Source organism: Cryobacterium fucosi (assembly GCF_004403515.1).
In the GTDB taxonomy this organism is placed as follows: domain Bacteria; phylum Actinomycetota; class Actinomycetes; order Actinomycetales; family Microbacteriaceae; genus Cryobacterium; species Cryobacterium fucosi.
This window is the reverse complement of sequence record NZ_SOHH01000056.1, coordinates 113649-167532: the sequence shown is the minus strand read 5'-3', so window position 1 is coordinate 167532 and position 53884 is coordinate 113649. Positions and strand designations below refer to the sequence as shown.

Here is a 53884-nt window from a genome sequence, read left to right as displayed (position 1 = left end):
CACCGGGGCGGGCTCGACCACCGGGGCGGGCTCGACCACCGGGGCGGGCTCGACCACCGGGGCGGGCTCGACCACCGGGGCGGGCTCGACCACCGGGGCAGGCTCGACCACCGGCGCGGCCGACGACGACGGACAGCAGGGCGAGGATGCTGAGGCGTCGCCGCGTGGCTGAGCCGTTGACCCCGCTGTCCGGCGTCGACGTGGTGCTCGCTGACCTCGACGGTGTCGTCTACACCGGCCCGGGAGCGATCCCGTTCGCGGTGGAGAGCCTCAACCGCGCGGCCGAGACCGTGCGGGTGGGCTACCTCACCAACAACGCCTCCCGAACCGACCAGACCGTCGCCGACCACCTGAGCGAACTCGGCCTCGGGGCGGTGGCGACGGATGTCGTCACCTCGCCCCAGGCCGCCGTGCGCCTGCTGGCCGACGAGGTGCCGGCCGGTGCGCTCGTGCTCGTCATCGGCGGCGAGGGTCTCGTCGTCGAGGTCGAAAAGGGTGGCTTCCTGGTCACCCGGTCGGCCGACGACAAGCCGGCCGCCGTCATCCAGGGCTTCTCGCCCGACCTCGGCTGGAAGGACCTCGCCGAGGCCGCGTTCGCGCTGCACCCGCGCGCCGACGGCGTCGAGATCCCCTGGATCGCCACCAACACCGACTGGACCATCCCCGTTGCCCGTGGCATCGCCCCGGGAAACGGCACCCTCGTCTCCGCCGTGCACACCGCGGTCGGGCGCCTGCCGATCGTGGCCGGCAAGCCGGAGGTCGCCATCTTCACCGAGGCCGTCAACCGGTTCGGAGCCAGCCAGGCCCTGTTCATCGGCGATCGCCTCGACACCGACATCCTCGGCGCGAACCGGGCCGGAATCCCGGCCGTGCTCGTGCTCACCGGGATCGACAAGGCGAAGCAGGCCCTCGCGGCCGACGCCGCCTCCCGGCCCCGGTACATCCTCGACGACCTGCGCCAGTTGCACGAGCCGTACCCGGAGACGGTGTTCTCCAAGGACGGCACGTCGGCCACGGTCGACGGGGCCACGGTGCGCCTGCGCGGCGCGGACGTCGAGGTCGTCGCCGAAGGCGACGGCGCCATCAACCTGCTCCGGGCCGCCTGCGCCGTGATCTGGGCCTCCGGGCGCCCGATCTACGGCCTGAATGTTCCGGAGCGACTGTATCTCTGACGGTAACGTTGAAGGCGTGACAGAGCACTCCACCCCGACTGCGCGACCGACGCCCGCGCCGCGCACCCCGTCGGCAGACGCAACGACCATCGAGCCGGCGGAGTTCGTTTCCGCACTCGACGCGATCGAGAACCAGCCGCTCGAGGAGCGCGCCGCGGCCTACCTGCACTTGCACGACCGTCTGCGCGATCACCTCGAGGGCGGCGACGTTCCGCGATCGACCGACGCATGACCGGTGAACGGATGACCGACGAGAACCAGGCCCAGTCCACCGAGCCTGATCCGATGGACAGCGGCCAGACGGATGCCGACCTGCCCGAACGCGCGCCGGACCAGCGCCTCGACACGGCCCTCGCCGAGCGCGGCCTGGCCCGCTCCCGCACGGTGGCCGCGCAGCTGATCACCGGCGGCCTCGTCACGGTCGACGGCAGGCCGGTCGTGAAGGCATCCGCCAAGGTTCGCGACAACCAGCTGATCGAGGTGGCCGCGACCGACCACTACGTCAGCCGCGGAGCCCACAAGCTCATCGCCGCGCTCGACGCCTTCGCCCTGCCGGTTCAGGGCCGCACCGTGCTCGACGCCGGCGCGTCCACCGGAGGGTTCAGCCAGGTGCTGCTGGAACGCGGTGCCGCCCGCGTGCTCGCCGTCGACGTGGGCCACGGGCAGCTTGCGCCGCTCCTGGCCACCGAGCCCCGGCTCATGCTCGTCGAGGGCTTCAACCTGCGATACTCCACCGCGGAGTCTCTCGCCGCGGCATCCGGGGTCGACACCCCGGCCGACCTGGTGGTCGCCGACCTCTCCTTCATCTCCTTGCCGATGGTGCTCCCGGCCCTGGTTGCCACCGCGGCGGAGGGCGCCGACTTCGTGCTGCTGATCAAACCGCAATTCGAGGTCGGGAAGGGCAGCATCCGGGAAGGCATCGTGCACGACGCCGGCCTGCGCGCCGACGCGATCGCCGGTGTGCTCTGGGCGGGCTGGGATCTGGGCCTCCGCACGAATGGCCTGATCGCGTCCCCGATCGCCGGCGGTGCGGGCAACCGGGAGTATCTCTGCTGGCTGAGCCGCGACGCGGGCACGAATCCGACAGAATGGATCGACCGGACAACGGCACTGGTGGGAGCCTGACGACATGACTGCAGCACGCCACATCCTCGTCGTCGCGCACACCGGGCGGCAGGATTCCCTCGAGGCGGCCGTCACCGTGTGCGAACAGCTGCTCGCGGCCGGCGCCGTGCCCGTGCTGGCCCGCAACGAACGCGCCGATCTGCTCGCCTCGTGCCCCTCGCTCGACGGGCAGCTCGCCATCCTGCACGAAACGGTCGACGTCACCGACCTCGAGCTCGTCGTCGTGCTCGGCGGCGACGGCACCATCCTCCGCGCCGCGGAGATCGTGCGCGGCTGCTCGGCGCCGCTGCTCGGGATCAACCTCGGCCACGTCGGATTCCTCGCCGAGAGCGAACGCGACGATCTCGGCGAGGCCGTGCGCCGCGCCCTGTCCCGCGACTACCTGGTCGAGGAGCGGATGACCCTCGCCGTGCGCGTCAAGGTCGGCGAAGACGTCACCTATGAGACCTGGGCGCTGAACGAGGCCACGGTCGAGAAGGCCAGCCGTGAACGGATGCTCGAGGTCGTCATCGAGGTCGACGGCCGCCCGCTCTCCTCCTTCGGCTGCGACGGCGTGGTCATGTCCACGCCCACCGGGTCGACCGCCTACGCGTTCTCCGCCGGCGGCCCGATCGTCTGGCCGAGCCTCGACGCCCTGCTGCTCGTGCCGCTGAGCGCGCACGCCCTCTTCGCCCGGCCGCTCGTGGTCGGACCGGATTCGTCGCTGGCCGTCGAGGTCGTCGCCCGCACCGGCGCCGCCGCCGTGCTCTGCGCCGACGGCCGCCGCGTGCACGACCTCCCGCCCGGGGCGCGTGTGATCGTGCGCCGCTCGCCCATCCCGGTGCGGCTGGCCCGGCTGCACAGCGGCCCGTTCACCGACCGCCTGGTCAACAAGTTCAACCTGCCGGTGACCGGCTGGAGAGGCCCGGTCGGACGTGAATGAGCCCCGCGTGAGCGAGCCCCGCGTACGGGAATCCCGCGTGAGCAGGCCCCGGCCATGATCGACGAACTCATCATCAGGGACCTCGGCGTGATCGCCGAGGCGACCCTCCCGCTCGGCCCGGGGTTCACCGCGGTCACGGGCGAGACCGGCGCGGGCAAGACCATGGTCGTCACCGCGCTCGGCCTGCTGCTCGGCGAACGCGCCGACCCCGGGCTCGTGCGCCAGGGCCAGGCCCAGACCTGGGTCGAGGGCCGCTGGCTGATCCCCGCCGACGGCGCCGTGGCCACCCGGGTGCGGGATGCGGGAGGAGACCTCGAGGGCACCGAACTCATCCTCAGCCGCTCGGTCTCCGCCGAGGGCCGCAGCCGGGCCGTCGTCGGTGGTCGCGGCGCCCCCGCGAGCGTGCTCAGTGACCTCGGCGGCGACCTCGTCGTCGTGCACGGCCAGTCAGACCAGGTGCGCCTGCGGTCGGCGACCGCCCAGAGCGCGGCGCTCGACCGGTTCGCCGGCCCGGACCTCACGGACACCCTCGATCGGTTCACGGAGGTCTTCCACCGTTGGCAGGACCGCCAAAGCGAATTGTCCCGGCTCGTCGACGAGCGGGACCAGCGCAGCCAGGAGGCCGTCGAACTCCGCGATGCCATCGACGAGATCGAACGGATCGCCCCCCAGCGCGGCGAGGACGACGAGCTGGCCGCGCGCGCCGAACGGCTCGGCAACCTGGAGGAACTCCGGGTCGCGGCCGCGCAGGCCCGCGAATTCCTCTCCGCCGAGGAGAACCCCGACGGGCTCCCGGATGCCGTCGCCCTGCTCGACTCCGCCCGCCGCCAGCTCGACAGGGCCGGCGAACACGACCCGGCCCTGCCCCCGCTGGCCGAGGCCCTCGCCAATGCCGGCTTCGTCGTCGCCGACGTCGCCGCCCAGCTGTCCAGCTACCTCGCCGGCCTCGACGCCGACGGCGCCCGGGAACTCGAGGTCGTGCAGGAACGCCGGGCCGAGCTGACCGCGCTGGCTCGCAAGCACGACGGCGGCCTGGACGAGGCGATCGACTTCCTCGATACCGGCAGTGCCCGGCTGCTCGAGCTGGACAGCGACACCGACCGCATCGACGCCCTTCGCGCCGAGACCGAGGCCGACCGGCTGGTCGTGGAGGACCTCGCCGACCGGCTCACCGGCATCCGCCTGGCCGCCGCCGAGCGCCTCGGAACGGCCGTCACCGCGGAACTGAGCGCTCTGGCCATGCCGGATGCCGCACTCGTCGTCGAGATCGACAGCCGCCCCGAGATCACCGCCACGGGCCGCGACCTCGTGCGCATCCTGCTGCGACCGCACGCCGGCGCCGAAGCGCGCACCCTGGCGCGCGGGGCATCCGGCGGCGAGCTCTCCCGGGTGATGCTCGCGATCGAGGTGGTCATCAACGCGACCGACCCCGTGCCCACGTTCGTCTTCGACGAGGTCGATGCCGGCGTCGGCGGGGCCGCGGCGATCGAGATCGGCCGGCGACTCGCCCGGCTCGCCGAGACCGCCCAGGTGATCGTGGTCACCCACCTCGCCCAGGTGGCGGCGTTCGCCGGCAACCACCTCAGCGTCGTCAAGGACAGCGACGGCGCCGTCACGGCCAGCAGCGTGCGCCAGTTGCACGGCGACGAACGGGCCGCCGAGATGGCCCGGCTGCTCTCCGGACTGCCCGATTCCGCGAGCGGGCTCGAGCACGCCCGTGAGCTCATTTCCCTCGCCCGCACCAACAGAACGGCCAACCCGCAGTGATAGAGTCGAAGCCCGTGGTGGAAAATAAAAGCACGGACAAATCAGACAGCACCGATCTCAATACAACGGTCAAGCACATCTTCGTGACCGGCGGTGTTGTTTCCTCATTGGGCAAGGGTCTGACGGCGGCAAGCCTCGGCAATCTCCTGACGGCCAGCGGTTTGCGCGTCGTCATGCAGAAGCTCGATCCCTATCTCAACGTGGACCCGGGCACGATGAACCCGTTCCAGCACGGCGAGGTCTTCGTGACCGACGACGGCGCAGAGACCGACCTCGACATCGGCCACTACGAGCGGTTCCTCGACATCAACCTCAACCAGGCCGCGAACGTCACGACCGGCCAGGTCTACTCGCAGGTGATCGCCAAGGAACGCCGCGGCGAGTACCTCGGCGACACCGTGCAGGTCATCCCGCACATCACCGACGAGATCAAGCGACGGATGCGCCTCCAGGCCGATGACGACCCGCGCCCCGACGTCATCATCACCGAAATCGGCGGCACCGTCGGCGACATCGAGTCCCAGCCGTTCCTCGAGGCCGCCCGCCAGGTGCGCCACGAGCTCGGCCGCAAGAACGTCTTCTTCGTGCACGTCTCCCTGGTGCCGTTCATGGCGGCCTCCGGCGAGCAGAAGACCAAGCCGACCCAGCACTCCGTCGCGGCCCTCCGTTCGATCGGAATCCAGCCGGACGCGCTCGTGCTGCGCAGCGACAGGCCCGTCTCCGAGCCCAACAAGCGCAAGATCGCGCTCATGTGCGACGTGGACGAAGACGCCGTCGTCAACGCGATCGACGTGCCCAGCATCTACGAAATCCCCACCATGCTGCACGACCAGGGCCTGGACCGGTACATCACCGACCTGCTCGACCTCCCGGTCACCAAGGTCGACTGGACCGCCTGGCAGAAGGTGCTCGACGCCGTGCGCGAGCCCAAGCACGAGGTCACCATCGGCCTGGTCGGCAAGTACATCGACCTTCCCGACGCCTACCTCTCGGTGACCGAGGCCCTCCGCGCCGGCGGATTCGCCAACCAGACCAAGGTCAAGATCGACTGGATCGCCTCCGACGAGTGCGAGACCGACGAGGGCGCGGCCCGCCACCTCAGCGAACTCGACGGCATCTGCGTGCCCGGCGGTTTCGGCGTGCGCGGCATCGAGGGCAAGCTCGGCGCCCTCCGGTTCGCCAGGGAAAACGGCATCCCCGTGCTCGGCCTGTGCCTCGGCCTGCAGTGCATGGTGATCGAATACGCGCGCAACAAGGCGGGCCTGCACGGCGCGTCCTCCTCCGAGTTCGACCCGGAGACCGAGTTCCCCGTGATCGCGACGATGGAGGAGCAGGTCGAGATCATCGCCGGCGGTGACCTGGGCGGCACCATGCGCCTCGGCCTCTACCCGGCCACCCTCGCCGAGGGATCGCTCGTTTCGGAGCTCTACGGGGCCCCTGAGGCCTCCGAGCGCCACCGTCACCGCTACGAGGTGAACAACGCGTTCCGCGCACAGATCGCGGATGCCGGCATGTGGTTCTCCGGAACGTCGCCCGACCGCCACCTCGTCGAGTATGTCGAGCTCAAGCGCGAGGAGCACCCGTTCTACGTCGGCACGCAGGCTCACCCCGAGCTGCGGAGCCGGCCCAGCCACGCGCATCCGTTGTTCCGCGGCCTGATCGGCGCGGCGCTCGACCGCCAGCAGGCCAGTCGCCTGTTCGAGGTCGAGGTCAAGGTCGAGGCCTAGGCCGTGGTCGACACCGCGGTGAGCGCCGAGAACTCCGACGGAACGGCTTCCCCGGCGCTGCTCGCCGACGAGTTCGCGTTCGCCCCCGTCACCGACACCGGGATCGTCTTCGACGGCAAGGTCTGGGACGTGCGCCGCGACACATTCGACTACGCGGGCTCCGGGATCGTGCGCGAGTACCTCGACCACCCTGGTGCCGTGGCGATCCTCGCCCTCGACGACCAGGACCGGGTGCTCCTGATCAAGCAGTACCGGCACCCCGTGCGCGTTCGCGACTGGGAGCTCCCGGCCGGGCTGCTCGACGAAGACGGGGAGCACCCGCTCATCGGGGCGCAGCGCGAGCTCGCCGAGGAAGCCGACGTCACCGCCGCCGACTGGAACGTGCTCAGCGAGTTCTACACCTCGCCGGGCGGCAGCAACGAGGTCATCCGGATCTACCTGGCCCGCGGCCTGGCTGCCGCAACCGACGTGTTCGAACGCACCGAAGAGGAAGCCGACATCGAGATCCGCTGGGTGCCCCTCGACGAGTGCGTCGACGGCGTGCTCTCCCGCCGGATGCAGAACCCGTCGCTCGTGATCGGCGCGCTCGCCGCCCACGCGTCACGGGCCCGCGGCTGGAGCTCGCTGGCGCCCGCGGAGACCCCGTGGCCGCGGCATCCGATCAATTGGGACCACTCGGTGTGATCGTCCGGGCGGCTGTGGATTCGTACCTGCGGCACGTCGCCATCGAACGCGGGCTGAGCGCCAACACGGTCGCCGCGTACCGGCGGGACCTCGTCATCTACGCCGGCTGGCTCGCCGGGCACGAGCTCGCCGACCTGCGCGCGATCACCTCGCTGCACGTGTCCGAGTTCGTGCGGTTCCTGGGCCTGCGCGAGGAGTCGCCGCTGACGGCGGCGTCGATCGCGCGCATCCTCTCGACCGTGCGCGGGTTCCACCGTTTCCTGCTCGAAGAGGGCGTGGTCGAAACGGATGTCGCGCACGAGTCGAAGCCGCCCAAGCTCGGCACCCGGCTGCCCAAGGCCATCTCGACCGAACAGGTCACCGCGCTGCTGGGCGCCACCGACGGCGAGGACGTGCAGTCGCTGCGCGACAAGGCCCTGCTCGAGCTGCTCTACGCCACGGGAGCCCGGGTCTCCGAGGCGGTGAACCTCAACGTGGACGATGTCCTCGAGCAGGATGTCGTGCGGCTCACCGGCAAGGGCGACAAGCAGCGCATCGTGCCGGTCGGCAGTTTCGCCCGGAAGGCCATCGACGCGTACCTCGTGCGGGCGCGGCCGCTGCTCTCCGGTCGCGGCAAGGCCACGCCCGCCCTGTTCCTGGGTCTCCGGGGCCAGCGGGTGAGCCGGCAGAACGCGTGGCTGATCATCCGGGCCGCCGCCGAGCGTGCGGGCCTGGACGGGCACGTGTCGCCGCACACGCTCCGGCACTCCTTCGCCACGCACCTGCTCGCCGGCGGCGCCGACGTGCGGGTCGTGCAGGAACTCCTCGGGCACTCGTCGGTCGCGACGACCCAGATCTACACCCTGGTCACGGTCGACACCCTGCGCGACATGTACACGACGGCGCACCCGCGCGCCCGGTGATTGAGCTCCCGCCGGTGATTGAGCCCGTCGCCGGTGATCGAGCTCCCGCCGGTGATTGAGCCTGTCGAAATCAGCACATCCGGGTCTCGACAGGCTCGACCACCGGCATCCGGGTCTCGACAAGCTCGACCACCGGCAGCCGGGTCTCGACAGGCTCGACCACCGGCATCCGGGCTCGGCCACCGGTGATTGAGCTTGTCAGTGAAATCAGCCGGATTGGGCCGGGAGCAGTGCTATTCGGCGATCCTTGCGAGCCGAAGCCAATCCGATCGCTACACTCGACACAGTGATGGGTGCAGGACGGATCGAGGACATCTCAGTGGCGGGTAAGCAGGGTGACCGGATACTACTCCCCGGTTTCGAGGACGTACCAGTAGGTGCTACCGGGCGCCCGAAACGCGAATTCGACGAGCCGGAAGCCCTCAGGAGCCACGGTCCGGCGCGAATCATCTCGCTGTGCAACCAGAAGGGCGGCGTCGGCAAGACGACGACCACCATCAACCTGGGTGCGGCCCTGGCCGCGTACGGCCGCCGCGTGCTCGCGATCGACTTCGACCCGCAGGGCGCGCTCTCGGCCGGCCTCGGAGTGCCGACCCACGACGTCACCACCATCTACGACCTGCTGCTGAGCGGCTCGGTGCACCCGAGCGACGCGATCCAGAAGACCTCGGTCGAGAACCTCGACATCATCCCGGCCAACATCGACCTGTCCGCCGCGGAGGTGCACCTCGTCAACGAGGTCGCCCGCGAGCAGATCCTCGCCCGGGTGCTGCGCAAGATCTCTGGCGACTACGACGTCATCCTGATCGACTGCCAGCCCTCCCTCGGCATCCTCACCGTGAACGCGCTCACCGCGAGCCACGGCGTGCTCATCCCGCTCGAGTGCGAGTTCTTCGCCCTGCGCGGCGTCGCCCTCCTGATCGAGACAATCGACAAGGTGCGCGACCGGCTCAACCCGGCCATCGAACTGGACGGCATCCTCGCCACCATGTACGACTCCCGCACCCTGCACTCCCGCGAGGTGCTCGAGCGGGTCGTCGACGCGTTCGGCGACAGCGTGCTCGAGACCGTGATCGGCCGCACGGTCAAGTTCCCGGACGCATCCGTCGCCGGCGTTCCGATCACCGAATTCGCGCCAGAGCACGCGGCAGCCAAGGCGTACAAGCAGGCGGCGCGGGAACTGATCAAGCGTGGCGCTGTCGCCTGACGCGGCCGCTCCGAAAGCATTCTCGGTTGCCCTCGGCAACTTCGAGGGCCCGTTCGACCTGCTGCTCAGCCTGATCGGCAAGCACGAACTCGACATCACCGAGATATCGCTCAGCCGGGTCACCGACGAGTTCATCGGCTACCTGCGCGGGCTCGACCAGACCGAGGAGCTCGACCAGGCCACCCAGTTCCTCGTCGTCGCCGCGACCCTGCTCGACCTCAAGGTCGCCGGGCTGCTGCCGCAGGGCGAGCTGGTCGACGCGGAAGGCGTGGCCCTGCTCGAGGCCCGCGACCTGCTGTTCGCCCGCCTGCTGCAGTACCGCGCGTTCAAGACCGCATCGGCCTGGTTCCTCGGCCGGATGGAGACCGAGGCCACCCGGCACGTGCGCTCGGTGCGGCTCGAGGAGAAGTACCGCGCGCAGACGCCCGAACTGGTCTGGACCCTCTCGCTCGGCGATTTCGCCGCCCTCGCGGCGCTCGCGCTCACCCCGCGGGAGCTGCCCACCGTCGGCCTGGACCACCTGCACGCGCCGCTGGTGAGCATCCGGGAGCAGGCCGCCTACGTCGTGTCGATGCTGCGCGCGGGGGAGACCCTCACCTTCCGTGAGCTCATCGTCGGCGCCGAGCTCGCGGGCGTCGTGATCGCCCGCTTCCTGGCCGTGCTGGAGCTCTACCGGCACGGTGCCATCTCCTTCGACCAGCTCGAACCGCTCGGCGACCTCAGCCTGCACTGGAGCGCCGAATCCTGGTCCGAAGCCAACCTCGCCGACCTCGGAGCCGACTATGACGCTTGACGCCGTTCACACCAGCGACCCGACCGCTGACCAGACAACCGACCCGGCCCAGGCCCAGGCCGACCACGTTCAGGATGCCGCGGGCGGGCTCGCCCCGATCGCGCGCAAGCTCGAGGCCCTCCTCATGGTCGCCGACGAGCCGCAGAGCCTGATCCACCTGGCCACGGCCGTCGACCGGCCACTGAAGGAGGTCAAGGCCGCCATCGCCCGCCTGGTCGCGGACTTCGACGGGCTCGGCAGCGGCGCCGGCCCCACCGTCCGCCGCGGTTTCGAACTGCGCGAAGTCGCCGGCGGCTGGCGCATCTACGTGCGCCCCGAACACGACCTGGTCGTCGCTGATTTCGTGCTCACCCAGAACCCGAGCAGGCTGTCCCAGGCCGCCCTCGAGACCCTCGCCGTGATCGCATACAAGCAACCGATCAGCCGCGGCGCGGTAGCCTCGATTCGGGCCGTTAATGTTGACTCGGTCGTGCGCACCCTCCTGGGCCGCGGTTTGATCACCGAGGCCTTCACCGACAGCGAGACCGGCGCGATCAACTACGCCACTACCGACCTGTTGCTCAGCCAGCTTGGAATCAACTCGCTGGACGAGCTGCCATACATATCGCCGTTGCTCGCAGACGGCGCAGACGGATTTGAGGATCTTCCATGACCACCGACCCCCAGGGCACCCCGACCAACCCGGATGCCGCAGCAGACGGTGTGCGCCTGCAGAAGGTCATGGCCTCCGCCGGCGTCGCCTCCCGCCGCGTCTCCGAAGACCTGATCGCCGCCGGACGGGTGCGCGTGAACGGCAAGGTCGTCACCGAACTCGGCCGTCGCATCCACCCCGACAGCGACAAGATCGCCGTGGACAACATCGCCGTGCAGCTCGACACGACCCGTCGCTACGTGATGCTGAACAAGCCCGTCGGCGTGGTGTCCTCCATGCAGGACGAGAGCGGCCGCCCCGACCTGCGCGAGTTCACCGACCAGTTCGAGGAACGCCTCTTCAACGTGGGCCGCCTTGACGCGATGACCAGCGGCCTGCTCATCCTCACCAACGACGGCGACCTCGCGCACGTGCTCGCGCACCCCTCGTTCGGCGTGACCAAGACCTACATCGCCAAGGTGGAGGGTCGCGTGTCCGCGCAGACGATCGGTCTGTTGCAGAGCGGCATCGAACTCGACGACGGCCCCATCGCCGCCGACAAGGCCCGCATCCTGACCAGCCCTCCCGGCGACGGCTTCAGCCTGGTCGAGCTCACCCTGCACTCCGGCCGCAACCGGATCGTGCGCCGGATAATGGAGGCCGTCGGCCACCCCGTCGTCGACCTCGTGCGCCGCCAGTTCGGCCCGCTGCACCTCGGCACCCTCCGGGTCGGCGACGTGCGCGACCTCACCAAGGCGGAACTGGGCCAGCTGCTCACCGTGTCCCGAGCCGAAACCAAGGACTAGTTTCGAACACCAGGAGAACCACCATGGTCGAGAGTCGACTGATCGGACCCGTGCGCGTCGTCGGCGCCGGCCTGCTGGGCACCAGCATCGGGCTGGGCCTGCGCAACCGGGGCATCGACGTGATCCTCGCCGACGCGTCGCCGACCAACCTGAGCATCGCCGTCGACTACGGCGCGGGCCGGGCGGCCGCCCCCGACGACGCACCCCAGCTGATCGTCGTCTGCGTTCCCCCCGACGTGACCGCCGGGGTCGTCGCCCGCGAGTTGGAGGCGTTCCCGCGGGCGATCGTGACGGATGTCGCGAGCGTCAAACTCGCGCCCCTCGCCGAACTCAGGGCCCGCGGCGCCGACGTGTCCCGTTACATCGGCTCGCACCCGCTGGCCGGCCGTGAACGCGGCGGACCGCTGGCCGGCCGCGCCGACCTGTTCGTCGGCCGCCCCTGGGTGGTCGCCGCGCACGACGCGATCAGCTACCAACAGGCCACCGCCATCGACGACCTCATCCTCGACCTCGGCGCGATCCTGGTCGAGATGAGCCCCGAGGAACACGACCGTGGCGTCGCGCTGATCTCCCACGTGCCGCAGGTCGTCTCCACGATCATGGCCCGCCGGTTGACGGATGCCCCCGGCTCGGCCCTCAACCTGGCCGGCCAGGGCCTGCGCGACGTGACCCGGGTCGCGGCCAGCGACCCCGAACTGTGGGTGCAGATCCTCGGCGCGAACGCAGGGCCGGTGCGGGACATCCTGCTCGCCTACCGCGACGACCTCGACCGGTTCATCGACGCCCTCGCCGACCCCGCCGCGCCCGGCGCACGGCGCAAGGTCGCGGAGGAACTCTCCGGCGGCAACGCCGGGGTGGCCCGGCTGCCCGGCAAGCACGGCCAGGACCGCCGGTTCGTGTCGCTGATCGTGATGGTCGACGACACCCCGGGCCAGCTGGCCCGGCTGCTGGCCGAGATCGGCGAGGTCGGCGTGAACCTTGAAGACCTGCGGCTGGAGCATTCGCCGGGCGCCCAGCTCGGCCTGGCCGAAATTTCCGTCCTCCCCGAGACGGTTTCCCGCCTCACCGAAGAGCTGGCCGCCCGCGGCTGGCGGATTGCTGGTTAGAACTATGGGACGTCATTCCCGCCCCCACCTCGTCGCGATCGACGGGCCGGCCGGCAGCGGCAAGTCCAGCGTCAGCCGCGCCGTCGCCCGCCGCCTCGGCTTCGACTACCTCGACACCGGCGCCGCCTACCGGGCCCTCGCCTGGTACGTGCTGTCGAAGACGATCGACCCGGCCGACGCGCCGGCGGTCGTCGCCGCGCTGCCGGACTTCGACTACTCGATCGGCATCGAGCCCGACCGGTACTACGTGCAGGTGGGCGACACGGTCGTCACCGACGAGATCCGGGAGCCGGAGGTGTCGGCCGCGGTGAGCGCCGTCGCCCGAATCCCCGAGGTGCGCAGCCACCTCACCAGGCTCTTCCGCACCATCGCGGCGGGCTCCCCGCGCACCGGCGTTGTGATCGAGGGCCGCGACATCACCACCGTCGTGGCACCCGAGGCGGAGGTTCGCATTCTCCTCACCGCATCCGAAGAGGCTAGAATGGCGAGGCGCTCTGCGGAAATATCGACCCAATCGGCTGAAACCGTGGCAGAACAGCTGCGATCGAGGGATCGCGCTGACTCCCAGGTAGTCGAATTCATGAGCGCCGCAGACGGTGTGATCACCGTCGACTCCACCCATCTCGACTTCGAACAGACCATTGACGCGGTCATCGACGTCATCAATACACGCCGCGAGGAACTCGCATGAACAACAACGACTTCGACGACACGATCCCAGCCATCGACACGGAACTGGTCTCACGACTGGACGAGCTCGATGAAGACTTGGTGACGCAGCGCGCCGCCGCCCTCCGCACAGGACTCAACGAATACGAGCTCGACGACGAGGACTTCGACGTTCTCGACTCGGTGACGGATGACCCCGACGCCATCCAGTACCTGCCGGCCCTGCCGGTGATCGCCATTGTCGGCCGCCCGAACGTGGGCAAGTCCGCACTGGTCAACCGCATCCTCGGCCGTCGCGAGGCCGTCGTGGAGGACACCCCCGGTGTCACCCGCGACCGCGTCACCTACAAGGGCGAATGGCACGAACGCAAGTTCAGCCTCGTCGACACCGGCGGCTGGGAGCCCGACGCCAAGGGAATCGACGCGTCCGTGGCCGCCCAGGCAGAGCTGGCCATCGAGCTGTGCGACGTCGTCATGTTCGTCGTCGACGCGAACGTGGGCCCGACCTCCACCGACGAGGCCGTCGTGCGCCTGCTGCGCAAGGCCGGCCGGCCGGTCTTCCTCGTCGCCAACAAGGTCGACGACATCCGCCAGGAGCCCGAAGCCGCGAGCCTGTGGGCGCTCGGTCTCGGCCAGCCGTGGCCGGTGTCCGCGCTGCACGGTCGCGGCGTCGCCGACCTGCTCGACGCGATCCTCGAAGAGCTTCCCGAAATCTCCGCCGTCGCCAAGCAGGAGGTCGGCGGCCCCCGCCGCGTGGCCATCCTCGGGCGTCCGAACGTGGGAAAGTCCAGCCTGTTGAACAAGGTCGTCGGCGAGGAGCGCGTTGTCGTCAACGAGCTGGCCGGCACCACGCGCGACCCGGTCGACGAGCAGGTCGAGCTGGGCGGCAGGGTGTGGCGCTTCGTCGACACCGCCGGCATCCGTCGCCGCGTGCACCTCTCTCAGGGCGCGGACTTCTACGCCTCGCTGCGCACCAGTGCCGCCCTCGAAAAGGCCGAGGTCGCCGTCGTGCTCATCGACGTCACCGAGGTCATCAGCGAGCAGGACGTGCGCGTGATCGACCTCGTGCTGGAGTCCGGCCGTGCGCTCGTGCTCGCGTTCAACAAGTGGGACCAGATCGACGACGACCGTCGCCGCTACCTGGAGCGTGAGATCGAGCAGGACCTGGCACACGTGTCCTGGGCCCCGCGCGTGAACATCTCGGCCAAGACCGGCCGCCACATGGAGAAGCTCGTTCCGGCGCTGGAGACCGCGCTCGAAGCGTGGGACACCCGCATCGCCACCGGCAAGTTCAACGCGTTCCTCGCCGAGCTTGCCGCCGAGCACCCGCACCCCGTGCGCAGCGGCAAGCAGCCGCGCATCCTGTTCGGCACCCAGGCTTCCAGCCGCCCGCCGACATTCGTCATCTTCACCACCGGGTTCCTCGACCCGGGCTACCGCCGGTTCATCCAGCGCCGCCTGCGCGAGACCTACGGCTTCGTGGGCAGCCCGATCAACATCAGCATGCGCGTGCGCGAGAAGCGCAAGCGCTAGCGCAGTCACCGCCCCGGTGCTCGAGCGCCCGGTGGTCGAGCGCCCGGTGGTCGAGCCTGTCGAGACCGGGTGACGGTGATTTCGACAGGCTCAATCACCGTGCGTTGGTCGAGCGTGTTCTCGGTGGTCGAGCCTGTCGAGACCGGCCTTGCCCCGGTGGTCGAGCCTGTCGAGACCAGGTGACGGTGATTTCGACAGGCTCAATCACCGCGGGTGCGGTCAGCGGTTGGGGGTGGGCAGCGGACGCTCCGGGGCGTGGAGGCGGGTCATGATTTTGGTGATGCCGACCGGGCGTCGGTTGTGGGTCAGCAGCGAGACGCCCACCATCACGGCAAAGGCCGCCGGCACCGTCCAGGTCGCGGGCTGCGCCAGCAGGTCCTGGAACGGCCCGGCCAGCGGCCCCAGCGCCCGGCCGGCCACGATTGCCCCGCCGCAGAGCGCTGCACCCGCAAGCATGCCGGCGATCGCACCGGCGTCGGTCAGACCTCGCCACCAGATGCCGAGCAGCAGCAGCGGGCAGAGCGTCGAAGCAGTGAAGGCGAAGACCAGGCCGACGCTCCCGGCCAACTGCATGGAGTCGGTGAGCAGTGCGGCGAGGAGCGGCACCAGGGTGGAGAACACGGTGGCGATGCGGAAGCCGCGCACCCGCCCGCCGAGCACGTCCTGGCTGATGACCCCCGCAATCGAGACCACGAGACCGGAGGTGGTCGAGAGGAACGCGGCGAAGGCCCCGGCGATGACCAGGGCGGTGAGGACATCCCCGGCCAGGCCGGGAACCAGCCGTCCGGGCAGAAGCAACACCAGCGCATCCGGAGTGCCGCCGGTGGCGATGTCGGGGGTGAACGCGCGGCCGAGCACTCCGTACAGGGTCGGGAACAGGTAGAAGACCGACAGAAGCCCGATCACGATCAGGGTCGTGCGCCGGGCGGAGGGGCCGTCGGGGTTCGTGTAGAACCGCACCAGAACATGCGGCAGGCCCAGCGTGCCGAACAGCAGGGCGACGACCAGTGAGATGTCCCGGTAGGCGCCCGACGTTGGCAAACCGGCCGGGTCGGCTGCGAACGGCTCGGCCAGGGCCGGAACCGAGAGTCCCGAATTGCCCATGAGGATCAGAATGAAGACGATGGGCAGGGCGATCGCCGTGAACTTGAGCCAGAACTGGAACGCCTGCACGAAGGTGATCGACTTCATCCCGCCCGTCACCACGGTGACGCAGACGACGACGGCGACGGCGACGGAGCCGACCCACGACGGCAATCCGGTGGCGATGCTCATGGTCAGCGCGGCGCCGTGCAGCTGCGGGACGATGTAGAACCAGCCCACCATCACCACCAACACGCTGGTCACCCGCCGTGCCGCCACCGACTCCAACCTCGCCTCGGTGAAGTCGGGGATCGTGTATGCACCCGACCGTCGCAGCGGCGCCGCCACGAACAGGAGCAGCATCAGGTAGCCGGCGGTGTAGCCGATCGGGAACCAGAGCGCATCCGACCCCGAAATGAGGATCAGCCCGGCGATGCCGAGGAAGCTGGCCGCCGACAGGTATTCGCCGCCGATGGCCGAAGCGTTCCACCATGGTCGAACCGTGCGGGAGGCCACGTAGAAGTCCTCGGTGGTGCGCGAAATTCGGAGGCCGTAGAAGCCGATCACCGCCGTCACGGTGAAGATCCCGATCAGGGCCGCGTACCCCACCCAGGTGTTCATGCGTCGTCGACCAGATCGCGGTACCTGGCCTCGTTCCGGGCAGCGGCGCGCAGATACAACCAGGCGCTCAGCAGAATGATCGGGTACACCCCGACGCCGAGCGCCAGCCAGGAGAAGGGTACCCCGAACAACTCGGCCTGTTCCAGGCCCGGCACGAAGGCGATGAGCAGGGGAAAGGCCAGCAGAATCAGGAGGAAACCGACGGCCACGACCAGCGCGAGCCGAAGCTGCGTGCGGATAAGGGAACGCACGTAGACCTGGCCTACCTCTGACTGCTCCGCAATCTCCCGGGCCACCGGGTGTCCGGGCGCGCGCCGGGCCTGCGCAATGGGCGCCGTGACCCTGACCCGGTCCGGCGGGGTCGATGCGGCCTGTCCTGACCCGACAGAGTCCTCTGGCGTCATGACGACGGCCTGATCCTGGTGCTCTCAAGCTTTTCCCTGAGGGCAGGAAGGTGCCGCCGGCTCACCGGTAGTTCCGCGCCGTCGATGACGACGGTCGGGTGGGCGGCACCCAGTTTCGCCTGGCTGATGTGTGACATCGACACCAGGTAGGAGCGGTGGATGCGCAGAAATCCGGCCTCCGCCCACTGCTTCTCGAGGTCGGCGAGCGGAACCCGGATGAGGTAGCTCGACTCGTCGGTGTGCAACCGGGCGTAGTCACCCTGGGCCTGCACGTAGCGAACCTCGTCGCGGCGGATCATCTTCTTCAGCCCGCCGAGATCCACGGTGATGAGCGTCGGCGGGGCGGTCTCAGCCATCGCCAGCGTCTCGAGGACCCTGGCCACCGACGTGGCGAGCCGTTCGGCGCGCACGGGCTTCAGCAGATAGTCGACCGCGGCCAGCTCGAAGGCCTTCACGGCATGGTCCTCGTCGGCGGTGACGAAGACCACCACCGGGGAGCCGGCGGAGCGAGACACCGCATGGGCGATGTCGAGACCGGACAGCCCGGGCATGTGGATGTCGAGGAAGAGCGCATCCACCCGCTCGTGATCGAGGATGCGCAGCGCCTCCGAGCCCGACGAGGCGCGGTGAATGGTGCCGACTCTTCCGTCCCGGCCGAGCAGGAAGGCAAGCTCGTCGAGAGCCGGGAGCTCGTCATCGGCGATGAGCACAGTGATCATGACGCCAGTCTCTCAGCCACAGGGCACGCCGGTCACGAACCGAGGTCAGGTCGGGGCTGTGATTTGGGTACCCGCAGGGTGATCAGGGTGCCGGCGTCGGGGGCGGTGTCGATCACGAGGCCGTGGTCGTCGCCGTAGACCTGGCGAAGACGGGAGTCGACATTGCGCAATCCCACATGGTCGCTGTCGCTGCGACCCGCGAGCACCAAGCGCAGATGCTCCGGCTTGATTCCCACGCCATCGTCCTCGATCCTCACCTCCACGAAAGCGCCGGCCACCTGGGCCACGATCGAAATATGGCCCACGCCCTCCTTGTCGTCCAGCCCGTGCCGCACCGCGTTCTCGACCAGTGGCTGCAGGCTGAGAAAGGGGATCACGGTGCTGAGCACCTCCGGGGCGATGGTCAGGGTGACCTGCAACCGGTCGCCGAACCGGGCCCGTTCGAGCTTCAGGTAGTGCTCGATGCAGCCCAGCTCCTCGGCGACGGTGGTGAAGTCGCCGTGCCGACGAAAAGAGTACCGGGTGAAGTCCGCGAACTCCAGCACCAGATCGCGGGCCTTCGCCGGGTCGGTGTTGATGAAGGAGGCGATGGCGTTGAGGGAGTTGTAGATGAAATGGGGGCTGATCTGCGCCCGCAGGGCGCGCACCTCGGCCTCCATCAGCAGCGTTCGCGAGGACTGCAGCTCGGCCAGGTCTACCTGGGCGGCCACCCAGTCCGCCACCTCGCCGGTTGCGCGCACGAGGCCCGGCTTGACCCGGGGCGCGTACGCGACAACCGAGCCCACGATGCGGGAGCCGGACCGGATCGGGGCAACGACGGCCTCCTTCAGCTTGGCGTCGTGAGGCACTGCCCCCCGAAAGACCTGAGTTCGACCTGTCGCCAGCACCTTCGAGGCCAGATCGATGGCCCCACTCCGGTGCTCTTCCCCGGCGCCGTCCCAGGAGAGCAGGCCGGAGACATCCGTGATGGCCAGCGCCTCGCAGCCCAGCAGGCCCCGCAAATGCCGCCCCGCCTTGACGGCGCCGGCAGGATCCAGCCCGTTGCGCAGGTGCTTGCCGGCCAGGGACGCAGAGTGCAGGGTCGTGTACGTGGCCTGCTCGGCATCCGTGCCCAGTTCTCGCCAGGAGCGGAGCAGCTTGAAGCCCACGGCGCCGACAACCGCAATCGTCAGGGTGATGACGACCACGCCGGTGACGACCACGGCGAGCAACGGCGACTCGGGCATGGTGCTAACCCTAACCGGCGCGCTCCAGGTGAATCCGCCGTTCGGCGCAGAGTGACCGCCGCTGGGCGACGAAGCAGGGTCGGCAGGTCGCCGAAGCTCAGCGGGTGGGGAAAAGTGGTCGGCATCGCACCAGAACCACCAGTGCGGCTGAACGCTCTATCAATGATGAGGAGAAAAATCATGGGCAATGTCGCCCTGGAAGAGGAAGTGGACGCGGTAATCCCCGCGGCAACCTTCCACCGAGTGCAGGAATCAGCCGAGTTTCAGGAGCTGCGCAAACGCCATCGCAGCTTCGTCTTCCCGGTGGCCATCGCATTCCTGCTCTGGTATTTCGCCTATGTGCTTCTGGCGGGCTACGCCCACGACTTCATGTCGATCAAGGTCGTCGGCAGTGTCAACGTCGGCCTCCTGCTCGGCCTGGCGCAGATCGTGAGCACGTTCGCGATCACGACCTGGTACGTCAGCTACGCGGGTCGCCGGCTCGACCCGATCGCCGCAGCCATCCGCCACGAGATCGAGGGGCCGCTCACCGCTGCCACGACGACCTCTGCCGCAAAGGAGTCCAAGTGAACATCCACCTCGCAACGGCGGCCGCCACTCCCGGCGACCCGATTCTGAACATCAGCATCTTCGGTGCCTTCGTCGCCATCACGCTGATCATCGTTCTGCGCGCCAGCCGCAACAACAAGACCGCGGCCGACTACTACGCGGCCGGTCGCTCATTCACCGGCGGTCAGAACGGCACCGCCATCGCCGGCGACTACCTCTCCGCTGCCTCGTTCCTGGGTATCGTCGGGGCCATCGCCATCACCGGCTACGACGGCTTCATGTACTCCATCGGCTTCCTCGTTGCCTGGCTCGTCGCGCTCCTGCTGGTGGCTGAGCTGCTGCGCAACACCGGCAAGTACACGATGGCGGATGTGCTCTCCTTCCGTCTGAAGCAGCGTCCGGTTCGGATCGCGGCCGCCATCACCACCCTGGTCGTCTGCTTCTTCTATCTCCTGGCCCAGATGGCCGGCGCAGGTGGGCTCGTCTCGCTGCTGCTGGGAATCAACGACAAGGTCGGCCAGTCCGTTGTCATCACCATCGTCGGTGCCCTGATGATCATCTACGTGCTCATCGGCGGAATGAAGGGCACCACCTGGGTGCAGATCATCAAGGCCTGCCTGCTCATCGCCGGTGCCGCCGTGATGACCGTCTGGACGCTGGCGATCCACGGGCTCAACCTCTCGACCCTGCTCGACCAGGCCGTGGAGACCGCGGGCAATCCTGAGATTCTCAACCCGGGCCTGAAGTACGGTCTGACCGACATTACCCAGCTCGACTTCATCTCCCTCGCCCTGGCCCTCGTTCTCGGCACCGCGGCGCTGCCACACGTGCTGATGCGCTTCTACACCGTTCCGACGGCCAAGGAAGCTCGCCGCTCGGTGGTCTGGGCGATCTGGCTCATCGGCGCCTTCTACGTCTTCACCCTCGTGCTGGGCTACGGAGCGGCGGCACTCATCGGAGCCGACCGGATCCTCGCCTCCCCGGGCGGCGTCAACTCCGCGGCTCCGCTGCTGGCCTTCGAGCTCGGCGGTCCCATCCTGCTCGGCCTGATCGCCGCGGTCGCGTTCGCGACGATCCTGGCCGTTGTGGCCGGCCTCACCATCACCGCCGCGGCATCCTTCGCCCACGACATCTATGCCAGCGTCTTCAAGAAGGGCAAGGCCCGTCCGGAGGACGAGGTCAAGGTGGCCCGCCGCACCGTGGTGATCATCGGTGTCGTCGCGATCATCGGCGGCATCGGCGCCAACGGCCAGAACGTGGCGTTCCTGGTGGCCCTGGCGTTCGCCGTCGCGGCCTCGGCCAACCTGCCGACCATCCTGTACTCGCTGTTCTGGAGGAAGTTCAGCACCCAGGGCGCCGTGTGGAGCATGTATGGCGGACTGGCCTCGGCGATCCTCCTGATCGCGTTCTCGCCGGTCGTCTCCGGCTCGCCGACGTCGATGATCCCCGGCGCGAACTTCGCCATCTTCCCGCTCAGCAATCCGGGCCTGGTGTCCATCCCGCTGGCCTTCGTGCTCGGCTGGCTCGGCACCGTGCTGGACAAGGTTCCGCGCGACGTGGCCAAGCAGGTCGAAATGGAGGTGCGTTCACTCACCGGCGTCGGCGCTGAGAAGGAAGCGGTGGACCACTGATGTCGAGGGAATCCCTGACCCACACCGGTCCGGATGTGACGCGCATCTTCGCGCCGACCGAGCAGTTCCAGGCGCAAGCCAATGCTGACGCGTCTCACTACGAGCACGCCGACCGGGACAGCGAGCACTTCTGGGCTACCCAGGCCGAGCAGCTGGTCTGGACGCAGCCCTGGGACGAGGTGCTGGACTGGTCGAACCCGCCCAACGCACGCTGGTTCCACGGCGGCAAGCTCAACGTGGCCTACAACTGCGTCGACCGGCACGTCGAGTCGGGGCATGGTGGCCAGGTGGCGCTGCACTGGGTGGGCGAACCGGGCGACACTCGGGACATCACCTACTCGCAGCTCAAGGACGAGGTCAGTCGGGCCGCCAACGCGCTGAGCTCACTGGGCCTGGTGGCGGGGGACCGGGTCGTCATCCAGCTGCCGATGATCCCGGAGGCCGTCGTCTCCATGCTGGCCTGCGCGCGGCTTGGCCTCGTGCACAGCGTCGTCTTCGGCGGGTTCTCGCCGGCGGCGCTGCGCGCCAGGGTGGACGACGCCGCGGCGCGAGTCGTGATCACGTCTGACGGTCAGTACCGGCGAGGGGCCGGCGCACCGATGAAGGCGAATGTCGACGAGGCACTCAGGGGCGCCGACACCGTGGAGAAGGTGATCGTGGTGCGCCGAGTGGGGGAGCCCGTCGCGATGCAGGAGGGGCGCGACCTCTGGTGGGATGAGTTCGTCGGTGCGCAGTCTGCTGAGCACGAGCCCGAATCATTCGACTCGGAGCATCCGCTGTTCATTCTGTACACGTCGGGCACGACCGGCAAACCCAAGGGGATTCTGCACACCTCGGGCGGCTACCTCACTCAGGTCGCCTACACGCACCGCGCCGTGTTCGACCTCAAGCCGGACACCGACGTTTACTGGTGCGGGGCCGACGTGGGCTGGATCACCGGGCACAGCTACATCGTCTATGGCCCGCTCGCCAACCGCGCGACCCAGGTGATGTATGAGGGAACGCCGAACACACCGCACGAGGGGCGGCACTTCGAGATCATCGAGAAGTACGGCGTGACCATTTACTACATCGCCCCGACGCTGATCCGCACCTTCATGAAGTGGGGCGAACACATCCCCCAGGGCTACAACCTCGAGTCGGTGCGGCTGCTCGGCAGCGTGGGGGAGCCGATCAACCCGGAGGCGTGGATGTGGTATCACACGCACATCGGGCGGTGCGTGACACCGATCGTCGACACCTGGTGGCAGACCGAGACCGGCGCGATCATGATCACTCCGCTGCCCGGCGTGACCGCCACGAAACCGGGTTCGGCGCAGGTGGCATTGCCGGGGATCTCGGTGCAGATCGTCGACGACCACGGCCAGCAGGTCGAAGCGGGCGAGGGTGGATACCTCGTCATCGACAAGCCCTGGCCGGCCATGTCCCGCGGCATCTGGGGGGAGCCGGATCGCGCGCAGGAGGTGTACTGGGATCGGTTCAAGGCGCAGGGCTTCTACTTCGCCGGCGACGGAGCGAAGTACGACGAGCACGGCGACATCTGGCTGCTGGGCCGGGTCGACGACGTGATGAACATCTCGGGCCACCGCATTTCCACGGTGGAGGTGGAGTCGGCTCTGGTCTCCCACCCGATGGTGGCCGAGGCCGCCGTGGTGGGAGCCGCGGATGCGACGACCGGCCAGGCCATCGTGGCGTTCGTCATCCTCCGCGACCGGAACGACGACGACACTCTCGATATCAACGACGTGGCCAAGGTGCTGATTGCCCACGTCGTCGCCGAGATCGGCCCGATCGCCAGGCCGAAGCGCCTCCTGATCGTTCCGGAGCTGCCGAAGACCCGGTCGGGAAAGATCATGCGCCGACTGCTGCGGGATGTGGCCGAGGGCCGGGATATCGGCGACGTCGCTACCCTGGCCGACACCTCGGCGATGCGCACCATCGCCACGAGCATGGCGGGCGTCACCGCGTAGCTCGCGGATCTCGACAGGCTCGATCACCGTCGGTGGTCGAGCCTGTCGGTGGTCGAGCCTGTCGAGACCCCCGCTCAATCACCGTCACAACACCAGTTCCATCACCGCCCGCTCACCCGTGGGCCGAGCCACAACCTCGAACCCCGCACCCAGAAACAGCGACACCGTCCCGTGGTACAGCTCCGCAGCCGGCGCCTTCGGCCGCTCGGCCGTGTCCACCGGGTACCCCTCGATCACCCGGGCACCGAGCCGGCGCGCCTGCTCGACCGCGCCGGTCAGCAGCTCCGCCGCGATCCCTCGCCGTCGAAAACCGACCCGCACGACGAAACAGGTGACAGACCAGACCGAGGCGTCATCGGCATCCTGCCGGCTGCCCACGGTGACCACCTTCGCCCGACGCAGCCGAGGATAGTTCGGCCGCGGCTCGATCGCGCACCAGCCCACGGGGTCGCCGCCCAGATACGCGATCACGCCCGGCGCGGGGTCGTTGGCGCTCACCTGTTCCTGCAGCAGCTGCTCGCACTGCGCCGGTTCCGCGGTCTCCCACGCCTTGTTGGGCAGCTTGAAGAACTGGCACCAGCACCGGTGCGGGTCGCCGCGGTTGCCGAACACGGTGCGCACGTCGTCCCAGGGCACCGTCTCGACGGATGCGATGGTGATCTCAGGGTGCGGCGTCACGCCTTCAAATTACCGCGTCAGGCCCCCGCACGGGGGTTTTGAGCCGAACTCGTCGCCCGCGCTCACGGCGACTCACCGCGTGGTCGTCGGCTCCAGTGCGGGCTCCGCCGCGGCCTCGTTCGAACCGGTGTTCTGGTCGTCATTCCCGATCGGGCCAGTCGTCTCGAGCTCGTCGTCGAAGGAATCCTCCTCCGGTTCGGTGGCACTCATGCTGTCAGCGATCCCCACGGGCCGGGTCACAGCGTGCGCGGCCAGCGCCAGAAGGAGCCCCAGCACACCGGCCCCCATCAGCGTGCTGCCGAGGGTGCTCCCGGACTGCGCCGTGAAGTAGGTCGCGTAGTCCTGCGAGCCCGAACTGGCGAATTGGGCCTGGATGGCATTGGAGGACGTCAGCACCAGGTAGCCCACCGCGGTGACGACCAGCCCGGCCAGCCAGAGGAGGGCAAGCGGCACGTTGATTTTCGCCAGGACGCCAGAATTATTGCGAGACATGTTTTCCTTCGTTGGGGGAGCGGCCGATACCAGCCTCGCGTCACGCTACGGGCGCGGTCTATGGATTTACTGTGCGCGGTCAGGGGATTGGCCCGGAGACCCTCGACCGGGAGGCCTTTCCGCGCGCTCGCCTACGGCTGGCACCCGCTATTCTTTCGCCCCGCATTCCGTTTCGGCCGTCTCAGTCGCGATTGTGGGGCGCCAGCGGTGCGCGGGCACCCGCCGAAGGCGGTAAGCTATCGGAGTTGTCTCCTGCTGGTTTTGTTGCTTGAAACCGTCTGTGGGAGCGGCGGGCTGTGGCGCAGCTTGGTAGCGCACTTGACTGGGGGTTAAGGGGTTTACCTCTCTCCGGTCGGCCCAAATAACTGAAAATCAATGTCGCGGGCTGTAGCGCAGCTTGGTAGCGCACCTGACTGGGGGTCAGGGGGTCGCAGGTTCAAATCCTGTCAGCCCGACAGAAAAGCCCTGATGAGACTCTAAATCTCATCAGGGCTTTGTTGTTTTCAAACGCGATTTTTGTGGTCCCCCTCTGGTCCCCCTGGGCGCTTCCGCGCGGTCGGCCGGTGTGAGGCAGGCCTGGCCGAGACTGCGGTCCTGTGGATAAGGGGACCAAAAGGGGACCAGAACGGCTTCTGAAGCCGATCTCGACCGTCACAGACCGCGTGCTTGGCGCTGCTGCGCAGCCTTCGATTTCGACGCTGGCAGAGCCGACCTACTGAGGAACGCGTTGGCCTGTTCGGCGGCAGAGGCGAGGTGCCGGTCGTCCGGGTGTAGGTATCCGCGGGTGGTTTCTATGGAGGCGTGCCCAAGGATGTCCTGAAGCACGTGCAGGGGAACTCCGGCGTCGGCGAGCCAGGTCGCACCGGTGTGCCGGAGTCCGTGGCGGGTCAGATCCGGCAGACCGATGTCGATGACGAGTTGATCCCAGTTCGTCGCATCTCGCACCGTCGCGGTCGTGAGGACGCCGCCCTTTGGTCCAGTCAGAAGTTGGTCGTTGGAGTCCTTACCTGTGGTGAGACGTATGAGTACAGGGCGCAGCGGGTCGAGGATGGGTACCCGGCGTTCCTTGCGATTCTTCGTAGCTTTGGTGATCAGGCCGCCCTTGCCGGGGAAGATCTGGCGCCGGATCACGATGATGTTCTTGTCGAACAGCACGTCGCCGACCTGCAAGCCAGAGACTTCCGAGGAGCGAGCGGCGAGGAGGGCGGCGAGCATCACGAAGTCGGAATATGACTGATGCACCCGGGCGCAAGCAGCGGCGACCTTGTTCAGCGTCGCCAGGTCTGGGATCGCGTGCGCCCTGGGCGATGCCCCTTCAGCAGGTTGCTCGCGGAAGGCATTACGGCTGAGGCTCCGCTTGGCCCGGTTCTTGGCGGGATTCATTGTTAGGAGCCCGTCGCGCACCGCCTCGTCGAGAACTCGTACCATCGGTGCGATCGTGTTCTTGATCGTTGACGCCCCGTATCTCGTCTCCCATTCGTCGATGGTGCGGTCGATCATGCCTGCCGTGATTTGCGACACGGGCAGATGCCCGAGCGCGGGCAGTACGCGGAGCTTCAGGCCGAAGGAATACGTGTCCGCCGTCGACGTCGGGTCCAGGCCGCGCGCCCACCTGTCTCCGATCGATGTGACGAACTCCAGAAGCGTCATGGATACGTCCATGCCCTTCACCGATGAATTGCGCAGGTCGTCGAAAAATGCGTGAGCCGCGGCCTCGTCCGTGACGATCTCGGTGCGGATCACCCGGCGTTTGGAGGCCGGGTCGGTCCAGCGAGCCCTGGCGCGGAGGCCATAAGACCGGCGCTCCATGTCGGTGGAGATCTTCACCCCGATCGGGGGGACGGGCCGCGGCTCAGATCGCGGCATGGGATCAGCCGTGCGCGGCATGTTCGGGTTCCAATCCGCGCAGCCACGTGTCGATGGCGTTGAGCCGGTACCGGGCGATGCCTCCAAGTTTGATGAACGGCGGCCCTGTTCCAGCCGAGCGCCACCGCGAAAGCGTCGACTCGGACACCTTGAGATATGCGGCTACCTCGCGACTGTCCAACAGCGGCGACACCGTAAGCGCATCTGGCATCTCACTCACGGTTCAGCCTCGTCGTTCCGTCCGAGGCCGCGGTAGAACTCATCCTCCGCCTCACGGCGTCGCTTCGTATCCGCAATCACGAAGTTGACGAAGTCAGCGTCTCGATCGGTGATGCTGGACTCCTCCACCGGGTCGACGGGTTCCTCGCCTGGCCAGACGGTCTGACGTGTCGGCCGGTCCCGGTCCAGTCGGGTTCCGGAGGATGCGACCCAGTCGCGTAGTCGCTGCCGGGCGTCGGCGAAGTCACGGTGCCACCCCAACGGTGCAGATCCGTTCTGTTCTGGGTCGTAGGCGCACAGCCAGTGCAGGTGCAGCGCCGATAGCTCCCAGACCAACTCTGAGTGTCGGTGCCAGTACGGAGGAATCACCGCGGCAGGGAGACCGTAGGTGCTGCGGAGCCAGTCGATCCAGCGGTTCAGCTCCAGCCATTCCGCTTCAGCGTCGTCAGCGGTGAGCAGGTTCCAGTTGACGGGATGAGGCGGTTCGGCGATGAGCGGGTCGTCGTAGTTCGTCGGCTCACGGTCGTCCTGCGGCTTGGGATCAGGAACGAAGTCACTCATGACGGTTCCCGTCTTCAGATGCCCAGGGCCGGGGCGGGCCCTGCTTGGCGGTTGGCGCGACTGGACGCTTCGAAGGACGTGGTTTCGCGAGCGTTCGTTTCCTGTGCGGTGCCACCGCGGTGCATCGTGCGATCGACCTCGTAGCGCGTGCGGGCGAGATCGTGTCCGAAGCGGGAGACGATGAACTCCTCCGTCTCGATGGTCTGACCGTCCTTCTCGTACGAGTATTCGTGGATACGGCCGGTGGCAATGAACTTGTCGCCCTTGTGGAAGCGAGCGACGCCCTCCTCAGCAGCGCGCCGGAAGGCGCTCATGTCGTGGAAGGTCGGCTCAAGTTGCGCGAAGCTGCCGTCGGGCTGCTGCTGCGAATGCTCGATGCCGACCCGGGCATAGAACCGAGCAGTGCCGTCGTCCGAGTACGTCATCCGCGGCTCAGTCGCGATGAACCCCGCGATTGCTTGTCGAGTGTCGATGGCCATGATTGCTCCTGTGTCTGATCGGGCAGTCCAGTGGAATAGGGACTGCTGTGGCAGACAGGTACGCGTCGGCGCCCAGCGCGCGTCACGGCTGCGCGGGGCGCTCCAGGAGTTGTTCCACCGCGGCGCGATCATGTCGCAACTGGGCGGCATCGCCGCGTTTCGGCCAGGGGCGCAGGTCAGTGATGATCGGTGGGGCAGAGCGCAGCAGGATCACGCCGGTGCCGAAGGGCATGGTTCGGACGCGGTCGGGCGGGAGGATCGGTACCCGCCGCACCGATCGCTGGTTGGAGCGGGAACCTCGGTCTCCGAGCGTTACTGAGTCGGTGTACTCGTCGCGTTCCCCGATGAGCGTGGAGAGGTCTTGAAGGTCCTTCGAATTGGATGCACCGCCCAGGACGATCTTGACGATGGAGGCGTCCCAGATTGCCGCGGCTTGATTCTCGCTCCACTTATCGCGTGCCTGCGCGAGCGACTGAAGTACGGGCATCGTGGTGATGCCCGTACCGCCGCCCTCCGCCATCAGCGTCGGCAAGGAGGGGAGCGGTGCGAGGTTCCCGATCTCATCGAGTGCGAGCAGAAGCGGCGGGTCGAGCCGCGCGCCAGGGGAGCGTGCGGCCATACGGCGGGCGGTCTCGACGAGATCCTCGACAAATGCAGCGACGAGCGCTGCGCTATTTCCCGCCCCAGCGCCGGTGGCGAGGAGGTAAAGAGTGCCACACTCGCGGATGAAGCTCTCGGGGTCGAAGTCTTCGCCCGGACCGGGGCTGACAGCGTCGAGCACCCGCGGATCGGCGAGCGCGGCGAGAGCGAGAGAAACACCCTGCCAGATGGAGTCGCGGGTGCGTGGATCGGCATCGATCATCGCCTCCAACGAGTCGGCCCAGCCGGTAGCGGCGTTAGGCGAGCCGGTGAGAATGGCGACAGCCTCAGCCGCGGACGTCGGGTCCAGCGTCCAACGGAATAGCTCGGTAGGGCTGCGATGATCGAGGGCCGCAGCGTGGAGGAGGGCCTGAAGCGCGGTACGGGTTTTGCCTTCCCAGAATCCTCCTCCTTCAACGCCGCCGTGCGAGAGACCCGTCGCGGCAGCGAGGCCGGTCGCACGGATCATCGCGGTGAGTGGATCCTCGCATCCACGAATCGGCGACCACCGCAATCCTGCAGGGACACCCTCGGCGAGACGCTGTGGATCGAACACCGCGACCGGCCCGGATTTCTGCCGGGCATTGAGCGTGGTCGTGAGGTTGTCAGGTCGAGTCGACGTGGTGACGACGGCGCCCGGCGCGTCGAGGATCGCTGGAATCACAACGTGCAGCCCCTTTCCGGAGCGAGGTGGCCCGATGAGCAGGATCGAGTCTTCGACGCTCGCCCACACTTCTTTTCCGTGTGATCGACCGAGCAAATATCCGACCTCTTCAGGTGACGGATCGTCGAGCGATGGACGGAGCGTGGCCGCGCGGCGCAGTAGTGCTCGTGGGGATGCGGCCGTCGTGACCTCATGACTGGTGGCGGTACCAGCGAGGCGGTGCGGATCAGTCTCGACCTTCCGCGAGTGGCGCCGCCATCGCGTCCACCCCCACGCGCCAGCAGCACCGAGCACGCTGAGAAATACGACAGCGGTCACCCAATACGTGGAGGGATTGAGCCCCGCGGAATGAAGTGCACTACCAGGGTCCGCGGGGTCGAACAGTACGGCAACTCCGGCGGTGATCCCGGCTTCGGGCTGGGGTGCTCCGGTGAGCAGCGCGGCCATCGACCCTGCTCCACGGAGCAAAAGCCCGAGCCCAAACACACCGATGAGCCCTGCCATCAGGATGTTCGTGAGCTCGTCGCCGAGCGACCCTGACTGGTGCTGCGAGGCGCTCACGGGAGCCGCCGGGCGATGACGGTACCTGACACATGCCCAACCAGTAGCACGTCCGTCACATCGTCTGCGAGGTGGCTGAGGTCGATGAGTGCCCGGGCGCCGCCGTCGGCCTTCCCTTCGGAAGTCGAAACTGGAATCGCGACGGTGATGTCTTCGCCGGGCACGAATCCTTCGCCGATTACCTCGACTAGTTCGGATGCCTGGCGACGGCGTTCTCGTCGACTTGGAACCGCCGAAATTTGTTCTCGCTTGGCGCGCTCAGTGTTTTCGGCGTGGATGATGTCCGTGTATACCGGTCCGTCGGACTCATGAACTTCGACTCGTACCGTGCGGCTGCGATTCTGCGTAATTGCGTCGAGCAGATCGCCGAACTGGGCCCGGCTCCAGGCGGCACCGGGCGACTCCGGCGGAAACTCAGAGCCATCGACAGTGACGGTGATGGCTCCGAACTCACCGACGGTGACGACGGCAAGCGGCAGGGAGATCGGTGTGTCAAATGAACGGACGGCATCGCGGTGGTGGGTACTCATGCCACCGAGGTGCGCTCGGCTGCCCTTGGTCTCAGCTGGTCATTCGGGTTGTCGTGTCGAAGAGATCCAGCTCGGCAGGGTGAAGCTGATGCTGGCAGACGAAGGAGCGATCCTTGATCCGCCACAACCCCTGGCCAACACCTAAGCCGGGCAACAGCTTCTGCTCAGTGCTGGTCAGACCGAGAGCCCGAGCAGTGGTGCCGAGTTGGTCTGATTCCTGCCGGTAAATGATTCTGGTCTCTGCGTTCGCAAGGAGGCCGTTCGCCAGCGATCGCATGGCGGAGCCTTGGTCGCCGACGTTCTCCAGGTCGGTGAGCTTGTGGAAGATGAGCATGTTCGCGATGCCATAGTGCCGGGCGAGCCGCCAATGTGCATCCATCCGCTTCAGGAGCGCTGGGTGGGACATCAGTCGCCAGGCTTCGTCGTAAATGCACCAGCGTTGCCCGCCGTTCGGGTCCAGTAGCGCTGACTCCATCCATGCACTGGAGCAGGTCATCAGGACCGAGATCAACGTTGAGTTCTCGGCCACTCGTGACAAGTCCAGGGAGATCATCGGCAGGGTCGGATCGAATGTCACGGTGGAGGGGCCGTCGAAGAGCCCAGCAAGGTCACCGGCCACGAGCCGCCGCAAGGCGTGGCCGACCATGCGGCCATCCTCGGCGAGTCGCCCATCTGGGTCGGAGGTGGACTCTGGGCTGAGGATGTGGTCGACGATCATGGGCAGGATTGGCACGTCGTTCCCGCGTACTGTCGCGGAGAGTGCCGTGTCGATTGCGGTGTGCTCAAGGGGCGAGAGTGGGCGGGTCAGTACCGTCTCTGCCAGCGCTCCGAGGAGATCTCGGCGGCGGGAGGCAACAGTGGAGCTCCACGTCTCATCGCTCATGCTCGACGGTCGGTAGCCCTCGTCAAGCGGATTCAACCGTGTCGAGAGGCCGCGCCCGAGGATGATCGCGCGACCACCGACGGCTTCGGCAACCGCGGTGTGCTCGCCTTTCGGATCGCCCGGTACGTAAACGCGCCGACCGAACGGCAATGACCGCGTGTAGAGGCTCTTGGCGAGTGACGACTTACCGGAGCCGACGATGCCCGCGAGTACCAGGTTCGGCGCGGTGATGAGGCCGCGGGCGTAGAGCACCCATGGGTCGTACACGAAGCTACCGCCCGAGTAGAGGTCTTGGCCGACGAATACTCCCTCTGACCCGAGCCCACCTTCGGCGAGGAACGGGTATGCACCAGCCAGTGTCGCGGAGGTGTCCTGATGACGTGGCAACCGGAAGTGACCTGCTGACCGCAGTTGCGCCGGGCCAGGCTCACCAGCAGCTGGCAGGTATGTGGTGCCGCGGCGTTCTGCGAGTTCGGCTTGATGCTTCGCTTTTGATGCTGCGCGCTCAGTCTGGCGTTGTTCGGCTTGGAGCTTCGCTGCGGCGTGCCGACGCTGCTTCCGGAGGCCTCGCTTTTCTGATGCGGGAGAAACGAGCACCGCGGTGTGGAGACGCTCTGCGTCGTCGCGGTTCACAGTGCGATCCCTCGCGCTTGCTTGACCGCCGCAACGCCAGGATGCTCGAACCAGCGCGAGGTTGACGTGCGTTGAGAGCGCCACAGCGCAGAAGCCGCCCCGACAGGAGCGGTGGGATCGTCGATGAGAACGTCTTCTGGGTTGATCGTGTGGAGTCGATAGAGGGCGACCTGGGTGAACGAGTGGCTGTACGTCATTTGGTAATCGCCGTCGCCAATTTCATGTTCCAACGGCCCGGCCGGTGGGACCTCATAGACGTGGCCGTTCTCCATCGCAGCGTCCGTCGTCTCGTCCCCGTGGTCCCAGTTCTTCAGATAACCCAGCGCGGAGTCGGAGCCATCGCGATCGATCATGTCGAGGACTTCGTCGGCTTCCTTGCCCTGCAGGAACACGACTCCGATCCACCGACGCACCTCGGCGGGCTCTTTCGCTTCCGCGTGCCAAGCGATCCTCCCGGATGCCGACATTGCGACGTTCAGTCGGTCTTCGGCCTGATCGATCAGCGTCGCTGCCTGATGCAGCGCGGCGGCTGCATTCAGAGCCTCGTGTGATCCAGCGATGTGGTCGCCATGATCGTCGAACGCGCGCGCACGGCTCGAAGCGTGCGACGCGGCGAGTTGATCGAGCACCTGCCGCAGTGACCGGACTCCTGAGAGCAGGTCTCCGAGGACGTTGTACATGTCCTGCGGATACTCGAACGCGCGGCTGGCGTGCGCGAGCCCGCGCAGCGCTTCGGACGCTTCACCGGCGTCAGCGCCGGGATCGTAGAACGTAGGCATGGCGACCTCCATAGAGCAGTGGCTGAATACCGGTGAGGTGCGTCGCTGGTCCCGCGGTGAGCGTCGGTGGCCTGAGATACTGTTCCCAGGCACTGGCACTGCAAATTCATTGCACGCCTGGGAAGCGGGGCAACGGTGAATAGTTCGTCAGATGCTGTGGATGAAAACGGTCACGAGACTGATGCGGAGTTGCAGACCAAGGATTCATCCACGGACGATGCTGGGGAGCTGGCTAAAGCCACATCGATGACCCTGGTCGAGGTCGTTCCGGGAGCCGCCGTGGTCTTTGGAAACATACCTGAAGGTCTTGAACTCGTTGATTTCGGCTTGATCCCGGGGTTTGACCGCGAGCGCCTCTCAACTGTGCTTGGCTCAATCGGCAACGCTGGGACGGTTGCGGGCAACGTGGCGAACGCGATCTCCAGTGCACAGGGCCTGTACCGAGTCAATGATGCGACTTTGGCATTGCTCAAGAGCGGTGGGAAACTCGCTGCGAAAGATGGTGCCTATCTCGGGACCGTGCTAACGAACGGGAGCCTCGCCCAGGCACGATTCATTCCCTACGGGGTGACTGCGGCAGCGGCAGCAGCCGCCATCGGCCCGGCAATCGCGATGATCGCGCTCCAGATGCAACTCAGCGAGATTTCGGGGCTTGTCAGAACAAACATTGCCTTGACAACTCAGACGCTCAAGATGATTCGCCATGAGCAATGGTCTGAACTCACTGGGTTGGTCAAATCCATCGATCGTGCAATCAAGCAGGCGAGCGAAATCGAGGGTGTGACAAAGTCGCTATGGAATAACGTCGCGGGAAACGAGGCGGCGCTAGACAAGCAGCTCGACCTCTACAAGCGAAACGTCGACAGTCACATCAAGCAACTTGGCCAGCTGAGCGGTACCCCTCGCCGCCAATATCTTAAAACCAACGCGGAAGCAATCCTTTTCGATGCGAACGCCCTGCTCTATTCGCTGAAGGCCCACACCGGGTACCAGGCGATCCGCGCAGCGTGGGCGAGAGTTGAAGGTGCCGACAACGAAAAAGAAGCACAGCTTGTTGATGTGATCACTCGGGATGCACGCGCAGAATTCGACGCCGCGCTCCACGAATCGGCCGAGCTTGTCGAACTCCTCAGGCGCGAGTTGAGAATCATCGCGGAACTCCCGGGCCGCGCCACGATGCCATTGACAAAGAAGCGTCGCGACGCCAAAACCTCACGCCTAACGTGCAACCAGCTCCTTGAAGCGATCGAGCCACTCGCCAACACGCTCCACCCTGCTGCTGCCGAACTGACGGCACCGGACTTGGTATGTGCTCCGGAGGACCTCGACGTCGAGCCGTACCTCCACGTTTTGCGCTGGTTCTTGGAGGATGGAGAGGAACTCCGTGGTATTGCGTTCCCATATCAGCCTGGCAAGCACAATCTCGTAGGGGCATTGCCGCCCGTCCTCGGCAAGAGAGTTGACGCAACGTGGAGTGCGCTGGCTCCGGGCAAGTGGGCTGCTGTGGTGAACACGGCTGCCTCCAGCACTTTCGTCGCAGTGACTGACAGTCGAATCATCACAGCCGCTCCCCGGGCGTTGCTCCACCGAGGGGAACTTGGCGAAAGCTTCCTGCTTGGGGAGGTCGAATTCGTTCGGCCTCCCCAGAAGCAGAGCGAGAGCATTCGTCCGACCGTGGATGTCATTACCGAGCATCAAGACCTCCGCTGGATTTTCCCGTCAGCCGCCGACGCCGGATCGATCGACAAACTCGTTGTCTTGCTCAACGAGGGTGCGACAACTACGCGAGCGGACCGAATGGCGATCGCGGATCTCCGTGTGCAAGAGTCGGAGTCCGGCGCAGACCAGACTGACGCTGACGGGCCCTGAACAGCGGGAACCTCGTGCCGGGGTGATCACACAACCCGGCACAAGGGGAGCGCCGCCGCTGTGAACGCCTGGGCCTGCTGACCCACGAGCAGCCGAGTCTCGCACGAAGCCTGGATTGCGGCTTGCTCGATCGCGGCGACCGCAGCATCGAGGTCGTCGGTGGTCGTGGCGGAGACGCTGATGAGCCCCGTGAACCGCAGGACGCCGTGTCCCGCGGTGAGGTCAGCTTCTTGCTGAAGAACGTCGTGGAACTCGGCGGTTTGTGAAGCGTCTTCGATCTGCCCGATCTTCTGACGCTGGGCGGCGTCCGAAATGTACTCGGTCTTCTTCTTTCGGATGTCGCGAGCGGCTTGGTCGGAGCGCATCGGCGTACACAGCAGCGAGAACGACCGCTGAATCCCCATCGAAAGCAGTACCGGTGCGAGGAACCCCGGGTAGACCATCGACCTCGGCCACTCGCTGATCCAGAGAACGGCGTGGTGGGCGGAGTCGGTTCGTAGCTTCGACCAGGACTCATTCACCGCGACGGGGCCAGCGGTGGCGAGCGACTGTCCGAGCTCACCATGTCGTTCGAGGGTCGCGGCAACCGCTGGATCGTATGCGGAGCGAAGAATCACGGCAATCTGTCCGCACGTCAGCCATTCTGAGGGGGCGAGATCGGCTGATCGCATTGCCGCAACGAGTGTCGACATGTCCTGACGGAGCACGGCTGCGGCACCTCGGATTCCGCCGCCAGCGGTCCTGATTTGCCGTGACGCCGCTCGCATGTCGAGTGACAGGGAAAGCGTGGTTGCGTGGCGCTCACCTGCGGGTCCCGCGCGGTCGATCAGCTCTCGGTAGGTCGTCGATGCCCAGGACTCGTCGTGGACGCCGTGCGAGGCCCACCATTCGGCAAGTCCCGTGCCGGAATCCGGGAGCGTCCGCTCCAGCACCTGGAGCATCGAGATGTGCCCCGACCGGCAAACAGTCGCGAGGACACGGCCCCATGCGGTGACGCGGCGTTCTTGTTCGCCGGGGTCGAGGAGCACGAATGCAGGATGCGTCACAGACAGCACTGCCGTCAAGGTTGAGGCGGCGGGGTCGTGAACCATCCCTGCCCCGGTCGTAGGGTCGTTGTACTCGCGCAGCCTGGCTACGTCGCCGGGCAGCGCAAGAGTACCGGCGGGACGCGGCTTCACGATGCGGCGTCGGTAGGCAAGCTGACCCCCAGTGGCCTTCCATAGCCATCCGAACGCAACGGGAACCCATTCGACTGTTGGCCGTCCCGCGATGGGAATCCACGTGATCGCCGCGGCAAGGAGCCAGACAGGCGCGGTGAAAGCGATGAGGATTCCGCCGCCTGCATAGAACGCCCACACGAGAGTGCCGACCCCTGCTCCGAGCGTGACGAGCTGATACAGAGAAAGCCCCAGGAGGACGCCGCGGCGGGTGAGCCGGGAGAATTTCACCGGTACCAACTCCGTGCCCTGACGCTCATTCTTCGTAGATGACATCGTCGGTTACCCCTTCCCGCCCGACGGTGCCCGGCGCTGAGGCGCTGGCTGTGGCTCGGCTGCGCCGGACTGACCACTACTGTCAGCGGCGGTCTCGGCCTGTCCACCCACCGCGCCTCCGAGTTTCGGTCCTGCGGTTGCGGCCGCCTTCGCAACCTCCGCGCCGATAATGACGGCTGCTGCTGGACCCGCAGCAGCCGCACCGGCACCCGCTCCAGTGCCTGCGCCGGAAGCCGCGGCACTTGATCCTGAGGCGGCGCTTCCGCCGCTGCTACCCGCTGAGGTTGCGACCCCGCCAGATGCGGCGGGCGTGCTGCTCGACGGCGTCGGTGTGCCGCCGCCTCCCGAGCTTCCACCGTCGTTGCCAAGAACCTTCTTGACTCCGTCGCCTTGTGGCTTCGAGGGGACGGGAACAGGGCGGTTAACGGCATTCTTGGCCTCTTGCTCGCTACCCATGGCGTGGTAGACGTCAAAGCCGAGGAAGGAGATGAATCGGTACACCATGTAGGGCGCGAACGCGGCAATGAACAACAGAACAATGCCCGAGATTGGTTCGGTCACCGCTGATAAGTCAGCCTCGATCGGTGTCGCAACCTGAGTGATTGCGATGAGGAACACGACGACGAGAACGAGCTTGGAGACGATGAGGGCGATGACGAACGCGGCCCACTTCCCGATCCACCCGCGGGTGACGTCCCAAGCTGCGCCAGCGAAGGCGAGCGGAGCGAGCACGATTGCGACCAACAAGAGCGCCTTGCGAATTAGCAAGGAGAACCAGACGATGGCGACGGCGCAGATCATGAGCCCCGCAAGGAAGATCGTCACGATTGCGCCGACTCCGGGTGCCGAGATGTTAATCGCCGTAAGGCCAGCGGTAAGTAGGGCGATCTTGTCGCCCATGGACGCGGTTGTCTCGCCAGCAGCCTGGACGATGCCGATACACAGTTGGTCAACAATCTCCAGTGCGGTCGCGGTCAACGTGATGACAACGAACGATCCGAGTACTGCTTTCGCCGCTCCCAGCGCGGCGCGTGAGAGCGCAGAGGGTTCGCGACGGATGAGGCCGAGGATTAGTTGGAAACAGAAGAACAGCAAGACGATGAATACACCGATGCCGAACAGCAGGTTGTAGACGTCCAGGTAGCCATCGGCGGTGACATCAACGAGGGTAGTCGAGTCGAATACGGTCCACATCGTCTCGATCAGCCATCCAGCGGCCTGCCCCATGGTAGAGGCGAGCCAGTCGAACGGCGCAGACACGAGCGTCGCTGCGGCCTCGCCTGCGGTGTCGCAGACGTTGGAGATGACGGGAATATCGCAGACACCCATCACGAACCCCTTTCCGGGTAGCTACGGGTGGATATCAGACCTGCTGGCCGACGTTCCAGAAGAAGTTGATAAGCGTTACCGATGCCCCACAGATCACCGCTGCGCCACAGGAGATCAGCACGCCGACCTTGCCGCGACTCGCGAGATGCGGGTTCGAGGAGTTCGACCCGAGGCCCCACACGATCGCTGACACGATCAGCGCGAGCACGGACAGGATCAGGCCGATCGTCATGACCGCCCCGACGATGGTGCGCAGCTGAGCAATGCCCGGCAATCCCGAATCGTTCGGGGTGATGTCGATGTCCATGGGAACAAGCGCTGGCACCTGGGCGAGAGTTGAGACGAGATCGAACACGATGTGCTCCTTGGCGTAGGACCACCCGAGTCCAGGTGGAGGCGAAACATGGTCGTCAGCCAGGTGCACGGCTCTTCACCAACGTCGATGTCGGTGGCTCTACATACGATGGCCATCAAATGGGCGGCTGCCCGTAGGAGCTTCGTCGTGGAAGGTTGGTAACAACGAGGTGAGTGAGTACAGCGTTGACTACTTGAACAGACTGCTTGAGGCCGTCAATCGCTTTGAGAAGGCGTTCGACGAGTGGATGGACACGCAAGTCGAGGGGAATCACATGTCCTCGCGTGGACTACTGCCGACAGTGTGGGCGAAGGACGGGGTCGATCCCAATCTTGTGCGGCTCCGAGAACTAGACCTCGCAGAGGCAGCTGGGATTGCCTCGCGGGCGGTAGCCGTTACCGGCGCCTACATTTTTATTGCGGGGCTCGGTGCAATTGACCCAGTCGCCAATTGGTCCTTTATGTCTTCTCCCAAAGCGCCGATTGCGCCTCGCGATGTTCGCATGACTGCAGCGAACGTGCGAGGTCGGCTCAACGCGATGATCACGGATGCGGATGCCGCATCTGATTCCGACCTACCAACGTTCGCACCCGCACAGTTTCACCCGGTTGTCTGGACTGGCGCCGCTACCCAGTGGACCACCCACCAGTTTCGTGTCGCGGTGAGGGAAGCGGCAGAGGGGCTCACTGTCCACTGGAAAGAGAAGCTAGGACGAAATAACGTGGATGACACGGTGTTTTGGCAACAGACGCTTTCCCCGGGCGATCCGAAGCCGGGCGCGGCAAAGCTTGTGTGGCCTGGTGATCGTGATGACAAGACGACGAAGAGTATGCGCGGTGGTCTTGAACCGTTGGGCAAGGCCTTGAACGCTCTCGCGACGGGGCTCAACCTGACAGTGCGGAATGTGACGACACACACGAGGATCGAGCTTTCGGAGCAGGAGGCGATGGAGCGTCTTGCTGCTTACAGCTACTTGGCGCGGTTGCTCGATCAGTGCGAGGTGCAACGAGCTGATGCTGATCAGGCTGTCGTGGAGGATGGTTCCACCGCTACAGCTGGCCGCCAAGATCGATGAGCCAGTTCATCCACGCAACGCCTGCACCGGCGAGAGCCGCCGCGCCGAGCGCGACGAGAAGGCCGCCGCGGGCCTTCGAAGCGACAGCGTGGTTGCCGGTCGAGGTGGCGACGGCCCAGATGATTGCGCTGACGATGATCATGAGCACCGCCACGATCAGCACGAGAGTTAAGGCCGCGCCGATGACTGCCTTGAGCTCACCTATGCCGCCCAGGCTGCCGAAGTCGGGGAACACATTCATCCCGCGGCTCCCGTCATCGCCTCATCATTCGACGGGTTGCACCCGCTGGCGATGCCGCCAGCGGGCTCGGGAAGGTTGGCAGCATCGTGATCGTTGAGCCATCCAGCCGGGTCGATTGCGTCAGAGTTGGTGCCGCCCGGTCGGACCTCGAAGTGAAGGTGGGGACCGGTTGAATGCCCGGATGAGCCAACATCGCCAATGTGCTGCCCAGCGGTTACCTTCTGGCCAACCGTGACGTGGATGCCTGTCTGCCACATATGTCTGTAAGCGGTCGCGACCGTCTGCCCGTCAATGCGGTGCTCGATGACAATGACTCCGCCTCCGGAGTCGGTGTACTCGGCTACGGTGACCGTACCGTCGGCAGCCGCAAGAATTGGCGTGCCGTCGGGCGCTGCGAGGTCGATTCCGGAGTGGAAGCGACGTTCGCCGTTGATCGGATCGATCCTGGGCCCGAAATGATCTGACTGTACCCAGACGCCCTCTGGCAGCGGGAACACGACTCGCGAAGTCTCAGCCGTGACCGTGACCGTGACCGGCTGCGCTCCGCCAGAGCCAGAGCCAGAGCCAGTGGCGCCGGTGAGTGTTGCGAGAATCGTCTCGGCCACAGGTGCGTAGTTGTTGTATCGGTCAGGGAATCCGCTGACCTCGACGGCTTGGGCAGCTTCGCCCTTGCCCATGGTCTGCCATCCGGGAATGTCGAGAAGCCCGCGCGGTGAAGGGTAGTTCGGTCCGGTCGGTCCTCCGAAGAATGCAACGACCTGATACTTAGGGTCCATCAGCTCGGCGACCGTGCCCCATCCTGCTTGCGGGCGCATCTGGAAGAGCCCGAGGCTGTCGTGATCTCCACCATTGCCGTCGTTTGGGAAATTCGCGGACTCCGGGTATGTGCCGGTATTGGCGAGCTGCCGCAGTGTCGACTCGGTTAATGTCGCCATGAGCGAGATCTGGAGAGCGTTACGCGTGACGCCATCTATCTTTGATCCTTCAGTGATGATCGTCACGGCGTGCGTGAGCTGCCGCTTGTTCAGCGTGAACGTCTCACCTGCCGCCGTGGTCACGATGAGCGAGTCCGGCAGGTTACTCACCGAGATCCCCGCACCGGGCGTCATGCAGTACGCGATACCGGCGGGGTTCATCACGAGTCCGACCGTGATGAGGCCCAGTGACGGGGCGAGGCATGTGAGTGCGAGCGCGAGGCCTGCGAGCTTCTTCAACATGATTATTCACCCCCGTTACTTCAGCGGGTTGTCGAGCTGAGAGAGTCGCAATAGGTAGCAGGGGTCTCCGTCGGGCGGGCATGCCACGAACGCGGTGAACGACACCGCAGAGTCCGTGCTGGTGGGTTGGCCATTCCAGATACCTTCACGGTGTCGAGTGCCCTCGATCGTGTACGCCGCGGCACCCGGCGGCAGCTGCCCCGGCCGCGCCTGCGCAACCGCGCCAGCCCAGGCATCGGGGACATACATTGCCTCGATGGTCAAGGACTGTGTTGTGGCGTACCGGCGTAGGTCGACCCAGGCTTCCCGTGTGGGGAGATAGGTTGCGACGTCGGAGGCGAGCCCGGCCTGCTCGGTACCCGATGGGTCGCCGACATCGAGGATGACGACGGTGTAATCCAGCGGCATGAACCCGCTGCCGGTATCCCAAGTGAAGAGTGCATTGGCGACGCTCTGTGCAAACTTCTCGGGATCGCGACTATGCGGAATCGCGGACAATTGCGGTGTCGAAACGGGGGAGGGTACGGACGTCGAGGGCGCAGTCGTGGTCCCGGTCGTGATCGGCTTCGGCGTGGCAGAGTCTTGGTGTCCAGCAACGAGGCCGTAAATCCCGACCACGGCCATGATGAGCACGAGGGCACCTGCAGCAATAAGCGCGATGAGTCGGCGGTGAACACGGGGATCAAGCGAAGACTTCATGCCCACCAGGTGCGCATCAGCCACCGCGCATCAGATCAGTCGCAGCCTCGGACCCTGGTCGCTCGATTCGCTGCCAGTGGCAGTCGACTCTTCTAGGACCGCCCGAATCAGATCGCTAAAACGGATGGCATCGTCGACGACGGTGAAGAACTCCTGGATCTCGGCATCACTGAGTTGCTTCGCAAGTTCGGCCGGGTCGAAATGATCCCACCATCCGGCGAACTCCCGCCACGTGCGAGAGAACGCGCTGGGACGCCATCGCTCCGGCGGCACTTCCTCAGTGTGCACGGCGGGCCGATGCTGTTTCGCTGAACGCTTTTGCATGCCCTTGGCCCGCGCGAGCGCTTCTTCGGAAAGCAGCGCAATGGCATCCACCCGGTTCACATCAGTCGCCATGCTCAGATCACGCATCCGTTCGTATGACGGATGCACCGGGCCGCCCGCCTTGATCAGCTCCAGCTCGATGGCAGCTTGCACCCGCACCGACTCTGGCTGAATGGCGTCGGCGGCAATCTCCTGGAGCCAGGTGATCTTCTCCAGCGTTGTGTGGGATGCGCCGCCGGGGATCATCGTCGCTGCTTGCTTACGTGCTTCGCCAAGCCGCGACGACGGCACCGCAAAATTTGTGTGACCGTCATTGCCTGGCTGGTGCTCGCTGCTGAACCGCGTCGCTTCCTGTCGTCTGGCGGCGTCTTCGGTCATGACTTTCTTGATCTCGCGGTAGAGCGTGGCATTCTCCAATTGGGTGAGCGGCTTGTGGAGCACGTTGTCGTCCTGCTCGGCAAGGAGATGCGCGAGCTGCCCCGAGATGCCGGATCGCACCCACACCTTGACGGTTATCCAGCCGAGGTTCTTGATCGCGGCTAACCGGCGGGCCCCGCACACGAGCACGCCGTCGGGAGTGACGGTGATTGGTTGCAAGAGGCCGTCGCGCTCGATGGAAGCGACGAGCGTATCGATATCCCCGAGGTCGGTGCGATGGCGAATTCCGATCTGGATGGAGGAGACCGCACGATCGAGTTCGATGTGTCCTTGCTCACCGCCCATCACGCACCGCATCCACTCGGGGCGGTCACGACGATGGAAAGGATCAGATCGTCGTCGCGCAGAATCGACTGCACTGACTCGCCGATCACCAGCCGTAGCAGCACGCCGCGGCCTGCCGCGGTCGCTTGGAGCGCCGGGTGCGGGTTCCCGAGCAAGGTCCTGAGTAGCGTCGACCACGAGTCGGCAGGTAGATCGAGGAACGCTCGCGCATGCTTGTCGCGCCGAAGCAACTCATAAGCGGATGCTCGGGATCCGGCCTTCGCGAGCGCAGCGCAAACGTGCTCGATCGAGGTACGTGCGGTGTCGGGCGGCCACCCGAGGCCGGTGAACAACGCGACGCAGTCGTCGACTGCTGCGAGCGCCGAGACCTCTGAGCGTGTCTCGTCAGCGTCCATTTTCTCTGCATCGATGTCGGGCTCGTCGGTGACTTGGAATGCGGGGTGATAGTCCGAGAGGGGAGTCTCGCGATCAGAGATGCGCTCGGGATCGTGAAAAACAGATACGTGTGGACGACGCGCCTGATGCGTGGAGCAGAGCAACCCTTGGCCCCGCTCTTCGGCAATGCAGGTGATCCGGACCGCGTGCGTGATTACCGCCCACGGATCGTTCGCGGTTCGCGTGGACCCGGAACGCATTACCTCGAATGCGGCGCTCGCCGCCTCCCACGGGTCGAGACCGTGTTTGCGTGCGAGGGCTGCGTACTTGTCGGCCGCGTATGCGACGAGGTCAGCGGCAACGCGATCGTACTCCCACGCACGCGTGCCTGCGGCGTGGAGTCGATTGAGGATCGAGCGCAGGCCCTCGCTAGTCATGAAGTCTTCGGCGGCTTCCGGTCGCCTCGTCGTGGTTGTCATGATGGTGGCACCTCCTGGCAGGCAGGTGCGCGCCCACTCCCCGGCTGAGGAGCTGATGGTCGATCGTGGGCTGCGCATCATCGGCTGACAGGTCCAAACCGGGTCAGGACATCCCGACCGCGCCCCGATCCAAACTGTGCCGTCCGCTCTGCCGTCCGCTCTGCCGTCCGCTCTGCCGTCCGCTCTGGCGTCCGAACGCCGACACGGGCGGCAGCCTCTTCGCACGCACCGACATCGCACGGGTGCTCGAAGAAGTAGCTTGCCGGACACGTCGGGCAAGCTCCGCCTGCAAGTCGATTCCCGCCCCAGCGACTCGGGAGCCGCTGCGGACGAGCAGGTCGGTGGGGCGCACCCACTCCACCCCGCGCCCGTATCGGGCAGCCGGATCAACTACCCGGTGGAGCCGCGACCTGTCGGTAACCGACGCTTCGATCGCATCCGGTGTGCCAGTTGCCCCGGTGATGTCACCGCTCAGCGCATCGGAGCGTCGAGCGTCACCCTCCTCAGCCTTCATGCGTGGTCCTCCACTTTCGTTGTGTCGTTATTGAGGTGCTCGGCTGCGAACCAGCGGCCCACCGTCGAAGGGTGCACGCTCAGCTCGCGGGCAATTTTCTTGTTCGACCAACCTTCATCACGAAGCTTGGCCGCGTGTGTCCGACGGCCCGGGTCGGATTCGACGCCTTCCACCAGGTCGAGGTCGCCGTTCGCGACGACGGTTGCCAGAGTCTCGGAGGCGAGGTCGGACCGGGTGAGGATGACGGTGAGATGGGTGATAGCCAGCAGTACGACCGGCGGCACCGCCGCAACCGCCGCAGCCAAGACGCTAGGTACGTCGGCATCGGCGGCAACCACAGCATGAATGGCGTTGGCAGCGACCGAGACGACCGCTCCGCCAATGAGCAGCGCCCAGGGGTACCAGGCTGCGCGGCTCCCCGCGAGAGCGACCACGGCGACCGTTGCGACGACGATAATCCCGTCGACAATCAGCGGCCAAGCCCAAGCTTGCCCGGACCCGATACCGGAACGGCGAGCGAGGTCGGCAAGTGAAGTGAACGATAGCCAGAAGGCACCTGCCGCGATGAATACGGTCCCCGCAACCGCAGTGACGACGGCCCACCGCCGCCCATCTATGCCGCTCATCGCAGCACCCGAGATTGTGAGGCGGCGGGCGGGGGACGATCGAACGGCGCTGTAGTCGGGCTCTCGGCCGATGCGCTCATCGAAGCACCATGAACCGTTCGATATGCAGAGCGCACCGTCGTCAGGATCTCGCGTTCCGAGAGCCCCGCGTGAATACCTGCACCAGTCAGCGCATCAAGCGCATCGGTGCCTGCGATGTCGTGTTCGGCCATCTTGCAGGCGGCCCAGAACAACCCGTGGTTCCGTTCGCCCTTTGGGCGTCGGGCGACCCAGCCCGCGAGTCGACCGACATCCACCGTCCGATCCGCGGCACTGGTGAAGGCGCCGGACGGCATGACGGGTCTGGGATCAAGAAAGTCCCTCAGGCGTTCCGAATCCAACAACGCAGTTGCTCCAGGGTTCACCTTCTCGACGATGTAGGCCGCAGGGTTCCCGTGGATGGAGCGACGTGACGGAGGCACGATGATGTACCCGCCGTCACCCCGGAAATCGATCCCCGCGCGCGCAGCCTGCCACGACCGATGACCCCCGGCGGAATCGGCCGGGAAGTACGCGTGCATTCCGCCCGAAGGCGATCGCACGAGGACCTCCCACCCGTCGACGAGCCCTGCACGTTGTGCTCGTTCGAACGCGGGATATCCGGTCACGGGGCCGTGCACGTCGATATCAACGACGACGACACCGGAGGCGACGCCAGTCGGGACTCCGACGTTTGAGCTGGGCATCAGAGACCACCATTCTTCGACCTGCCGAAGGCGTGTGCTGGCATCGCGGAAGCCGTGCTTGGTGAGTGGCCTTTTCCCATCCGACGCGACGGGAAAGACCGGAATGCCTGCTGCCGCGTATGCCATGGCCGCCGCGCGGGGCGCCCATCGAGCGTCCGCCCGTAGTGCCGTATCAACAAATGCACCGTGCTCGGCAGGCATCAGAGACTCCTCGTTGCAGCGAGGGTCGATGCAGGATGGGCGACTTCATACATAGCCACAGCTCGGCGTTCTGGCGCCACCCGTTGCGCCGGGTCAAGGTCGAGGCCCAGGGGAGTGCCGTTGCCAATCTGAGTGGTGTCGAGCTGTTCGAGTATTCGCAATGCCGCTGCTCGCACGCGCTCGCCGGTGGCTTTGACGACCTCGACGGGTTCTTTCCCGTCGACCTGCGCTGCCCACGTCGCAACGTAGGGGATCGTGTAGCCCGCGGTATCCATCCCGTGCGCGGCGCCAATCATCAGGGCCACTGACTCAGCTTCGACTTCACCGATCCCGCGATGCTGGCGGGCCTCGGGCTGATCAGGTCCGTGCATGAGCACGTGGCCAAGTTCGTGAGCGAGGGTCTTTGCCTGGGCCGCGGGATCCATGTTCTCCCTCACCGACACTGTCTTCGCGCCGTAGTCGGTCATACCGTTCGCCCCATGGATGGATGCCTCGTCTGGAACACGAACCAGGTCGAACCCCGAGGCATACACCTGGGCGGCGAGTCCTTCCCAGAGCCCGGCCGGAGCTTCACCTTCGAGCAGTGTTGGCGCCGGAGGGGAGGGGAGCGGATCGCCCGCAGTCTGGGAAGCATCCCACACGTATGCGGGCCGCACGCCGATCATCTTCGACCGAGCAACCTCGCCCGGCTTCGGCTTCTCGGACCGGTTCAGTCGCCGCCACGACGCCGGATCAGACGGGTTCGCAGATGCGAACCGGCCGGTCACCGGCGCGAGGATCTGGTACCCCGGCTGCCCCTTCTGCACCTGACGGCCCAGCTGCTGCCACTGCTTGTACCCGGCGACGTACGACGGCATAGGCGAGGGCACCAGTTTGGCGTCGAAAGCCGCGGCGTGTTGGATCCAGATCAGCAACGTGTTGTTGAAGGATCGCGCTCGAAACCGGGCCGCGAACGCCAAGGCCCGCGCCCAGTCCTCACCAGACACCAGTTGTTCGACCGCGTCCGTCAATTTCTCGTGCAGCGCGTCGAGCTTCGCATCCTGCGAGGCTCGGCCGTCCTCCGTTGATGCCATTGTTGGCCCTCCTCCCCGGCGTGCCACGGCACGGGTGTGCATGGCGATACACCGTAGAGGTGAGCGGGGAGGCCCAACAGATCGAGCAGGACGACAGGACGAGGCCATCTCAACAAGCAGAACCCGGCCGTCAGCGCGCATGACATGGACCACGCAGTCGGAGGTCAAGTTCGGGTTGGATACCGTTCACCTTCCTGGCTGGAAGCGCAGCGACAGCGGCGCCTTTTGACAGAGCTGCCCTCTTCGAAGGTTTCCGTTGAGCATGCTCAAATGCTTGAGAGTTCCGTTCTAACACCATCGTTGAGCATGCGCAACCCTTGATTTGAGCATGCCCAACGGCTATATTGAGCATTCTCAACACCCCGTTGGGGGCAACCCAACGACGGTGCCTTACCTCACCCGAAGGGAAGGGTGATCACACGAAGATGACCGAAGACGAGAACAAAGCAGCGGCGCTGGATCTCGCGAAGCGACTGCGGCTCCTGCTGGACGTCGCGATCGCCGAGTCCGGCTCCGAACCGACCTACTCGCAGATCGCGGCCTACCTCGATCAGCGTGGAACTAGTTTGTCGAGGTCGCGGTGGACCTACATGGTGAACGGCCACAGGTACGTGCAAGACCCCGCGGTTTTCAAAGGGTTGGCAGCATTCTTCGACGTGGATGCGGCCTTCCTCGCGGGGGAGGACGGCGTGGCTATTCCCGCCAAAGTGAGTGCGCAGCTGGATCTCGTGCGTTCGATGCGAGCGGCCAAAGTGAAGTCGTACGCGGCCCGCACGCTGGGGGATATTTCCCCGAAGGCTCTCCAAGCGATCAGCAGGTTCCTGGATGAGGAAATGACACACAGCTGAGCAGTAACGGTGCCGCTCTACATGGAGCGGGCATCGACACATGCTCCCGGAGGAGGGCGACCACACCGTGAATATCGAACAGACCGTGTCGACGGCCGTCGCGAGCCTCGCGCTGGGTAACGTTTTTACGTTCGATGACTTGGTTCGAGCGGTGCAGGATCGTCGGCAGCGCACGCTCCGCGTCGTCGAACTCGCGGATCTCGGCGACCACGACGGCATCTGTGCGGTGTGGCTGATCACGGAGTCTGAGGATCTCGTCCTCCACGCTCACAGCGACTCGGTTCTGCATCGTCAGCAGTTCGTCCTCCATGAGTTTGCCCATATGCTCCTTGGCCACGGCCAGGGCGACGAGTGCTCGGTCGAGGACGTCTTGCTCCCCGACATCCCAGCGCACACGCGGGGACGCTTACTCGCGCGGCAGGATCTCGATTCCGACCGCGAGATTGCTGCAGAGTCCGTGGCAGATCGACTCGCCGCCTCGATCCGCGGATCGGCTCTCGCGGAATCTCGCTACTTGGAGATCTTCGGATGATCCAGACGCCCGCCGCGGTACTCATGTGGGTACTCGTGGCGAGCCTTCTCATCCTGCGGCGCAGGCGCACGGAGCGCAGCATCACGTACGCCGCGCTCACCATTTCCGTCGCGATGACCCTCAACGTGGACGAGATCTACACCGCCGTCGATGCAGTCCTTGGGGCGACAAACATCGCAACACTTCTCGCGGACGGCGCGTTGATGATCGGACTCTTCTTTCTCGGACGAGGGGTCATGAAGGCCGGAGAGTATCGCCCCGGACTGGTGCGTATCGCTCTGGGGCTTCCGGTGCTCCTCCTCGCACTCCTCGGGATCACGATCACTTTCCTGCTCATTGATCGAGGGGCGACGACAACGACCTTCATGAGCGACCTCGGAGCGCAGCCAGCTGCGGCCGCCTACTCGATAATTGACTTCACCTACTGCGGAATCGTGGTCGCAGCGATGATGATTCTCGCGGGAGGGCAGTATCGCCACAGCAATGGGGCTCAGCGCATTCCCGCAGGCTTGCTGCTTGTCGGATCGACTCTCGGAGTCGCACTGTGCGTGGTCGTCTTGATCATGGATGTCGCACATGTCATTGGCAACCTCGATCTGATGGATGCCGTCGCCGTGGCATACGGACCTCTCTACTTGCTGACGTTCATCTTCCTGTGTGCCGGTTTGGCCGGGCAGCCAGCCGTCCGCTATGGGCGCGACCGTGCGCGGGGTGTGAGAACTCGTGGTCTGGTGACGCAGCTGGAGCCGATGTGGCGTCGGGCGACGCTCGTTCGGCTCGGATTGAGCCAGACGGATGCCTCGGTCGCCAGCATCGAAGACCAGGAGACGCGCCTGCATCGAGAGATCGTCGAAATCCGAGATGCCATGATCGATCCGCGCGTCTCGTTTGAGGTAACCAGTCACGATCGAGCCCTGCTGGGGCGAGCTGAGGATCACCTCCTGGGGCTCAACAAACGTGGGGCGCAGGCAGCGGCCGCTTCTTCGACTCGCCGAGGATCCGAACGAGGGCACGCATGAAACGCGCGCTGGCCGTGGGAGCGGCATTCCTCACTGCATCCGGGTTGGGACTCGGTTGGGTCATTGCTCGACGGTTGACGGCATCGGCAGGCCCGAGGCAATTCGACCTTGTCGTCCGTGACGTGGAGCGCGACGCCGATCGCCGCTTGATCGTCCTGGATCGCACGGCCCAGACGATCACGGATGGTATCTACAACCTGTGGTTCGAGAACGGCGGCTGGGCTCAGCTCTCTGCCGAAGTCTTCGATCGAGGACCGGCCCGGATCGCACGGGCCATGACAAGCTCTTCTCCCGGCTTTTCCCCATCGGCTGGCGATCGCGCCTCATGGAGCGGGATCTACTTCGCGAACCCAACTCACGCTGGCCTTTCCGCGCGAGATGTCGCGATCGACACCGTCGGGGGAGGCGCTCCAGCTTGGCTCGTGGAGGGGAAGGGCGACCGATCGACTTGGGCGATCCACATTCATGGCTTGGGGAGTCCCCGAGCGGGAACACTGCGTGGTGTGCAGATCGCTGCGGATCTGGGCTACACATCGCTCGTCATCAGTTATCGGAACGATGGAGGAGGGCCGACGGCGGGATCTGGCCGGTCGTCGCTTGGGGTCACGGAAGTCGAGGATGCCGAAGCTGCGGTGCACTACGCGATGCAAAACGGAGCACAACGGATCGTTCTTTTCGGGTGGTCGATGGGCGCCACGATTGCGCTTCAACTCGTCGACCGTGCGCGCTACCACGGCATAGTCGCGGGGGTCGTGTTGGAGTCTCCGGTGCTCGACTGGGTCGCAGTGATCAAAGCCAATTGCGTTCGTAGCGGGCTGCCCGCGGCAACAGGAATCCTTGCTATCCCGTGGCTCGCGCTCCGCCCGCTGTCTCACATGGTGGGCCTGCCAACGACCATCCCGCTTCGGGATCTTGATTGGGTCGAACGCGCAGCAGAACTCACTGTGCCCACATTGATCATCCATGGGACCCGAGACGACTCCGCTCCGATTCGGGTATCGCAAGTGCTTCACGACCTGCGCCCCGACCTCGTTGACCTCGAAGTCTTCACAGCTGGACACACGCTGTCATGGAACTCCGACCCCGAACGCTGGCGATCGACGGTCACCGAGTGGCTTTCAGCACACGTCAACTCTGACGGCCGCTGAGGTCTGCGTCTCATCGCGCGAGGCCCCGGATCACGCCCGCATAAACCCGGCTCAAAAGGTACAACTCCGGTATCATCGGGAACGTCGACCCGCACGGGCCGAGATGGAGGACTGATGTGACCGAACCGTGGCTGTCAGCTGACGACATCGCTGTTCATCTCGGCGTCACCAAGGACACCGTCTACACCTGGATCGCCGAGAAGGGCATGCCTGCCCACAAGATCGGGCGGCTCTGGAAGTTCCAGGCGAGTGAAGTTGACGACTGGGTGCGTCGAGGCGGGGCTGCAGCGCCGGAGGCGAGTGAATGATCTCAGCAATGTCAGTGGTCCCTGGTGTGATGAACCTCATGAAAGAAGGCCTCCCTTGGTAAAGCTGAACCTCAAAGCTGTCGAGGATCGAGTTGCACCGCTTGGAGGTCATGACTCCTACGGCCGCGAGTTCATTTTCGATCTGCTGCTCGCGTATGGGAAGCCGCAGGGCAACGTCACGCGTCTGCGCCATGGTTCGCTGAATGTCGCCGTTGATCCAGAGGCCGAGGTGGCGCAGAAAAACGTCGTCTATTTCAAGGAGACACCCGGCGACCCGCTCGCGGTGATCGACGAGCTGAAGACTTCACCGGCGGTGGTGCGGTTTAACACCCGGTTTGTGATCGTCACCGACTACACAGAACTGGTCGCCACGGACACGAAGACCGGTGAGACCATCGGCTTCCCAATTCGGGAGATCGACCAGCACTTCACGTTCTTTCTGCCTTGGGCAGGCATGGAGAAGGCACAGTATGTCGCCGAAGCCCACGCCGACGTTAAAGCTGCTGAACGGATGGGCAAGCTCTTCGACGAGCTGCTTGGCGCAAACCCCGGCCTACTCGAAGCACCGAACGGGCGACACTCGCTCAACATCTTTTTCACCCGGCTGCTCTTCTGCTTCTTCGCCGAAGACACTGGAATCTTTGACGACAACCAGTTCACCAACGCCGTCGGCTCCCACACGCAAACCGACGGGTCGGATGTCGCCGAATTCCTAACTGATTTGTTTACGGCGCTCGACACAGAGCGTGCCGAGGACAAGCCCAAGCACCTGGCTGCGTTCCCGTACGTCAACGGGCGCCTTTTTACGATGTCGTCCGAGCAGTTCGTGCCGAGATTCACGAAGAAGGCTCGCGAACTGCTGGTCGAGTCGGGGACGCTGATCTGGCGCGAGATCAACCCCGACATCTTTGGATCTATGTTCCAAGCGATAGTTACCCCGGGTAAGCGCAGTGACCTAGGTCAGCACTACACGTCGGTGCCGAACATCCTCAAAACCATCGAGCCGCTCTTCCTCGATGAACTCAAGGCGCAGTTCGACACCGCGTTCGACTCCGCCAAAAAGCTCGAAGCCCTGCTGACTCGCATCAGCGCGATCAAGGTATTCGATCCCGCGTGTGGATCAGGCAACTTCCTCGTCATCGCGTACAAGGAATTGCGCCGCGTGGAGCACGCGATCCTGGAACGACTCGCCGACCTCGATCAGAGACATCAGGTGCTTTACGCTGAGTCGAAAATCAACATCGAGAACTTTTTTGGCATCGAAATCGACGACTTCGCAGTCGAGGTCGCAATCCTCTCCCTGTGGATCGCGAAGCACCAGATGAACAGTGAGTTCAAGGACAAGTTCGGTGTATCCATCCCGCTCATCCCGCTGAAGGAGACCGGGCAGATCCAGCAAGGAAACGCCACCCGCGTTGACTGGAATGTGGTGTGCCGTAACGACGGCGGCGAGATCTACCTGATTGGGAATCCACCGTACGCGGGGGTAAAGGAACAAAGCAAGGATCAGAAATCTGATTTCTTTCCTGTGTTTGGCGCGCGACCGTTCTCAAAAAAGCTGGATTACGTGTCACTCTGGTTCGTCAAGGGTGCTGACTATATCGAAGGTACTCGCGCAAAACTCTCATTCGTCAGCACTAACTCAATCGCTCAGGGCGAGCAAGTCGGACTCATGTTCCCGATGATCTTTGCAATCGGAATCGAGATTGGATACGTATACACCTCGTTCAAGTGGGAGAACAACGCCAAACGGAATGCTGGTGTGACTGTCGTGGTGGTTTGCCTGCGAAACAAAGAAAGCTCCGGCAAGTACATTTACGCTGGTGGTCTCCAACTAGAGGCGCGAAATATCAACGGCTACCTTTCGGACGGTGACAACGTCTTCGTGCTGCCTCGATCAAAGCCGTTGTCAGAGCTGCCGCCCATGACCTTCGGGTCCAAAGGGACGGACTGGGGAAATCTGATGCTTGAACCGGAGGATCGCGGGCGCCTGCTCTCCAAGCATCCAGAGGCGGAACCGTTCGTTCGAAGAATATTGGGTTCTGTTGAGTTCATCAATGCTCAAGATAAGTACTGTGTTTGGGTATCTGATCGCGACTACCAGCTGGCGAAAAGCATCCCGGAGCTGAGCGCTCGGTTCGAACGTACTGCTTCCATGCGTGCCGGCAGCGCAAAGGCAGCGACCAAAATTTTGGCTAAGGTTCCATACCGCTTCGGCGAGGTTAGATACAAGCCCACCGAGGCCATCATCATGCCGAAGGTTTCTTCTGAGCGGCGGGAGTACATCCCGGTTGGCTATCTCGATGCGGATACCGTCATCAACGCGTCCGCCTTTGGAATTTACGATGCGGAGCCATGGGTCCTTGCACTTATGACCTCTCGCGCCCATGTCGCATGGACCGGGGCGGTCGGTGGCCGGATGCGAGAGGACTACCAGTACTCGAACACGATCGTCTACAACAACTTCCCGGTGCCGCCCCTTTCGGATGCGGTGAAGGAACAGCTCACTATGGCGGCGTTGCGAGTACTGGATGTGCGCGACTATCACTGCGAGCAGACCCTCGCCACGCTGTACGATCCCGACCTCATGCCTGCCGATTTACGTGCCGCGCATGCGGCCGTGGATGAGCTGGTGGACTCGATCTATTCCAAGCGCGGATATGAGACCGATGAACAGCGTCTCTCAGATCTGTTCGCTATGTACGAGCGTATGACCGCCGAGGAGGCTGCGAAGGCCCCGGCGAAGAAGACCAGGGGCATAGGCAAATGAACGCGATCAAGAAACCGGTCAACATCGTTGATGTGACCTATGCCCGCACGAAGGCGTCGGTCAACATCGACTCGATGGGTATGCGCGAGATGCAGCAGCGCGTCTTCGCGAAGCGCGACGCCCAGCACCTCCTCGTGAAGGCACCACCTGCGTCGGGCAAGTCGCGTGCGCTCATGTTCGTCGCCCTCGACAAGCTCTACAACCAAGGCCGCAAAAAGGTCATCGTTGCCGTCCCGGAACGCTCGATCGGGGCATCGTTCTCCTCAACGAACCTTACGAAGTTCGGGTTCTTCACCGACTGGGACGTCAAGCCCAAACACAATCTCTGCGACCCGGGCTCCTCGCAGGGCAAGGTCGGTGCGTTTATCGACTTCCTGAACGACTCCTCTGCCACAACGCTGGTGTGTACGCACGCAACATTGCGGTTCGCATTCGAGAAGCTTGCTCCCGCAGCATTCGACGGCACGGTGCTTGCGATTGACGAGTTCCACCATGTCTCCGCCGACACCGAAACCAATCGTCTCGGTGCCCTGCTCCGTGAAGTTATGAATGGCTCCGACGTGCACATTGTCGCGATGACCGGCTCCTACTTCCGCGGTGACTCGGTGCCGGTGCTCTCGGCTGAGGACGAAGCGCGCTTCACGCCGGTCACGTTCAACTATTACGACCAGCTCAACGGGTACGAGTACCTGCACTCGCTCGGCATCGGTCACCACTTCTACCAGGGTCGCTACACCGACGCGATCGGTGAGGTGTTCGACCTTGATAAGAAGACGATCGTGCATATCCCGAACGTGAACTCGGGCGAGTCGACCAAAGACAAGATTGAAGAGGTCGGGTTCATCATCGACTCGATTGGTCACGTCGAGTCCACCCACCCCGACACTGGGATCATCAGCATCCGCCGCAACGACAACGGTGAAATCCTTCTTCTCGCGGATCTGGTGGATGACACGGATCAGAAGAAGCGTGCCGACACCCTGCACTACCTCTCTACGGTCGCATCCAAGGACCGTGATGCGGTGGACGTGATCCTCGCGCTCGGTATGGCGAAGGAGGGGTTTGACTGGCCGTTTGCCGAGCACGCGCTCACGGTTGGGTACCGGGCGTCGTTGACTGAGGTGATCCAGATCATCGGTCGTGTCACCCGGGACAGCGCGGGCAAGGAGCATGCGCAGTTTACGAATCTGATCGCTGAGCCTGACGCCTCCCAGGGCGAAGTGAAGGTGTCTGTGAATAACATGCTCAAGGCGATCACGGCTTCGCTGCTGATGGAGCAGGTGCTGGCACAGAACTTCACGTTCAAAACCAAGCGCACCGGCGACGACGACGCACAAGCGCCAGGTGTCATCAAGATCAAGGGCTTCAAAGAACCCTCCACTGAGCGGGTCAAGCAGATCATCGAGACTGACCTCAACGACCTGAAGGCAACGATCCTGCAAGACGACACGTTCGCGAAAGCCGCAGCGGGCTCGGTAGATCCCGAGACGACGAACAAGGTGTTGATCCCGAAGATCATCCGTGAGCGGTATCCAGAGCTGGATGAGTCGCAGGTTGAGGAGCTACGTCAGCAGGTTGTCGTGGACTCGGTGATAAAGAACAGCGAAGTTCGCGAAGTCGGCGACAAACGGTTCATCAAAATGGCCGAGAAGTTTGTCAACATCGACGACATCAATATCAACCTCATCGACTCAGTCAACCCGTTCCAGC

The 53884-nt window shown here is 65.4% G+C and carries 51 protein-coding genes, 2 tRNA genes and 1 pseudogene (1 of these 54 running past the window's edge); 29 read left to right on the top strand and 25 right to left on the bottom strand.

Annotation, left to right across the window (positions count from 1 at the left end; genetic code table 11):
• Positions 1-146 precede the first annotated feature (146 nt).
• The 15 genes from E3T48_RS06815 (at position 147) to der (ending at position 15044) form a co-directional block, all read left to right on the top strand.
• Positions 147-1172, top strand: coding sequence for an HAD-IIA family hydrolase (locus E3T48_RS06815; protein ID WP_134523110.1), 1026 nt, complete (start codon positions 147-149; stop codon positions 1170-1172).
• Between the two features lie 16 nt (positions 1173-1188).
• Entirely contained in the window at positions 1189-1404 is a 216-nt protein-coding gene (locus E3T48_RS06810; RefSeq protein ID WP_134523109.1) for a hypothetical protein, read from the top strand.
• Positions 1405-1457: 53 nt separating this feature from the next.
• Positions 1458-2297, top strand: a complete 840-nt coding sequence (locus E3T48_RS06805; RefSeq protein ID WP_134523136.1) for a TlyA family RNA methyltransferase — start codon at positions 1458-1460, stop codon at positions 2295-2297.
• A gap of 4 nt (positions 2298-2301) precedes the next feature.
• On the top strand, positions 2302-3219 hold the full coding sequence (locus tag E3T48_RS06800) for an NAD kinase (RefSeq protein ID WP_134523108.1): 918 nt from the start codon (positions 2302-2304) through the stop codon (positions 3217-3219).
• Positions 3220-3273: 54 nt separating this feature from the next.
• Positions 3274-4986: a DNA repair protein RecN gene (recN, locus tag E3T48_RS06795; RefSeq protein WP_134523107.1), complete on the top strand. Its 1713-nt coding sequence runs from the start codon at positions 3274-3276 to the stop codon at positions 4984-4986.
• 14 nt (positions 4987-5000) lie between these two features.
• Complete coding sequence (locus tag E3T48_RS06790; RefSeq protein WP_134523105.1) at positions 5001-6713, top strand: CTP synthase; 1713 nt, start codon at positions 5001-5003, stop codon at positions 6711-6713.
• Positions 6714-6716: 3 nt separating this feature from the next.
• Positions 6717-7397: an NUDIX domain-containing protein gene (locus E3T48_RS06785; RefSeq protein ID WP_420898354.1), complete on the top strand. Its 681-nt coding sequence runs from the start codon at positions 6717-6719 to the stop codon at positions 7395-7397.
• Complete coding sequence (gene xerD, locus E3T48_RS06780; RefSeq protein WP_134523104.1) at positions 7394-8299, top strand: site-specific tyrosine recombinase XerD; 906 nt, start codon at positions 7394-7396, stop codon at positions 8297-8299. Before E3T48_RS06785 ends, xerD begins: the two co-directional genes overlap by 4 nt.
• A gap of 289 nt (positions 8300-8588) precedes the next feature.
• Complete coding sequence (locus E3T48_RS06775; protein ID WP_134523133.1) at positions 8589-9506, top strand: ParA family protein; 918 nt, start codon at positions 8589-8591, stop codon at positions 9504-9506.
• A complete protein-coding gene (locus tag E3T48_RS06770; RefSeq protein WP_134523103.1) occupies positions 9490-10299 on the top strand; it encodes a segregation and condensation protein A in 810 nt (269 codons plus the stop codon). The genes E3T48_RS06775 and E3T48_RS06770 overlap by 17 nt, the downstream gene beginning before the upstream one ends.
• The gene (scpB, locus tag E3T48_RS06765) at positions 10289-10951 is read left to right on the top strand and encodes an SMC-Scp complex subunit ScpB (RefSeq protein ID WP_134523102.1); all 663 of its coding nucleotides are present in this window, start codon (positions 10289-10291) and stop codon (positions 10949-10951) included. Before E3T48_RS06770 ends, scpB begins: the two co-directional genes overlap by 11 nt.
• A complete protein-coding gene (locus E3T48_RS06760) occupies positions 10948-11736 on the top strand; it encodes a pseudouridine synthase (RefSeq protein WP_134523101.1) in 789 nt (262 codons plus the stop codon). Before scpB ends, E3T48_RS06760 begins: the two co-directional genes overlap by 4 nt.
• A 23-nt stretch (positions 11737-11759) precedes the next feature.
• Positions 11760-12842 carry a prephenate dehydrogenase gene (locus E3T48_RS06755; protein WP_134523100.1) on the top strand — a complete coding sequence of 361 codons (1083 nt, stop codon included), beginning with the start codon at positions 11760-11762 and terminating at the stop codon, positions 12840-12842.
• 4 nt (positions 12843-12846) lie between these two features.
• Entirely contained in the window at positions 12847-13533 is a 687-nt protein-coding gene (cmk, locus tag E3T48_RS06750) for a (d)CMP kinase (RefSeq protein WP_134523098.1), read from the top strand.
• A complete protein-coding gene (gene der / locus E3T48_RS06745) occupies positions 13530-15044 on the top strand; it encodes a ribosome biogenesis GTPase Der (protein ID WP_134523097.1) in 1515 nt (504 codons plus the stop codon). The genes cmk and der overlap by 4 nt, the downstream gene beginning before the upstream one ends.
• A gap of 219 nt (positions 15045-15263) precedes the next feature.
• On the opposite strand, the gene E3T48_RS06740 is transcribed toward der, so the two are convergent.
• From E3T48_RS06740 to E3T48_RS06725, 4 genes are read right to left on the bottom strand one after another with little or no spacing between them, the layout of a single operon-like run.
• Entirely contained in the window at positions 15264-16748 is a 1485-nt protein-coding gene (locus E3T48_RS06740; RefSeq protein ID WP_134523096.1) for a sodium/solute symporter, read from the bottom strand.
• Positions 16745-17152, bottom strand: coding sequence for a DUF485 domain-containing protein (locus E3T48_RS06735; RefSeq protein WP_134523095.1), 408 nt, complete (start codon positions 17150-17152; stop codon positions 16745-16747). The genes E3T48_RS06740 and E3T48_RS06735 overlap by 4 nt, the downstream gene beginning before the upstream one ends.
• Complete coding sequence (locus E3T48_RS06730) at positions 17149-17871, bottom strand: LytR/AlgR family response regulator transcription factor (protein ID WP_134523094.1); 723 nt, start codon at positions 17869-17871, stop codon at positions 17149-17151. Before E3T48_RS06730 ends, E3T48_RS06735 begins: the two co-directional genes overlap by 4 nt.
• 32 nt (positions 17872-17903) lie before the next feature.
• Positions 17904-19097, bottom strand: coding sequence for a sensor histidine kinase (locus E3T48_RS06725; protein ID WP_134523093.1), 1194 nt, complete (start codon positions 19095-19097; stop codon positions 17904-17906).
• A 180-nt stretch (positions 19098-19277) separates the two neighbouring features.
• Between E3T48_RS06725 and E3T48_RS06720 the strand changes: the two genes are divergently transcribed.
• From E3T48_RS06720 to acs, 3 genes are read left to right on the top strand one after another with little or no spacing between them, the layout of a single operon-like run.
• Positions 19278-19667: a DUF485 domain-containing protein gene (locus tag E3T48_RS06720; RefSeq protein WP_134523132.1), complete on the top strand. Its 390-nt coding sequence runs from the start codon at positions 19278-19280 to the stop codon at positions 19665-19667.
• Positions 19664-21277: a solute symporter family protein gene (locus tag E3T48_RS06715; RefSeq protein WP_134523091.1), complete on the top strand. Its 1614-nt coding sequence runs from the start codon at positions 19664-19666 to the stop codon at positions 21275-21277. The genes E3T48_RS06720 and E3T48_RS06715 overlap by 4 nt, the downstream gene beginning before the upstream one ends.
• A complete protein-coding gene (gene acs / locus E3T48_RS06710; protein ID WP_134523090.1) occupies positions 21277-23247 on the top strand; it encodes an acetate--CoA ligase in 1971 nt (656 codons plus the stop codon). The genes E3T48_RS06715 and acs overlap by 1 nt, the downstream gene beginning before the upstream one ends.
• Positions 23248-23331: 84 nt before the next feature.
• On the opposite strand, the gene E3T48_RS06705 is transcribed toward acs, so the two are convergent.
• Positions 23332-23883 carry a GNAT family N-acetyltransferase gene (locus tag E3T48_RS06705; RefSeq protein WP_241986697.1) on the bottom strand — a complete coding sequence of 184 codons (552 nt, stop codon included), beginning with the start codon at positions 23881-23883 and terminating at the stop codon, positions 23332-23334.
• Positions 23884-23997: 114 nt separating this feature from the next.
• Positions 23998-24417 carry a hypothetical protein gene (locus E3T48_RS06700; RefSeq protein WP_134523089.1) on the bottom strand — a complete coding sequence of 140 codons (420 nt, stop codon included), beginning with the start codon at positions 24415-24417 and terminating at the stop codon, positions 23998-24000.
• A 290-nt stretch (positions 24418-24707) separates the two neighbouring features.
• Here E3T48_RS06700 and E3T48_RS16685 point away from each other — a divergent pair.
• Positions 24708-24778: transfer RNA gene (locus tag E3T48_RS16685), tRNA-Pro, on the top strand.
• Between the two features lie 20 nt (positions 24779-24798).
• Positions 24799-24872 (top strand) — tRNA-Pro (locus E3T48_RS06695).
• A gap of 196 nt (positions 24873-25068) precedes the next feature.
• On the opposite strand, the gene E3T48_RS06690 is transcribed toward E3T48_RS06695, so the two are convergent.
• The 8 genes from E3T48_RS06690 to E3T48_RS06655 form a co-directional block, all read right to left on the bottom strand.
• Entirely contained in the window at positions 25069-26244 is a 1176-nt protein-coding gene (locus E3T48_RS06690) for a tyrosine-type recombinase/integrase (protein WP_338145225.1), read from the bottom strand.
• A gap of 43 nt (positions 26245-26287) precedes the next feature.
• Positions 26288-26494, bottom strand: coding sequence for a helix-turn-helix transcriptional regulator (locus E3T48_RS06685; protein ID WP_166789661.1), 207 nt, complete (start codon positions 26492-26494; stop codon positions 26288-26290).
• Positions 26495-26499: 5 nt separating this feature from the next.
• Positions 26500-27063, bottom strand: coding sequence for a hypothetical protein (locus E3T48_RS06680; protein ID WP_134523085.1), 564 nt, complete (start codon positions 27061-27063; stop codon positions 26500-26502).
• Between the two features lie 14 nt (positions 27064-27077).
• The gene (locus E3T48_RS06675) at positions 27078-27542 is read right to left on the bottom strand and encodes a single-stranded DNA-binding protein (protein WP_134523083.1); all 465 of its coding nucleotides are present in this window, start codon (positions 27540-27542) and stop codon (positions 27078-27080) included.
• Positions 27543-27624: 82 nt separating this feature from the next.
• Complete coding sequence (locus E3T48_RS06670) at positions 27625-29349, bottom strand: type IV secretory system conjugative DNA transfer family protein (protein WP_134523130.1); 1725 nt, start codon at positions 29347-29349, stop codon at positions 27625-27627.
• Between the two features lie 53 nt (positions 29350-29402).
• Positions 29403-29936, bottom strand: a complete 534-nt coding sequence (locus tag E3T48_RS06665) for a hypothetical protein (RefSeq protein ID WP_134523081.1) — start codon at positions 29934-29936, stop codon at positions 29403-29405.
• A gap of 31 nt (positions 29937-29967) precedes the next feature.
• Entirely contained in the window at positions 29968-31452 is a 1485-nt protein-coding gene (locus E3T48_RS06660) for an ATP-binding protein (RefSeq protein WP_134523079.1), read from the bottom strand.
• On the bottom strand, positions 31449-32231 hold the full coding sequence (locus tag E3T48_RS06655) for a hypothetical protein (protein WP_134523077.1): 783 nt from the start codon (positions 32229-32231) through the stop codon (positions 31449-31451). The genes E3T48_RS06660 and E3T48_RS06655 overlap by 4 nt, the downstream gene beginning before the upstream one ends.
• Positions 32232-32387: 156 nt before the next feature.
• Between E3T48_RS06655 and E3T48_RS06650 the strand changes: the two genes are divergently transcribed.
• Positions 32388-34100 carry a hypothetical protein gene (locus tag E3T48_RS06650; protein ID WP_134523075.1) on the top strand — a complete coding sequence of 571 codons (1713 nt, stop codon included), beginning with the start codon at positions 32388-32390 and terminating at the stop codon, positions 34098-34100.
• A gap of 26 nt (positions 34101-34126) precedes the next feature.
• Here E3T48_RS06650 and E3T48_RS06645 read toward each other — a convergent pair whose 3' ends face one another.
• From E3T48_RS06645 to E3T48_RS06635, 3 genes are read right to left on the bottom strand one after another with little or no spacing between them, the layout of a single operon-like run.
• Positions 34127-35593 (bottom strand): SCO6880 family protein, encoded by a 1467-nt coding sequence (locus E3T48_RS06645; RefSeq protein WP_134523073.1) that lies wholly within the window; start codon positions 35591-35593, stop codon positions 34127-34129.
• A gap of 6 nt (positions 35594-35599) precedes the next feature.
• Positions 35600-36922 (bottom strand): conjugal transfer protein TrbL, encoded by a 1323-nt coding sequence (locus E3T48_RS06640; protein ID WP_134523071.1) that lies wholly within the window; start codon positions 36920-36922, stop codon positions 35600-35602.
• 34 nt (positions 36923-36956) lie between these two features.
• Complete coding sequence (locus tag E3T48_RS06635; protein WP_134523069.1) at positions 36957-37277, bottom strand: DUF6112 family protein; 321 nt, start codon at positions 37275-37277, stop codon at positions 36957-36959.
• Positions 37278-37446: 169 nt separating this feature from the next.
• On the opposite strand from E3T48_RS06635, the gene E3T48_RS06630 reads away from it, so the two are divergent.
• Complete coding sequence (locus E3T48_RS06630; protein WP_134523067.1) at positions 37447-38352, top strand: TIGR02391 family protein; 906 nt, start codon at positions 37447-37449, stop codon at positions 38350-38352.
• Here E3T48_RS06630 and E3T48_RS06625 read toward each other — a convergent pair.
• The 8 genes and pseudogenes from E3T48_RS06625 to E3T48_RS06590 all read right to left on the bottom strand — a co-directional run bounded on the left by E3T48_RS06625 (position 38327) and on the right by E3T48_RS06590 (position 45549).
• Positions 38327-38593, bottom strand: a complete 267-nt coding sequence (locus tag E3T48_RS06625; protein ID WP_134523065.1) for a DUF6112 family protein — start codon at positions 38591-38593, stop codon at positions 38327-38329. The genes E3T48_RS06630 and E3T48_RS06625 overlap by 26 nt on opposite strands.
• A 32-nt stretch (positions 38594-38625) precedes the next feature.
• A pseudogene (locus E3T48_RS06620) lies at positions 38626-39810 on the bottom strand (M23 family metallopeptidase); the annotation flags it as partial.
• Positions 39811-39825: 15 nt separating this feature from the next.
• Positions 39826-40509, bottom strand: a complete 684-nt coding sequence (locus E3T48_RS06615) for a hypothetical protein (protein WP_134523129.1) — start codon at positions 40507-40509, stop codon at positions 39826-39828.
• A 30-nt stretch (positions 40510-40539) separates the two neighbouring features.
• Entirely contained in the window at positions 40540-41556 is a 1017-nt protein-coding gene (locus E3T48_RS06610; RefSeq protein ID WP_134523128.1) for a ParB N-terminal domain-containing protein, read from the bottom strand.
• Positions 41556-42410, bottom strand: coding sequence for a hypothetical protein (locus E3T48_RS06605; RefSeq protein WP_134523061.1), 855 nt, complete (start codon positions 42408-42410; stop codon positions 41556-41558). The genes E3T48_RS06610 and E3T48_RS06605 overlap by 1 nt, the downstream gene beginning before the upstream one ends.
• A 510-nt stretch (positions 42411-42920) precedes the next feature.
• Positions 42921-43550 carry a DUF2637 domain-containing protein gene (locus tag E3T48_RS06600; protein WP_134523060.1) on the bottom strand — a complete coding sequence of 210 codons (630 nt, stop codon included), beginning with the start codon at positions 43548-43550 and terminating at the stop codon, positions 42921-42923.
• Positions 43547-44476: a bifunctional DNA primase/polymerase gene (locus tag E3T48_RS06595; RefSeq protein ID WP_134523058.1), complete on the bottom strand. Its 930-nt coding sequence runs from the start codon at positions 44474-44476 to the stop codon at positions 43547-43549. Before E3T48_RS06595 ends, E3T48_RS06600 begins: the two co-directional genes overlap by 4 nt.
• Positions 44476-45549, bottom strand: a complete 1074-nt coding sequence (locus tag E3T48_RS06590; protein ID WP_134523056.1) for an ArdC-like ssDNA-binding domain-containing protein — start codon at positions 45547-45549, stop codon at positions 44476-44478. Before E3T48_RS06590 ends, E3T48_RS06595 begins: the two co-directional genes overlap by 1 nt.
• Before the next feature lie 425 nt (positions 45550-45974).
• Between E3T48_RS06590 and E3T48_RS06585 the strand changes: the two genes are divergently transcribed.
• The 7 genes from E3T48_RS06585 to E3T48_RS06555 form a co-directional block, all read left to right on the top strand.
• Entirely contained in the window at positions 45975-46397 is a 423-nt protein-coding gene (locus E3T48_RS06585; RefSeq protein WP_134523054.1) for a hypothetical protein, read from the top strand.
• 67 nt (positions 46398-46464) lie between these two features.
• The gene (locus tag E3T48_RS06580; protein WP_134523126.1) at positions 46465-46929 is read left to right on the top strand and encodes an ImmA/IrrE family metallo-endopeptidase; all 465 of its coding nucleotides are present in this window, start codon (positions 46465-46467) and stop codon (positions 46927-46929) included.
• Positions 46926-47948, top strand: coding sequence for a hypothetical protein (locus tag E3T48_RS06575; RefSeq protein ID WP_134523053.1), 1023 nt, complete (start codon positions 46926-46928; stop codon positions 47946-47948). The genes E3T48_RS06580 and E3T48_RS06575 overlap by 4 nt, the downstream gene beginning before the upstream one ends.
• Complete coding sequence (locus E3T48_RS06570; protein ID WP_166789658.1) at positions 47945-49096, top strand: alpha/beta hydrolase family protein; 1152 nt, start codon at positions 47945-47947, stop codon at positions 49094-49096. Before E3T48_RS06575 ends, E3T48_RS06570 begins: the two co-directional genes overlap by 4 nt.
• A 116-nt stretch (positions 49097-49212) precedes the next feature.
• Positions 49213-49404, top strand: coding sequence for a helix-turn-helix domain-containing protein (locus E3T48_RS06565; RefSeq protein ID WP_134523051.1), 192 nt, complete (start codon positions 49213-49215; stop codon positions 49402-49404).
• A gap of 55 nt (positions 49405-49459) precedes the next feature.
• A complete protein-coding gene (locus tag E3T48_RS06560) occupies positions 49460-52174 on the top strand; it encodes a DNA methyltransferase (RefSeq protein WP_134523049.1) in 2715 nt (904 codons plus the stop codon).
• Positions 52171-53884, top strand: the 5' portion of a protein-coding gene (locus E3T48_RS06555) for a DEAD/DEAH box helicase (RefSeq protein ID WP_134523048.1). 272 nt of this gene lie beyond the right edge of the window; 1714 of the gene's 1986 nt are visible here — the first part of the coding sequence; its start codon is at positions 52171-52173; its stop codon lies beyond the right edge, outside the window. Before E3T48_RS06560 ends, E3T48_RS06555 begins: the two co-directional genes overlap by 4 nt.

What these genes read in the sequence shown, in the direction of transcription:
- scpB (WP_134523102.1), top strand. Translation starts at nt 10,289, where the DNA reads ATGACGCTTGACGCCGTTCACACCAGCGACCCGACCGCTGACCAGACA.
- E3T48_RS06815 (WP_134523110.1), top strand. Translation starts at nt 147, where the DNA reads ATGCTGAGGCGTCGCCGCGTGGCTGAGCCGTTGACCCCGCTGTCCGGC.
- E3T48_RS06760 (WP_134523101.1), top strand. Translation starts at nt 10,948, where the DNA reads ATGACCACCGACCCCCAGGGCACCCCGACCAACCCGGATGCCGCAGCA.
- E3T48_RS06700 (WP_134523089.1), bottom strand. Translation starts at nt 24,417, where the DNA reads ATGTCTCGCAATAATTCTGGCGTCCTGGCGAAAATCAACGTGCCGCTT.
- E3T48_RS06730 (WP_134523094.1), bottom strand. Translation starts at nt 17,871, where the DNA reads ATGATCACTGTGCTCATCGCCGATGACGAGCTCCCGGCTCTCGACGAG.
- E3T48_RS06800 (WP_134523108.1), top strand. Translation starts at nt 2,302, where the DNA reads ATGACTGCAGCACGCCACATCCTCGTCGTCGCGCACACCGGGCGGCAG.
- E3T48_RS06675 (WP_134523083.1), bottom strand. Translation starts at nt 27,542, where the DNA reads ATGGCCATCGACACTCGACAAGCAATCGCGGGGTTCATCGCGACTGAG.
- E3T48_RS06725 (WP_134523093.1), bottom strand. Translation starts at nt 19,097, where the DNA reads ATGCCCGAGTCGCCGTTGCTCGCCGTGGTCGTCACCGGCGTGGTCGTC.
- E3T48_RS06640 (WP_134523071.1), bottom strand. Translation starts at nt 36,922, where the DNA reads ATGGGTGTCTGCGATATTCCCGTCATCTCCAACGTCTGCGACACCGCA.
- recN (WP_134523107.1), top strand. Translation starts at nt 3,274, where the DNA reads ATGATCGACGAACTCATCATCAGGGACCTCGGCGTGATCGCCGAGGCG.
- E3T48_RS06680 (WP_134523085.1), bottom strand. Translation starts at nt 27,063, where the DNA reads ATGAGTGACTTCGTTCCTGATCCCAAGCCGCAGGACGACCGTGAGCCG.
- E3T48_RS06735 (WP_134523095.1), bottom strand. Translation starts at nt 17,152, where the DNA reads ATGACGCCAGAGGACTCTGTCGGGTCAGGACAGGCCGCATCGACCCCG.
- E3T48_RS06605 (WP_134523061.1), bottom strand. Translation starts at nt 42,410, where the DNA reads ATGACAACCACGACGAGGCGACCGGAAGCCGCCGAAGACTTCATGACT.
- E3T48_RS06600 (WP_134523060.1), bottom strand. Translation starts at nt 43,550, where the DNA reads ATGAGCGGCATAGATGGGCGGCGGTGGGCCGTCGTCACTGCGGTTGCG.
- der (WP_134523097.1), top strand. Translation starts at nt 13,530, where the DNA reads ATGAACAACAACGACTTCGACGACACGATCCCAGCCATCGACACGGAA.
- E3T48_RS06775 (WP_134523133.1), top strand. Translation starts at nt 8,589, where the DNA reads ATGGGTGCAGGACGGATCGAGGACATCTCAGTGGCGGGTAAGCAGGGT.
- E3T48_RS06570 (WP_166789658.1), top strand. Translation starts at nt 47,945, where the DNA reads ATGAAACGCGCGCTGGCCGTGGGAGCGGCATTCCTCACTGCATCCGGG.
- E3T48_RS06755 (WP_134523100.1), top strand. Translation starts at nt 11,760, where the DNA reads ATGGTCGAGAGTCGACTGATCGGACCCGTGCGCGTCGTCGGCGCCGGC.
- E3T48_RS06740 (WP_134523096.1), bottom strand. Translation starts at nt 16,748, where the DNA reads ATGAACACCTGGGTGGGGTACGCGGCCCTGATCGGGATCTTCACCGTG.
- E3T48_RS06615 (WP_134523129.1), bottom strand. Translation starts at nt 40,509, where the DNA reads ATGAAGTCTTCGCTTGATCCCCGTGTTCACCGCCGACTCATCGCGCTT.
- E3T48_RS06685 (WP_166789661.1), bottom strand. Translation starts at nt 26,494, where the DNA reads ATGCCAGATGCGCTTACGGTGTCGCCGCTGTTGGACAGTCGCGAGGTA.
- E3T48_RS06720 (WP_134523132.1), top strand. Translation starts at nt 19,278, where the DNA reads ATGGGCAATGTCGCCCTGGAAGAGGAAGTGGACGCGGTAATCCCCGCG.
- E3T48_RS06670 (WP_134523130.1), bottom strand. Translation starts at nt 29,349, where the DNA reads ATGGCAGGGCTCATCGGTGTGTTTGGGCTCGGGCTTTTGCTCCGTGGA.
- E3T48_RS06625 (WP_134523065.1), bottom strand. Translation starts at nt 38,593, where the DNA reads ATGAATGTGTTCCCCGACTTCGGCAGCCTGGGCGGCATAGGTGAGCTC.
- E3T48_RS06610 (WP_134523128.1), bottom strand. Translation starts at nt 41,556, where the DNA reads ATGGGCGGTGAGCAAGGACACATCGAACTCGATCGTGCGGTCTCCTCC.
- E3T48_RS06665 (WP_134523081.1), bottom strand. Translation starts at nt 29,936, where the DNA reads ATGAGTACCCACCACCGCGATGCCGTCCGTTCATTTGACACACCGATC.
- E3T48_RS06655 (WP_134523077.1), bottom strand. Translation starts at nt 32,231, where the DNA reads ATGCCTACGTTCTACGATCCCGGCGCTGACGCCGGTGAAGCGTCCGAA.
- E3T48_RS06575 (WP_134523053.1), top strand. Translation starts at nt 46,926, where the DNA reads ATGATCCAGACGCCCGCCGCGGTACTCATGTGGGTACTCGTGGCGAGC.
- E3T48_RS06585 (WP_134523054.1), top strand. Translation starts at nt 45,975, where the DNA reads ATGACCGAAGACGAGAACAAAGCAGCGGCGCTGGATCTCGCGAAGCGA.
- E3T48_RS06590 (WP_134523056.1), bottom strand. Translation starts at nt 45,549, where the DNA reads ATGGCATCAACGGAGGACGGCCGAGCCTCGCAGGATGCGAAGCTCGAC.
- E3T48_RS06805 (WP_134523136.1), top strand. Translation starts at nt 1,458, where the DNA reads ATGGACAGCGGCCAGACGGATGCCGACCTGCCCGAACGCGCGCCGGAC.
- cmk (WP_134523098.1), top strand. Translation starts at nt 12,847, where the DNA reads ATGGGACGTCATTCCCGCCCCCACCTCGTCGCGATCGACGGGCCGGCC.
- E3T48_RS06595 (WP_134523058.1), bottom strand. Translation starts at nt 44,476, where the DNA reads ATGCCTGCCGAGCACGGTGCATTTGTTGATACGGCACTACGGGCGGAC.
- E3T48_RS06645 (WP_134523073.1), bottom strand. Translation starts at nt 35,593, where the DNA reads ATGTCATCTACGAAGAATGAGCGTCAGGGCACGGAGTTGGTACCGGTG.
- acs (WP_134523090.1), top strand. Translation starts at nt 21,277, where the DNA reads ATGTCGAGGGAATCCCTGACCCACACCGGTCCGGATGTGACGCGCATC.